Genomic DNA, 55,236 nt, shown 5'->3' on the forward strand with positions numbered 1-55,236 from the left:
TGCCCGTCGCGGGATCGCGCAGCACGAAGCATTTCTGGTTCGCGCGGATGGTAGCGCGGATCGCCTCGCCGGGGATGTCGAGGAAGCGCTCCTCGAAGGAACCCATCAGCACCACCGGCCATTCGACGAGGCCCGCGACCTCCTCCAGCAGCCCCTCATCCTCGATCAGCTCCAGCCCCTGCGCGAAGGCGAGGTTCTTGGCATCGGTGAGGATGATCTCCTTGCGGCGGTCGGCATCGAGCACGACCTTGGCTTTCTCAAGCGAAGAGACGTAGTCGTCCAGGCGCCGCACCGTGATCGGACCGGGCGCGAGGAAGCGATGGCCATGGGTGACGTTGCCCGAGACGATGCCGTCGACCTCGAAGGGCACGATCTCGGTGTCCTCGGTCTCGGCGCCGAAGGTGCAGAGGATCGAATGCAGCGGACGTACCCAGCGCAGGCTGGCGCCGGCGGCCGAGGCCTTGCCCCAGCGCATCGATTTCGGCCAGGGGAAGGCGCGGATCACGGCCGGGACGATCTCGGCGATGGCCGCAAGCGTTTCCTGGCCGGGCTTCTCGATGATGGCGACGTAGGAATCGCCCTTCTTCGGATCGCTGACGATGGTGGCCTGATCGAGCGAGGCCAGCCCGGCAGCCTTGAGGAAACCCTGCACGGCGGCGTCGGGAGCGCCGACGCGCGGGCCTTTCCGCTCCTCGCGCACGTCGCGGCCGCGCACCGGCAGGCCGGCGACATGCAGCGTGAGACGCCTCGGCGTGACGAAGGCCTTCGCGCCCTCATAGAGCAGGCCGCGCTCGACGAGCGCATCGGTGACGAGCTTCTTCAGGTCGTCAGCCGCCTTGCGCTGCATGCGCGCCGGAATTTCTTCCGAGAAGAGTTCGAGCAGAAGATCGGGCATCAGTTCGCTCCCCCGCCGGCGGTCTTCAGCCAGGCCGCGCCGCAGGCCTTGGCGAGCTCGCGCACGCGCAGGATGTAGCTCTGCCGCTCGGTGACCGAGATCACACCGCGCGCATCGAGCAGGTTGAAGATGTGGCTGGCCTTGATGCACTGGTCATAGGCCGGCAGAGCAAGTTCATGGCGGGGCTGGTTGGCGCCGGACGCCGGCTCACCGGCGGCGAGCAGGGCCTTGCATTCGGCCTCCGCATCCGAGAAGTGCCGGAACAGCATCTCGGTATTGGCATGCTCGAAATTGTGCCGGGAGTATTCCTGCTCGGCTTGCAGGAAGACGTCGCCATAGGAGATGCGATCCTCGCCATCGAGGCCGTTGAAGTTGAGATCGTAGACGTTTTCGACGCCCTGGACATACATCGCCAGCCGTTCGAGCCCGTAGGTCAATTCACCCGCGACCGGGGCGCATTCAACGCCCGCGACCTGCTGGAAATAGGTGAACTGGCTGACTTCCATGCCGTCGCACCAGCATTCCCAACCGAGGCCCCAGGCACCCAAGGTCGGGCTCTCCCAATCGTCCTCGACGAAGCGCACGTCGTGCAGGCCGAGATCGACGCCGATGGCGCGCAGCGAGTCGAGATAGAGCTGCTGCAGATCCGGCGGCGACGGCTTCAGGATGACCTGGAACTGGTAGTAATGCTGCAAGCGGTTGGGGTTCTCGCCGTAACGGCCGTCCTTGGGGCGGCGCGAGGGCTGAACGTAGGCTGCCCGCCACGGCTTCGGTCCCAGCGCGCGCAGGGTCGTCGCCGGATGGAAGGTGCCAGCGCCGACCTCCATGTCGTAGGGCTGCAGCACCACGCAACCTCGCTCGGCCCAGAAGCGCTGCAGCGTCAGCAGCAGCCCCTGGAAGGAGCGGGTCGGGTCCAGCGCCGGGGACGGCGCGGCGGGCGAATGCTGGGCGAGGGCGGACAAGGGCGAAAAGCCTTCCGAAAACGCGGATGAGTGCGGCGTGATTAGGGGTTCGCGCCCGGCGCGGTCAAGCCAAAGCGACCAAACGGGACCGGAACCGGCGCCGGACAGCTTTCGTTCATATGCGGAGGATTATGACTTGGGCCATCCGCACGGTCCGCGGCGTTCGGGGTGAGCGTTTGAGCCGGGCCGGCGGGCTATAGACAGCAGGAGTTCCACAATGCTGACCCATCGTATCGTTGCCGCCACCTTCGGCGCTCTCACCCTCGCCGCTTCCGCTTTCGCCGCTGTTCCGGCCTCGGCCGCGCCGGTTGCCTCCCCCGTCGCCGCCGCGCCGCTCCAGGCCGCACCGGCAGGCGATCTGCTGCAGCAGGCGCAGTATTATGGTCCGCGCCGCTATTACGGCCGCCCCTATTATCGCCCGCGCTGCTTCTGGGCGAACCGGCGCGTCTGGAACGGCTGGCGCTGGGTCATCCGGCCGGTGCGCGTCTGCCGCTGAGACCGACGCAATGCGGCCATAATGGGCCGCTGAATGAAGGCAGGATGAACGGCGCGGTTTCGCGCCGTTCAGGTTTCAAGGGTTAAGTTTCAGTCCAAGATCGGTGCCAGCTTTCGCAAGTTCACCCGGCCGACACCGTCTCACGGAGGATTTCATGTTCAGAACCATGCTTCTTTCCGCGATGGCGGCAGGCACGCTGGGCCTGGCCGCTCTGAGCGCCGCCCCGGCCTCCGCCGCGCCCGTCGCCGCCGCGCCGCTGGTCGATGCGACCGGCGGGATGGTCCAGCAGGCGCAGTACTATTACGGACCGCGCCGCTATTACGGCCCGCGCCGCTACTATGGACCGCGCTATTACGGGCCGCGCCGGTATTATGGCCCGCGCTACTATGCGCCGCCGCTCTTCGCGCCGCCGGTCTACGGGCCGCGCTATTTCTACGGCCCACGTTACTGGTAGCGTCAGCCCAGCTTAGCCCGCCCGCGATGGACGGCGTCGCTCAGCGCGGTTAGCCGCCCATCCGGACCATTGATGACGAAAGCCGGCAGCAACTCTGCCGGCTTTCTGCTGTTCAGGACGGCTGTGACGACGATGCGAATCGCCGGGCGCTCGGCGAAGGCATGGACCGGCCGGATGGCGAGAGCGCCGAAGCCGATTTCGAGGCCGGCGAGCAATTCCGGCAAGGCCTCGGCGCGATGGATGATCGCGATCAGCCCGCCCGGCTTCAGCAGACGCCGGGCGGCGCGCAGCCAGATTGCCAGATCGCCCTCGGCGACATGGGCGGCCTTGCGATTCGGCACCGGCGACGCCCGCGTAGCGCCGGGTGGATAGAAGGGCGGGTTCATCGCGACAGCATCGTATGACCCTGACGCGAGGCCGAGCCCGGTGAGTTTCCCCGCCGGAGCACCGACATCGGCCGCGACGACAGAGATCCTGCCCTCCATGCCGTTCAGCGCCGCGTTGCCGGCCGCCAGCCCCGCCAGTTCCGGATCGCGCTCCAGCAGCGTGACGCCAAGCTGCGGCTGCGCCAGCGCCGCAGCGAGCCCCACCGTCCCGACGCCTGCTCCAATGTCGAGGAGCCGGCCCGCTCCCAGCTCCGGCAGGGCAGCCGCGAGCAGCACCGCGTCGCTGCCGGCGCGATGCCCCTTGCGCGGCTGGCGCAGGATCAGCCGGCCGTCGAGCAGACGATCCTCGACGATCTCGCCGAGGCCGGCGGGCGCCTTCGCCTCACTCATCGCGCAGCTCGGCGCCATAGCCGGCATCGATCAACAATGCGCGAGCGCGCCTGCGATCCTGGTCGCGCACCAGCAGTCGGCGCGGGAAGGCGCCGATCATGCCTTCCAGCGCGCTGATGTGCTGGTCAGCGATCAGGCAATCGAGATTGGCCGCGCTCAGGAGCGCTTCGAGGGCGCCGAGCAGGATCAGATCATTGGTGCGGACGAGTTCATGCATGCCGCCATGGAGCCGAAGCGCCGGGTCCGGTGCAAGCATCCTGTGGTCCCACTGCGGCGACGCGGTGCAATTGCGGGGGCTGGCGTCCCATGCAACGGTTGTGGCATGGCTCCGGGCGCGCCGCCCGGCGCGAGTGGTTTGGCTGGAGTTCAGTCCATTGGGTGTCGTCGTATCCTTCGAGGAACGGGAATCGGGCCAGCGCGGCATCGAGCCGCTGGTGGCGTTGACGCGTGAGGACATGGAGCGCGTCAATGCGATGATCCTGTCGCGCACCGGCTCGGACGTGACGATGATCCCGGAGGTCGCCAACCATCTGATCTCCTCCGGCGGCAAGCGCCTGCGGCCGATGCTGACGCTGGCGATGGCCGATCTCTGCGGCTACCAGGGCGAAGGCCAGGTCAAGCTCGCGGCCTCCGTCGAGTTCATGCACACGGCCACGCTGCTGCATGACGACGTCGTCGACGAGAGCGACATGCGCCGCGGCAAGCTCGCCGCCCGCATGCTCTGGGGCAACGAGGCAAGCGTGCTCGTCGGCGACTTCCTGCTCGGCCAGGCCTTCAAGATGATGGTCGAGGTCGGCTCGTTGCGCGCGCTCGACATTCTCTCGACGGCGGCCGCCGTGATCGCCGAGGGCGAGGTGCTGCAGCTTTCCGTCGCCAAGAACACCGAGACGACGGAGGACGAATATCTCTCCGTGATTCGCGGCAAGACCGCCGAGCTCTTCGCCGCCGCCTGCGAGGTCGGGCCGGTGATCGCGGGCTCCTCCAAGGCGAACGAGGCGGCCTGCCGCAGCTACGGGCTCAATCTCGGCATCGCCTTCCAGCTCATCGACGACGCGCTGGACTATGGCGGGGTCGCCGCCAAGCTCGGCAAGAACACCGGCGACGATTTCCGCGAGGGCAAGATCACGCTGCCGGTGGTGCTCTCCTTCCGCCGCGGCAGCAGCGAGGAGCGCGCCTTCTGGAAGCGCACCCTGCAGGACGGTGCGATCGAGGACGGCGATCTCGAGCAGGCTCAGACGCTGATGCGCAAGCACAAGGCGCTGGAGGACACGATCGAGCGCGCGCGCCACTATGCCAAGATGGCGAAGGATGCGCTCGGCCTCTTCCCGGCCTCGCCGATGAAGCAGGCGCTCAATGACGCCGTCGATTTCTGCATCGCACGGGCGCATTGAAGCCGCGGGTCGAGCCATCGATGGCAGATCCGGCGTCCGACGCGAAACCGGAAATCGCGACCCTATCGTCGAGAGTCGTCTACGCAAACCGTTGGATGACGGTTCGCGAGGATGCCATCCAGCGGCAGGATGGGTCGCACGGCATCTATGGCGTCGTCGAGAAAGTTGATTTTGTCGCCATCATCCCGGTCGAACCGGATGGCAGCATTCACCTGGTCGAGCAGTATCGCTACCCCGTCGGCGCGCGCTTTTGGGAGCTACCGCAAGGCTCCTGGGAGCTGAATCCGCAGGCAGATCCCGTGAGTGTCGCTCGCGGCGAACTGCGCGAGGAAACCGGCCTCCACGCCGAAGACATGGTCAAGCTCGGCTATCTGTTCGAATGCTATGGCTATTCCAATCAGGGCTGTCATCTCTTTCTCGCCCGCCGGCTCCGCTACGAAGGCAGCGATCTCGAAGAGCAAGGCCTCGTTTGCCGCCGCTTCACGGCCAGCGAAGTCGTCGCGATGATCGAGAGCGGTCGGATCAGGGATGCGACGACCGTCGCCGCGATCGGCCTCATGATGATGAAAGGTTTGTTCCCGCAAGGCAGCGGCGGTACCGACTGAACCGAAGCCAAAAGGGGCGCCTGTTTCTCTAATCCGGGGCTTCCCTCTGGCCATGCGCAGGCATAGCGTGATGGCTGTGGGAAACGCTTAGGCCGGAGAATGGCCATGTCGGCATCGTCGCAGCGCCAGTCGCAGATCTGGTCCGTCGTCCGCGTCTCGAGCGGCAACTTCCTCGAAATGTACGACTTCTTCGTCTTCGGCTATTACGCCGCGGCGATCGGCAAGGCGTTCTTCCCGTCCGGCAGCGAGTTCGCACAGCTCATGGCGGCGTTCATGACCTTCGGCGCGGGCTTCCTGATGCGTCCGCTCGGCGCCATCGTGCTCGGCAGCTATATCGACCATCACGGCCGCCGCGCCGGGCTGCTCCTCACCCTGATGCTGATGGCCTTCGGCACGCTCACCATCGCGCTCGCGCCGACCTACGCCTCCATCGGCATCCTGGCGCCGATCATCGTCGTGATCGGGCGGCTGGTGCAGGGCTTCTCGGCCGGCGTCGAGCTCGGCGGCGTCTCGGTCTATCTCTCGGAGATCGCGACGCCCGGCAACAAGGGCTTCTATGTGAGCTGGCAGTCGGGCAGCCAGCAGGTCGCGGTGATCTTCGTGGCGCTGCTCGGCGTCTGGCTCGCCACCATCCTGCCGCCCGAGACCATGACCGAATGGGGCTGGCGCATCCCGTTCCTGGTCGGCTGCCTGATCGTGCCGTTGATCTTCCTGCTGCGCCGCTCGATGCAGGAGACCGAGGAATTCGCCGAGCGCAAGCGCAGCGCGAGCCATCCGACGCCCGGCCAGATCATCCGGATGCTGGCGACGCATTGGCAGACCGTGCTGGTCGGCATGCTGCTGGTGACGATGACGACGGTGTCCTTCTACTTCATCACCGCCTACACCCCGACCTTCGGCAAGGAGGTGCTGAAGCTCTCCAGCATCGACAGCCTGCTGGTGACGCTTTGCGTCGGCGTCTCCAACCTGTTCTGGCTGCCGGTGATGGGGGCGCTATCCGACCGGGTCGGCCGCAAGCCGCTTCTCATCGCCTTCACCGCCCTGCTCTTCGTCAGCGCCTATCCGGCCCTGTCCTGGCTGGTTTCGCAGCCCTCCTTCGCGCGGCTGCTGATGGTCGAGCTGTGGCTCTCCTTCATCTATGCCAGCTATAACGGCGCGATGGTGGTGGCGCTGACCGAGATCATTCCGGTCGAATTGCGCACGACCGGCTTCTCGGTCGCCTACAGCCTCGCGACCGCGTTGTTCGGCGGCTTCACCCCGGCGGTCAGCACCTATCTGATCGAGGCGACCGGCAACCGGGCCGTGGCGGGCCTCTGGCTGATGTTCGCGGCGGCCTGCGGTTTCGTCGCCACGCTCATCGCCTATCGCCGGCGCAGCGTGCCGACATCCGTGGTCAGCGCAGCAGCGTCGCCCTGACCCACCATTCGGGGCGCTGCTTCGCCAGCGCCTTCGCGGCTGCCGCACTGGCAACGCAATCGTCGAACAGGGCGAAGCAGGTCGCGCCGGAGCCGGACATGCGGGCAAGCCGGCTTCCGGGCAGCGCCGCCAGCCGCTCCAGAACCTCGCCGATTTCGGGGGCGATGCGTTGCGCCGGGACGGCAAGGTCGTTGCCGGAGCGTGCCAGCACGGCGCGCCACTCAGCCGCAGAGGCCGGCAGCGCGGGCAAGCTCCCGCCAGCGGCCAAAAGTCGATCGCCGGCCGCCAGCCCCAGCGCGCGAAAAACCCCGACGGTCTCGACCGGCGCACCCGGATTGACCAGCACGGCAAACAAGGAAGGCAGCCGCAGCGCCGGCCCCAGCCTGTCTCCGATGCCGGCCATCAGCCGCGCCCGCGATTCCAGGCAGACGGGAACGTCGGCCCCCACGCCCGCCGCAACCTCACGCAGTGTCGGGTCCGACAGGGCAATGTCGTTCAGCCGTGCGAGCAGGCGCAGCGCCGCGGCCGCATCGGCCGAGCCGCCACCGATGCCCGAAGCCACCGGCAACCGCTTGGTGAGATGAAATGCGCCCGCATGCGTGCCCGGAAAGGCCTGACCGAAAGCGCGTGCCGCCCGCAGGACGAGGTTGCGATCATCGGCTTCCAGCCCGGCGGCGCGCGGACCGGCGATCGTCAGCGAGAGCAACGGGCCGGGGTCGAGCGCAAGCTCGTCGCCGATGCCGGCGAAAGCGACGAGGCTTTCAAGCTCGTGATAGCCGTCCGGACGCCGGCCGAGCACGCGCAGGTCGAGATTGACCTTGGCGCGGGCACGCGTCCGCAAGCGCAGCGCATCACCGGCAGAGGCGGCCATGGCAAGGCCCCTGCTCTCCGCTCCCGGCTCCATCGCGCGGGGCAGGCGTCAGCCGCCGTCCTTCTTCTGCTCGGCGGGGCTAGCCTGCTCGCCCGCATTCGCCGATGGCGTATCCTCCATCCCGCGCTCGATCTTGCGCAGGATGTTCGGCAGATCTTCCGGCTCGGGCTTGAGATCGCGGGCGTGGTTCCACTGGAACTTCGCCTCGAGCTTGCGGCCGGTCTTCCAGTAGACGTCGCCGAGATGGTCGTTGATGACCGGGTCGGAGGGGCGCAATTCGGCGGCGCGCTCGATCTCGCGCGAGGCGTCCTCGTACCGGCCGAGGCGATAATAGGCCCAGCCGAGCGAATCGATGATGTAGCCGTCGCGCGGGCGCAATTCGACGGCCCGGCGCAGCATGTCGAGCCCCTCGTCGAGCTTCAGATGCTTGTCGACCAGCGAGTAGCCGAGATAGTTCAGCACCAGCGCCCGCTCGCGGCCGAGCGGATCGGGCAGCAGTTCCAGCGCCTTGCGCAGATCGGCCTCGGCATCGGGCCAGCGGTTGATGCGCTCGCGCGCGATGCCGCGGAAATAGAACAGGTCCCAGTTGGCGCGGCCGGGTACGGCGAGCTTGGCGATCGCCTTGTCATAGGTGTCGGCGGCCTCGGCGAACTGCTTGCGCGAGCGATAGATGTTGCCGAGCGCGGCGAGCGCATCGACGTCGTCGGGCCGCTCGCTGATGACCCTGTCGAGATGCTTCACGGCATCGTCGTGCTTGCCGAGATTCTCCAGCGCGAGCCCGGCCTGGATCTCGGCATTGGGCCGCAGCGGCGAGGTCATCGGCATCTTGTCGTAGACCGCGACCGCATCTTCCGGCTGACGCGAGCGCTCGAGGATGTCGCCAAGCGTCAGGATGGCGAGGTCGTGGCTCGGATCGAGAAAGATCGCCATGCGCAGATAGAGCAGCGCCGCCGCCTCGTCACCCTGGCGGTTGCCGGCGCTGGCGAGGCCGTAGAGCACCTCGGCCGCGCCCTGCTGCGGCGTCGCGATCTGGCGCGGCGGAGCTTCCTTCTTCGCGACGAGGGCCATGCCCTCGCGGATGATCGGGTGGTTCGGCAGCAGCCGGTCGAAATCGGCATAGGTTGCGGTGGCATCGTCGAAATCGCCGTTGCGGGCCTGGAAACGGGCCCAGAGATCGACGAGACGCAAGGTCGTCTTCTCGGCGTCGTAGGCGCTCTTCAGGCGCCTCTCGGCCTCCTTCCGGCGGCCGGCCGCATCGAGGATCAGGCCGGCGTGATAGTCGCGGAAGAGATTGTAGGAGGGCTCGCCCTTCAGGCGCTCCAGCGTCTCGACGGCGCGCTTCGAATTGCCCGAGCCGAGATAGGACCAGGCGGACAGCAGCGTCGCGGTGATGTCCGCGGCGCGACCGCGCCCGCCGCGCTGCAGGTGGTTGCGCGCGGTCTGGTAGCTCTTCTGCTTGATCGCGCGGATGCCGACGACGAGCTGGGCGAGGCCATTGCTCGGATCGACCTGGATCAGGCGGTCGGCGGCGCGGAAGGCGTCCGGCATCGAGCCGTCGGCCAGGAAGGCGACGAAAGCGCGTTCCAAGAGATCGTTGTTCTGCGGATCTTCCTTGACCGCCTCGCGCAGATAGACGGAAGCCGCACCCAGATCACGCGAGGCGCCGGCCACGATCGCCGCGAGGTAATTGCCTTCGAGGCTGTCGGCGGGCTCAAGCGATTCGGCGGACCGTGGCGTCGCGCCCTGCGCAGCGGCGGCCACCGGCAAGGCCAGGACCAAAGACAATGCAGCAGCCGTGCCGGAGGCACGCACCTTCTTCAAAAATGTCACGACTGCCATTCTCCCTCGGTCCGCCGCCCCGCTGTTCCGGGGCGCTCTTCCAGCGGACCGTGATCGCTCGCGTAGGGGGTCAAGATGGCGGTTTCCGGGCGAGCGGGCAAGCCGGGCCCGGCGCGAATGCGGCACTTTCGTAGCGACCGCGCAACAGTTGCCGAAAACCCGCTCCCCAAAAGGAGCCATGAAGCAATCGCCAGTCTTCGGCGCGGGATATCCGGGCTATATTCCTGCGACCCGCAGTTCCGGCGGGCGCTCTATTGGGGGTCATTCCAATGAAAAAGATTGTTCTGAGCTTTGCCGCCGTCGCTCTTCTCGCCGGCTTCGTCGCCGGCTGCGCCACCACCGAGGTGAAGGAAGCCCCGAAGGTCGTACGCAAGGGCTGATCGCCCCTCGCGTAAAACAAAGGGCGCGTCGCGAGGCGCGCCCTTTTCATTTGGGGAAGGCCGGCAAGCAGCCTCGCCGAGCGATCACATATTCGCGTAGCCCGGCCCGCCACCGCCCTCGGGCACCGTCCAGGTGATGTTCTGGGCGGGGTCCTTGATGTCGCAGGTCTTGCAGTGGACGCAGTTCTGCGCGTTGATCACGAAGCGCGGATTGCTTTTCGTCTCCGCGTTCTCATAGACGACCTCGTAGACGCCGGCCGGGCAATAGAGCCGCGCCGGTTCGCCATAGAGCGGAAGGTTCTGCGTGATCGGCACCGACGGATCGGTGAGCTTCAGATGGGCCGGCTGGTCCTCCTCGTGATTGGTCGAGGAGAGGAAGACCGAGGAGAGCTTGTCGAAGGAGATCTTGCCGTCCGGCTTCGGATAGCTGATCGGCTTGACCTCGGCGAGCGGCTTCAGCGTGGCGAAGTCCGGCTTGCCGTGCTTCAGCGTGCCGAAAGGCGACCAGCCGAAAAGCTGGTTCAGCCACATGTCGACGCCGCCGAGCCCGATGCCGATGAGCGTGCCGAACTTCGACCAGAGCGGCTTGACGTTGCGGACCGGCTTCAGATCCTTGCCGATGGCGCTGTCGCGCCAGCTCGTCTCGATCTCGACGACCTCGTCATGCTTGCGGCCCGCCTGCAGCGCCGGCACCAGCTTGTCCGCCGCGAGCATGCCCGACAGGATGGCGTTGTGGCTGCCCTTGATGCGGGGAACGTTGACGAAGCCGGCGGCGCAGCCGATCAGCGCTCCGCCCGGGAAGGTCAGCTTCGGCACCGACTGGTAGCCGCCCTCGGTGATGGCCCGCGAGCCATAGGAGAGGCGCTTGGCGCCCTCGAAGACGTCGCGGATCATCGGATGGGTCTTGAAGCGCTGGAACTCGTCGAAGGGCGAGAGCGTCGGGTTCTGGTAGTTCAGATGCACGACGAAGCCGACGGTGACGAGATTGTCGTCGAAATGGTAGAGGAAGGAGCCGCCGCCGGTGCCGTTGTCGAGCGGCCAGCCGAAGGAATGCTGGACGCGGCCCTTGTGGAACTTCTCCGGCTTGACCTGCCAGAGCTCCTTCAGGCCGATGCCGTATTTCTGGGGCTCGCGCCCCTCGTCCAGCGCGAATTTCCTGATCGCGATCTTGGAGAGCGAGCCGCGCGCGCCCTCGCCCAAGAGCGTGTAGCGGCCGCGCAGCTCCATGCCGCGGGTGAAGCGCTCGGAAACCGTGCCGTCCTTGGCGATGCCCATGTCGCCGGTGGCGATACCCGCAACCGAGCCGTCCTCGTTATAGAGCAGCTCGGCGGCGGCGAAGCCGGGATAGATCTCGACGCCGAGCGCCTCGGCACGGGCGGCAAGGAACTTCGTCACCAGCCCGAGCGAGCCGACGAAATTGCCGTGGTTGTTCATCAGCGACGGCATGGCGAAATTCGGCAGGCGGATGCCGCTGGGCTCGGTCAGGAAATAGAAGACGTCTTCCTTGACCTCGGTGGTCAGCGGACGCTCCGGATCGTCGCGCCAGTCCGGCACCAGCCGGTCGAGGCCGATCGGGTCGATGACGGCGCCGGAGAGGATATGGGCGCCGACCTCGGCGCCCTTCTCGACGACGACGACGGAGACGGATTCGTCGAGCTGCTTCAGCCGGATCGCAGCGGCCAGGCCCGCAGGGCCGGCGCCGACGATGACGACGTCATAGTCCATGCTCTCGCGCGGTTCGCTCTGCGCTTCCTTCAGATCCATCCCGTCCTCCGCACGCGAAAACGCGCTGCCCAGATAGTTTATATGTAAACTGTTTTGCCCGTTCGTTCAACGACGGGCGCTGATCAGTCTGGAAACCCTCTATCCAAGCCTATGCTCCATTTTGCAACCGCGAACGCTCGCGAAGCGGCTCGACAGGGTATAGGATGAGCCATGAGCTTCTCCGATGCAGTCTCTCCCGACGAGCCGGGTCCCTACGAGCTCCTGAGCTGGTACGCCGAGATGGGCGTGACCGAGGCGCTCGACGAGGAACCGCACGACCATTTCTCCGCGCCCGCGCCGCCGCCCGCGCAGCGTCCGTTCGCCACCCTGGCCGGGCGCGTTCCGGGAGGTGCTCCGCCGCCGGCGAGCCGGCCGATCGCGGCTGCGGCCACCGCCCCCGACGATGCGACGCTGACGGCCCGCGCCCTGGCGCGCGAGGCGCACACGCTCGACGAGCTGAGGGCGGCGCTGGCGACGTTCGAGGGCTGCGCGCTCAAGGCCACGGCCAAGAACCTCGTCTTCGCCGACGGCAATCCGGAAGGCCGCGTGATGATGGTCGGCGAGGCGCCGGGGGCCGATGAGGACAGGCTCGGCCTGCCCTTCGTCGGCCGGTCCGGCCAGCTCCTCGACCGCATGCTGGCGGCGATCGGACTCACGCGGAAGGACGACGTCTATATCGCCAACCTGCTGCCCTGGCGCCCGCCCGGCAACCGCACGCCGACGCCGCAGGAGGTCGCGATCTGCCTGCCCTTCATCCAGCGTCAGATCGAGCTCGCCAACCCCGAGATCCTGGTCTGCATCGGCGGCCCCTCGGCGCAGGGCCTGCTCGGCTTCAAGGGCATCCTGGCCTCGCGCGGCAAATGGGTCGAGTACGACACCGGCTCGCGCCGCATCCGCGCCATGGCGACGCTGCACCCGGCCTATCTCCTGCGTCAGCCCCTGCAGAAGCGCCTGGTCTGGCGCGACCTGCGTGCGCTCAAGACGGCGCTGGAGGCGGAGGCCTGAGCGGTTGTAAACCGCCGCAGTCACCTCGCGTTCAGCCATCGCCCGCAAAGACAGCTTGAGTTCGCCGTCTCTCTTGGCGAGATTGCGAAGAGTTTCGTCGGGGACCTGACCATGCAGTGGGAAGATTACCGCCAGTCCGACAATCTCGAGGACAGGCGGGGAGGTGGCGGTGGCGGCTTCGCCGGCATGCCCGGCGGTCGCGGCGGCATCGGCATCGGCACGATGGTGGTGCTCGGCCTGCTCGGCTGGGCGCTGGGTATCGACCCGCGCCTGCTGATCGGCGGGGCCGAGATGATCGGCGGCATCGGCGGGCGCGAGCAGACGCCACAGACGCGCCAGTCCTCCGGCCCGCCGCAGGACCAGATGGGCCGCTTCGTCTCGGCCGTGCTGGCGCAGAACGAGGACGTCTGGACCAAGCTGCTGCCGCAGCAGGCCAACACCCGCTACCAGGCGCCGCAGCTCGTGCTGTTCTCCGGCGTCAACCGCTCCGGCTGCGGCGTGGCGCAGTCGGCGATGGGGCCGTTCTATTGCCCCAACGACCGCAAGGTCTATCTCGACACCTCCTTCTTCCAGGAAATGCAGCGCAAGCTCGGCGGTGGCGGCGACTTCGCCTATGCCTATGTCATTGCCCACGAGGTCGGGCACCATGTCCAGAACCTGATCGGCATTCTGCCGAAAGCGAATCAGCTCCGCGAGCGTTCCTCCGAGCGCGATGCCAATGCGATCTCGGTCAGGATCGAATTGCAGGCGGACTGCTTCGCCGGCGTCTGGGCCCACAACATCCAGGCGATGGGCCGGCTCGACCAGGGCGATATCGAGGAAGCGATCCGCACGGCCTCGGCCATCGGCGACGACAAGCTGCAGAAGGCGGCGCAAGGCGTGGTCGTGCCGGATTCCTTCACACATGGCTCCTCGGCGCAGCGGACCAAATGGTTCAACACCGGCTTCCAGTCGGGCTCGATGCAGAGCTGCGATACGTTCAGGAATCAGATCTGACAGAGACAGGAGCGCAAGCCTGATGGCCGGCTTGTGCTCCTGAAGGGCCCCCGGTCCGGGGCGCCGGACATGAGCGCTCCGGCTAGACCGGCTTCTTCCCCGCGGAATTCGGGGCCGCGAAGGCGCCCAGCCGCTTCGCGTGGGCCTCGACCAGCGAGAGACCGAAGTCCGTCGGCCGCAACGCCGGTGCCCGGTCGAAGACCGGAAGGCCTGTGCGGGCCGCGAAGAGGCGCTTGCCATAGCAGATCAGGTGCTCGAGCCCCTGCATCACGAAGGTGATGGCCGGCAGCACCTGCGCGTACATCTCCTCGGCCTGCGCCTCCTCTCCGGCGCGGAAGCGCTCATAGATGCGCACGGCATGATCGATGCAGTCGGGTGCCAGGATGAAGCCAGCGCACCCGGCCCGCAGGCTCTCGATCAGTTCCAGGCCGGCGCGACCGTTGAAAACGGGCACCCGCCCTTCCGTGAGCTGAATGACGCGCTCGATCTCGACGGCCGATCCCTCGCCCTTGAGCAGGCTGATGTTCGGATATTCGCGGGTCAGCACGCGGATATCCTCGGCCGTCAGGCCGCGCCCGAGAAAGGCGGGCGCGTTCTGGATCGCCACGGGGATCGTGCTTTTCTCGGCCACGCGGCCGAAGAAGCGGATGTATTCGCCGGCCGGGAAACTCCCGACCGCCGGCGGCTGCAGGATGACCCAGTCGGCTCCCACATTTTCCGCATGGCGCAATTGGGCGACCTGCTCGGCGACCGAATTGCCTGAGATCGTGAAGGCCAGGGGAACCTGCCCGCCAGTATCCTCCGCCACCCAGTCCATGACGGTGCGACGCTCGCCCTCGGAGAGCTTGGCGACCTCCGTCGCCAGGCCGAGCGCCGCCATGCCATGGACCCCGGCTGCGAGGCACAGCTCCGTCTGCCGCCTCATGGCGGCGCGATCCAGCGCCTCGTTCTCGTCGAACAGCGCATAGGCGATGGCATGGATGCCATGCAGCGCTGCGGTCTTGCCGGCCGGGATCATGGGGTGCCCCGTCCCGCCCGTGCGAGCCCATCGTCCTGCACGGCATCGATCATCCGACGGCGCGGAGCCAGGACGATGCCCAGCAATCCGCCGATCACCAGAGCGATGGCGACGACCAGGAGCGCGACGTTGAAATTGCCGGTTGCGTCCTTGATCCAGCCGATGACCGGCGGGAGGCCCAGCCCGGCCAGGTTCGCCACCGCATTGATCAGCGCGATCGAGACGGCGGCAGCGATGCCGGAGACGTATTCGGTCGTGACCGCCCAGAAGACCGGGATGGCGGCCCAGTTGAGACCGATCGACAGGGCCAGCAGCAGAAAGGCCACTGTCGGCTGGCCCGCGAGCTGGACGGCGACCGCCAGAACCAGACCGGCCAGGACCAGCGGCAGGCCAAGATGGAGCGCCCGCTCGCCGCTCGCATCCGAATGGCGCCCGTTGAAGAACATGAAGATGCAGGCGACGAGAAACGGCACGGCCGAGAGCAGGCCGACCGTCATGTTGCTCTGACCCGATACCGACTTCACGATCAGCGGCAGGAACAGCGTGATGCCGATGGTGCCGAAGGCCTGCAGCAGCCAGAACAGCGCCAGCAGCCAGACCCTGCCGCTGGTGAAGGCCTGACGCCACCCGGCCGTATGCGACACCGGGGTGTCGGACTGCTCCTGCGCCAGCGTCTTTTCGAGCCAGTCCCGCTCGGCCGGCGCGAGCCAGGCCGCATCCGCGGGCCGGTCGGTCAGGACTTTGAGCGTGACGAAGGCCAGCAACACCGCCGGGATGCCTTCGATCAGGAAAAGCCAGCGCCAGCCCCCCATGCCGTGCCAGCCGTCGAGGCCGAGGAGCAACCCCGACAATGGCAGGCCGATCACCGAGGCGAGCGCCGCACCGATATAGAAGAACGACATGGCATTGGCGCGCTCGCGCGACGGGAACCAGCGCGCCAGGTAATAGATCACGCCGGGGGTGAAGCCGGCTTCCGCTGCACCGAGCAGCAGGCGCATGCCGTAGAGCTGGTTGGCGCTGGTGACGAAGGCCATGCCGGCGGCAATGACGCCCCAGCTCAGCATGATCCGGGCGATCCAGCGGCGCGCACCGACACGGGCCAGCACCATGTTGCTGGGAATTTCGAACAGGATGTAGGTCGCGAAGAAGATGCCGGCCGCCCGGCCGTACATCTCGGCTGTGAGGCCGAGCTCGGCATTCATCTGAAGCGCCGCCACCGAAATGTTCGAACGGTCGATATAGGCGATCAGATAAAGCAGCATCAGGAAGGGCAGCAGGCGCCAGCCGACCCGCCGCATCGTTTCCGCTCGATTCACAGTCCCTTCGAAGGTGGCCATGGCCCAACTCCTCCCGAGTGTTGGTGACCGCGATCTTCTCGCCGCGGCCCTTCAAACATCCGATGTAAAACATATGATGTTTGACCGCAAGCATGCGGGACACGAAGCCCGCTTGCTTGTGACGCAGGACGGCGGCGGCTAAGAAGCCTCCGAACCGCATCGCTCGAGGCTCATGACCAACCGCAAGCCCGCCCGGACCAGCAGCGTGGTCGAAAGCCTCGGCATCGAGATCGTCGGCGGCAATCCGCCGCCGGGCGGTGCGCTGGCCGCCGAACCTGCTCTCGAAGCGCGCTTCCAGGTCAGCCGGGGCGTCGTGCGGGAAGCCGTCCGGATCCTGGCGGCAAAGGGGCTGGTCAGCGTGCGCCAGCGCCACGGCACGCATGTGCGCCCGCGCCATGAATGGAGCTGGCTCGACCGCGACCTGATCGGCTGGATCGCCGCCAGCGGAATCAGCCGCGCCGATCTCCTCGCCTTCGCCGAGGCGCGCCGCATCATCGAGCCGGAAGCGGCCGCGCTCGCAGCCACGCGCGCGACCAACGTGCAGCGCGACGCGATCAGCGCAGCCTATGCGGCCATGGTCCGCGACCGCCACGATCCCGCCCGCGCGATCTCAGCCGACAAGGCCTTTCACCTGGCGGTTCTGGACGCCACGCATAATCCCGTCCTGCAAAGCCTTCACGGCGCGATCGACGCGCTGCTCAGCGCGATCTTCGATTTCACTGTGACCGTGTTCGAGGGAAACCTCGACAATCACGGCGCCGTCGCCGCCGCCATCCAGCGCGAGGACGCCGATGCCGCGCGCCAGGCCATGCGCGCCTTGCTGAACTATACGGGCGACTATCTCGAACATCGCTGATGCGTTCGCGCTCCTGCGCAGCCGCCTTGCCGGGCCATTCGCCCCGACGGCCAGCTATCCGCTCACGCGCTCCCGCCCCGTCTGCAGCCGCCGCGGCGCATGGCCGAGCCGGCCGGCGAGCACCGCGCCCTTGGGCGCGATCAGGCCCGCACGCAGCCGCCGGCCGCCGAAGGAGATCGCGGCGCGCTCGCGCAAGGAGGCGGCGAAGCCGCGCAGCGGCAGCAGCGCCGGCGCATCGGGCGCGAGCAGGAGGTGCCGTTCGACCGCCTGCGCCCAATTGAGCTGCGGCACGTCGCCGGCATCGAGCAGCAGGAGCCAGTCGCCGCGCGCTTCCTTGGCGCCAAGATGCCAGCCTTCGGCGTTGCCCGCGCGCAGATAGCTCGCACCCGTCGCATCGGCGATGCGCGCGAGACCGTCCGCGCCGACGGTGTCGACGACGACGGCATGGCCAAGGAATCCCTCAGCCACCGCCGGAATCAGCACGGCGAAGGTCGCGGCGATGGCTTGCGCCGAGCCGGGCGCACGGATCACGGCTGTGAGCATCTGCAATGTGTATGGCGCAGCGCAACACGTCGCAATCCTGTCACTTGCCTTTTGTTCCCGTTATGTTCACATTCGAGACCAATGATGGACGCCGATTCCCGGCGTTCGGCAGGATGGAACAGCCATGCCCCAGGCCAGACCGACTTCCCGGCCGATGCCGACGGCCCTGCCGCTGCGGCGGCAGGGTAGCGAGCCGGTGTCCGCCTCCGTGCGAATCGCGCCTGTCGATCCGCTCGCCCATGTCGGCAGCAGCATCGATCCCGAGCGGCGGCGCGGGCGCGGCGCCACGATCAATCCGGGCGGGCGCTACGAGGCCGAACAGCGCGTCGCGGAAGATGACGGCTGGGGCTCGCTCGGCGACTTGCCGGCGTTCAAGACCGAGATCGCCTATGAGAAGGCGCGCAGCATCATCACGCGCAACGACTCGCCGGACATCTCCTTCGACCGCTCGATCAATCCCTATCGCGGCTGCGAGCATGGCTGCGTCTACTGCTTCGCCCGGCCGACCCATGCCTATCTCGGCCTTTCGCCAGGGCTCGACTTCGAGAGCAAGCTGACGGCCAAGCTCGATGCGGCGCAATTGCTGGAGAAGGAGCTCTCCGCTCCCTCCTACCAGCCGCGCACCATCGCCATCGGCACCAACACCGACCCTTACCAGCCGATCGAGAAGAAGCTGCGCATCATGCGCCAGGTGCTGGAGGTGCTGGCAAAGTTCAACCATCCCGTCGGCATCGTCACCAAATCGGCGCTGGTGCAGCGCGACATCGACATCCTCGCGCCGATGGCGGCGAAGGGGCTCGTCAAGGTCGCGCTTTCGGTGACGACGCTCGATCCGAAGGTCGCGCGTGGGATGGAGCCGCGCGCCGCCTCGCCGCCGAAGCGGCTGGAGACGATCCGCAAGCTCTCGGAAGCCGGCATTCCGGTCACGGTGCTGGTGGCGCCGATCGTCCCGGCGATCAACGAGCACGAGATCGAGCGCATCCTCGATGCTGCCAAGGCCGCGGGCGCGCAAGAGGCTGGTTACGTGCTGCTCAGGCTGCCGCTGGAGGTGCGCGACATCGTGCAGGAATGGCTGCTCACCCATCACCCGGACAAGCTGCGCCATGTGATGTCGCTGATCCGCTCGACGCGCGGCGGCAAGGATTACGATTCGCAATGGGGCCAGCGCATGGTCGGTTCCGGCCCCTATGCCTGGATGATCGGCCGGCGCTTCGAGATGGCGGCCGAGCGCATCGGCTTCAACACAGCGCGCAGGCGGCTGCGTACGGATTTGTTCGTCAAGCCGGAGAAGGAGAAGGCGCAGTTGAGCTTGTTCTGACGCGCGAGCAGTGCCGGCCTACTGAATGAAGCCCTCCTTCTCGGGCGAAGCGAAGCGCCGACCCGAGAATCTCTCGCCCGAGAGGATTCCAGAGCCCCCTGCGGCGAGAGATGCTCGGGTTGCGCCCGCGCATGACGGAGGGCGTGCGCTCACGTCGCTCTGGCTCCGAATCGGACTCTGTTGCATAAGCCCGCCATGCCTGCAGACTTCACCCGCGAAACGCTTGCCATCGCCGACGGCCGCTGGCCGCTGGCCGGCATCGACGAGGTCGGGCGCGGGCCGCTCGCCGGGCCGGTGGTGGCGGCTGCGGTGATTCTCGATCCCGAGCGCGTGCCGGCCGGGCTCGACGATTCGAAGAAGCTGCCGGCACCCCTGCGCGAGGAGCTCTTCGCGGAGATCATGGAGCGGGCGCTCGCGGTTTCCGTCGCCAGCGCCACCGCGGTCGAGATCGACGCCGTCAACATCCGGCAGGCGACGCTGCTCGCGATGCGCCGGGCCGTGGCGGCGCTGCCGCTGGCGCCGCTGCATGTCCTGGTCGACGGCAACGATCCGCCGGTGCTGGCCTGTTCCTGCGAGGCGATCATCCAGGGCGACGGGGCAGTGGCTTCCATCGCGGCCGCCTCGATCGTCGCCAAGGTGACGCGGGACCGGATGATGGCGCGGCTGTGCCGGCGCTATCCGGCCTATGGCTTCTCCGGACATGTCGGCTACGCGACGCCGCAGCACCGCAAGGCGATCGCCGAGCACGGCCCCTGCCCCGAGCACCGTTATTCCTTCGCGCCCGTGAAGGGCGTCTGGTTCCGGTAGGGATCGCCAGGCGTCATCCTCAGGCGAAGCGCAGGCCCGAGAATCTCAGGCAAAAAAGGCGCCAGAACCTCCTTCGGCAGGAGATGCCCGGTTCAGGCCCGGGCATGACGTTGGCCGCAGGCCGCAAGCCCATCGAAGCCGCCACCCCCTGCCCCAACGGGAGGTCCGCAGGTTAACGTGCGTTTACGAATTTCTCTTTCTTGCCAATGGCCTAGGCAAAAACTGCAGCCCCAGAATGGGACGCATTTTTTTCAAACCGGAAACCCGGCCTTTACCCTGACTCGCCAGTATCGCCCTCGTTGAAGTTGCGTAACGGTCTTGGCGTCATGGGTATCTCGCGTACCGGGACCGCCAGCGCTCCCGTCCGGATTCAGGTTTCGCGTACCGGACGGCCAGCGCTGGGGGCTCGGATGAAGGCCAAGGGCCTTCACGATCATAACCTCCTCGAACAGGGCGGCATTCCTGCGGCATTGCCGCTGGATCAGGTCATCGTCGGCGACTGCGTCGCGGCGATGAATGCCCTGCCGCCGGGGAGCGTCGATCTCGTCTTCGCCGATCCGCCCTATAATCTCCAGCTCGGCGGCGATCTGCGCCGGCCCGACGACAGCCTCGTCGACGCCGTCGACGACGACTGGGACAAGTTCGCCTCCTTCGCCGAATACGACGCCTTCACCAAAGCCTGGCTCGCGGCGGCGCGGCGGGTGCTGAAGCCCGATGGCGCGCTCTGGGTCATCGGCAGCTATCACAACATCTTCCGCGTCGGCGCGATCCTGCAGGATCTCGGCTTCTGGATGCTGAACGACATCGTCTGGCGCAAGGCCAACCCGATGCCGAATTTCCGCGGCCGGCGCTTCACCAACGCGCATGAGACGCTGATCTGGGCGGCGCGCGGCGAGCAATCGAAATACACCTTCCACTATGAGGCGCTGAAGGGCGGCAATGACGACCTTCAGATGCGCTCGGACTGGTATCTGCCGCTCTGCACCGGCGACGAGCGCCTGAAGGGCGCCGACGGCGCGAAGGTGCATCCGACGCAGAAGCCCGAGGCGCTGCTTGCCCGCGTGCTGCTCTCGGCTTCCAATCCCGGCGACGTCGTGCTCGATCCCTTCTTCGGCACCGGCACGACCGGTGCCGTCGCCAAGGCGCTGGGCCGCCATTTCATCGGGCTCGAGCGCGAAGCCGTCTATGCGAAGGCTGCGCGCGAGCGCATCGCGGCGGTGAAGCCGCTGCCGCCTGAAGCCTTCGCCACCGCGCCGTCGAAGCGCAGCGAGCCGCGCGTGCCCTTCCTCAGCCTGGTCGAGGCCGGGCTGGTCAAGGCGGGCGAGACCGTCATCGACGACAAACGCCGCCACAGCGCCGTCATCCGCGCCGACGGCACGCTGTCGGTCGGCCCCGCCATCGGCTCGATCCACAAGGTCGGCGCGCTGGTGCAGGGCCTGCCGAGCTGCAATGGCTGGACCTTCTGGCATGTCGAGCGCGAGGGCAAGCTGATGCTGCTCGACATGCTGCGCGGCGAGATCAGGGCGCAGATGGCGGCGGCCTGAGCCGATCGCCGGCACGGTTCATGCTTAACCCTGCCCTACCGGCAGGAGACCGCTCATGGACCCCGTCACACTCGATCTCGGCACCCTCGCGGCCTTTGGCGCAGCGTTCTTCGTCTTCGCGGCAAGCCCGGGCCCCGACAATATGACGATCGTGGCACGCACGCTCTCGCATGGAGCGGCTTCGGGCCTCGCCTATGGTCTGGGCACCGTGGCCGGAATCCTGATCTTCCTGATCCTCGCCGCCTTCGGCCTGTCGCTGCTGGCTGCCGAGATGGGCACCGCGATGACGGTCCTTCGCTATGTCGGAGCGGCCTATCTCGTGGTGATGGGAATCATGCTCTGGCGCGCCGATCCGGTTCTGCCGGGTCCCGGCGGGGAGACGGAGCGGCGCGCGCTCGTGCCGGTCTTCCTGACGGGGGTCGCGCTCAATCTCGGCAACCCCAAGATGCCGCTGTTCTATCTGGCACTGTTGCCGCATGTGGTCGGCCCGCAGCTGACGCTCTCGCAGGTGGCGGTGCTGGCCGGCGTCATCCTGCTGGTCGAGGCGGTGGTGATCGGTGGACATGTCCTGCTCGCCGGCCGGGCGCGGCGCTGGCTGCGCACGCCGGCCGCCGTGAAAAGGATGAACCGCGCCGCAGGCGGCGTGATGATCGGCACCGGCTCCGTGGTGGCGGTCACGCGCTGAGGCCGGTGACCTTCACGCCGGCGGCGGCCAGCACCTTAACCATCACGCCCGACAGAGGCTCTTCGGCGAGCCGGCCCAGCGGCGTGAAGCGCATGCCCGCAGGCGCCGGGGTCTTCGCCGGCACGGCCCCGGTGAAGACCGTCAGCTCCAGCGGAAAATGCGTGAAGACGTGCCGGACGGGCTGCGGCACTTCCGTCCAGCGCAGCGGCAGCGGGGCGTCCTGCGCGGCCCCGTCGAGCTCGTAATCGGCACGCCATTCGCTTGTCGGCACTTCGGCCATGCCGCCGAGCAGGCCCTTGGCCGGTCGCGTGCGCAAAAGGATCGCACCATCGGCGCGGGTCAGCACGAAGGCGGCGCCATAGCGCGTCTGCCCCGCCTTCTTCTTCGCCTTGCGCGGGAAGCTCTCCTGCGTGCCTTCGATCCGCGCCCGGCAGGGCTCGCGCCAGGGGCAGAGCCCGCAGGCCGGGTTGCGCGGGGTGCAGATGGTGGCGCCGAGGTCCATCAGGGCCTGCGCGAAATCCCCGGGCCGGCCGGCCGGCAACAGCGCCAGCACCTTTTCGCGGATCAATGGCCGCGCGCCCGGCAATTCGTCCGCGATGGCGAAAAGCCGGGTCATCACCCGCTCGACATTGCCGTCCACGGCCGCCGCCGGCCGGTCGAAGGCGATCGCCGCGACGGCGCCGGCCGTATAGGCGCCGATGCCGGGCAGCGCGCGCAAGCCCTCCTCCGTGTCCGGGAAACGGCCGGCGTGATTCTCCATCACCGCCTTCGCGCAGGCATGGAGATTGCGGGCGCGGGAATAATAGCCGAGGCCGGCCCAGGCCTGCATGACCTCTTCCGAGGGCGCCCGAGCCAGAGCCTGCACGGTCGGAAACCGCGCCATGAAGCGCTCGTAATAGGGCTTCACCGCCGTAACCGTCGTCTGCTGCAGCATGATCTCGGAGGCCCAGACGCGGTAGGGATCGGGCCGCTCGCCCGCCTCCGCGCGCCAGGGCAAGGCGCGGCGATGCCGGTCGTACCAGGCGAGCAGATCGGCGGCGCGGGGCATCGGAACGGAGGCGTCCATCCAGCCGGTTTAGCGCGTGGCGGCGAGGCTGCGAAGAGGCGTGCGACGGCACTGTCACATCAACAATTGCCTGCTGTGGACAGCGGGCATGATCACCCGCAGTGATGAAGCATGCTCAAGCTCGACCACCTCACCGTCATCGCCCCGACCCTGGCTGAGGGCGTCGACCATGTCCGCGCCTGTCTCGACATCGACGTCCCCTTCGGTCAGCGGCATGCCTATATGGGCACGCACAACCGCCTGCTGCAGCTCGGGAACATGGTCTATCTGGAGATCGTCGCGCTCGATCCGGATGGGCGCCGGCCCGACCGCGCGCGCTGGTTCGGCCTCGACGACCAGAAGCAGGTCAGGCGGGATTGGGATACCGGCCGCCGGCTCCGCGGCTGGGTGGCCAGAACCGACGACATCGATGGCCTCCTCAGGGGCCGCGAGCAGATTTTCGGGAGGAAGATCGCGCTGCCGATGGATGCCCCGAGCTTCGATTTCGCCATCCCGGACGATGGCGCGCTGCCCCCGGACGGTGCCCCATCCATCATCGACAGGCGGGGCAAGCCGCGTTCGATGGCGAGCATGGCCGATCTCGACGCGCGGCTGCTTTGCTTCTGGTTCGAACATCCTGAAGCCGGAACGATGGGGACGCTGTTCCGCGAGCTTGCTGTCGACCGTCCACCCATCGCGGTTCCGGGGCCCGAATTGCGCTATGGCGCCCTCATCGAGACGCCGGGCGGGGTCAGGGAGCTTTTCTGAATTGTGCGCCTAGCCTGGGGAGCAGATCTAAAACTCGCGCACAGCGCGCCCATTCTGAATGAAGAAGCTCAAGAGGTTTGCATAACCGCGAGCGTCATCAATCGCGCGATGCGTGTGCTCGACCTCGCCGAGCCATCTGGTTGGATAGTTCTCAACATCGCATTCCCAATGATCTCGCCCTGTGCTTCCAGCCACCATGGACATCAGACAAAGGGGCGCATGATGGAAAAGCCGATCGGAAACCCATGGCCCTTCGAACAGCGGGCGTTTCATGTATCGCCGCAGATAATAATCGAACCATGCCCCATCGAGGCTAACGGGATGCGCCGCAAAGATCGGCTTGCCCTGGAATGATTTCACCCAGTCGACAAATCGGCCGATGACAGTGGCGGCAGGTTCTGGATTGCCGGTCGCAGCCGCCCATGCTTCCGGGTGCTTCTCCCAGAAGGACATGGTGCTGGGATCGCTCGCTGCCCCGTCGAGAGTTTCGAGAACGGCCTCGAACTCGCCAAAGATGCTGCCGCCGGCCGATACGGCGACGGAGCCGAATGAGAGCATCGAATTTTCACCGGGCGTTGGCCCGTCGAACTCGCAATCGGTGACGACGTAGAACTGTCCCATCACTGCTCTCGGCATCCTTTGGCCCATGATACGAGCCCGAAGCCTAGAGTGGAGCATCTCGCTCCTTCTGCAACAGGTTGAAAGCAGCAATCCGCTCGCGATCCCTCCCCACCGCCTTGCCACGCCCCCAACCCCACGCGCAGAATAAGCCATGGCCGCCAAATCCCTCGCAGAGCTGATCGACGATTGCATCGCGCCCGCGCTCGCCGCGCAGGGTTTCGCGGGGCGGGCCATCGTCTCGCTCTGGCCGGAGATCGTCGGCGAGCGGCTGAGCCAGCGCACGCGGCCGCTCAAGATCGACTGGCCCAAGCGGCGCCCGGTGCCGGGCGAGGCGACGGAGCCTGCGACGATGGTCGTGCGCGTCGAGAGCGCCTTCGCGCTGGAGATGCAGCAGCTCGGCCCGCTGGTGGTCGAGCGCGTCAACACCCATCTCGGCTGGCGCGCGGTCGGCAAGCTCGTGCTGAAGCAGGGCCCGGTGGCGCCGTTGCACGTCCCCGCCCGGCCGGCGCCGCCACTCGACCCCGCAGCCGCCGCGCGGATCGAGGATCAGGTCGCTTCGGTCGCGGATGAGGGCTTGCGCGATGCGCTGGCCCGGCTCGGCCGCGCGGTGTCGCAGAAGGCACGGCAGGGCGATCCCGATCACAAATGACACGGCTTCGTGAGCATGAGGCCGCAGGCGCCGATGGGCTCTTGCCACAATGCACCGGCCTCTATAGCTCCCGATTTTGATCTTTGACCCTTCGAGGACCCCTCACGATGACCAACAGGCGACAGCTCCTGACCGGCGCAGCCGGGATCGCCGCCGCCGCGCTCGCGGGCGCCGAATTCACGGGCATCACCGCCGCCCGTGCCCAGACCAAGCTGCCGGATGCCGGCCCGCTCGGCGATGTCTGGCTCGGCCCGGCGGACGCCAAGGTCACCGTTATCGAATATGCGTCGATGACCTGCTCGCACTGCGCCCATTTCCACGAGACGACCTGGCCGGAGCTGAAGAAGAAGTACATCGACACCGGCAAGATCCGCTTCACACTGCGCGAATTCCCGCTCGACCCGCTCGCGACGGCCGGCTTCATGCTCGCCCGCTGCAACGGCAACGACAAATTCTACCCGATGACCGACCTGCTGTTCTCGCAGCAGAAGAACTGGGCCTTCGTCGACAAACCGGTCGATGCGCTTTCGGCGCTGGTGAAACAGGCCGGATTCTCGCAGGAATCCTTTGAAGCCTGCTTGAAAAGGCAGGACATCTATGACGCCATTACCACGGTGAAGGATGGCGGCGCCAAGGCGGGCGTGGACGCCACCCCGACCTTCTTCGTCAACGGGCAGAAACTCTCCGGTGCAGTCTCGATCGCCGAGTTCGACAAGGTGCTGGAGCCGCTGCTCGCGAAGTGAGCGGGGCGGCCGCGTATCCTTCTCCCCTCGGGGGAGAAGGTGGCAGCGCGAAGCGCTGACCGATGAGGGTAGCCCAGCGCTGACAACCTTCATCCGTCTGCTTCGCAGACACCTTCTCCCCGCGCATGTCGGATGTTTCCGACATGCGCTTAAAAGCTCCAATCTCGGGCAAGCCCGGGATTGGTGGGAGAAGGAAGAGGCGCGCCGATGCATCTGACGCGCCTCAAGCTCACCGGCTTCAAGACCTTCGTCGAGCCGACGGAATTCCAGATCGAGCCGGGGCTGACCGGCATCGTCGGGCCCAATGGCTGCGGCAAGTCCAATCTCGTCGAAGCCCTGCGCTGGGTGATGGGCGAGAGCTCGTTCAAGAACATGCGCGGCTCGGGGATGGACGACGTCATCTTCGGCGGCTCGAACGAGCGCCCGGCCCGCAACATGGCCGAGGTCGCGCTCACCCTCGACAATAGCGACCGCAAGGCGCCCGCCGCCTTCAACGAGGCCGATGTCCTCGAGATCACGCGCCGGATCGAGCGCGAGGAGGGCTCGACCTACCGCATCAACGGCAAGGAGGTGCGGGCGAAGGACGTGCAGCTCCTCTTCGCCGATGCCGCGACCGGCGCCCGTTCGCCGGCCCTCGTCCGCCAGGGGCAGATCAGCGAGATCATCTCGGCCAAGCCGCAATCGCGCCGGCGCATCCTGGAGGACGCCGCCGGCATCGCCGGCCTGCACAGCCGGCGCCACGAGGCGGAGCTCAGGCTGAAGGGCGCCGAGGAGAATCTGACCCGGCTCGAGGACGTGCTCGGCGAGATCGACGGGCAGATCGAGGCGTTGCAGCGGCAAGCGCGGCAGGCGGGACGCTATCGCAGCCTCGCCGCCGATATCCGCCGGGCCGAGGCCATGCTGGCGCTGATCGCCCTGCATGATGGCCGCGTGCAGGAGGCGCAAGCCGAGCACGTTCTGGAGGAGGCGGTGCGCGCCGTCGCGGAGCAGACCGGCATCCAGGCCGAGGCCGCGAAAAGGCAGGCCATCGCCGCCCATGAGATGCCGGCGCTGCGCGAAGGCGAGGCAGCCGCCGCCGCGGCTCTCGTCCGGCTGAAGCGCGGGCTCGACGAGCTCGAGGCCGAGAACCGCCGGGCGAAGCAACGGGCGGAGGAACTCGGCAAGCGGCTGGCCGAATTGCAGACCGATCTGGCGCGGCAGGAGAGCATCGGCCGCGACGCTACCGAGAGCCTCGCCCGGCTCGCCGAGGAGGACGCCGCGCTCGCTCGGGAAAGCGAAGGCTCCGGCGGCAGCACCGAAGCCGCCACGGCCGCGCAGGAAGAGGCCGAAGCGGCGCTGGCCGCCGCCGAGGCCGAGCAGACCGCGGCTCAGGCCGCGCTCTCCGAACTCGCCGCCCGCCGCGGCGCCCTGGAGCGCGCGCTGCGCGAAGCCCGCGAGCGCGAGGCGCGGGCCTCGGCGGAACGCGACAGGCTCCAGCGCGACCAGGCCTCGATCGAAGCCGCCAGCACCGGCGCGCCGCTCGACGGCTTGCGCGAGGCTCTCGCTGCCGGCGAGGCGGCGATGCGGGCGGCGGATGCGCAGGCCATCGCCGCACGCACGGCGCTCGCGGCGGCCCGCGAGCGGGAGAATCAGTCGCGCGGGCCGCTGGCCGAAGCCGACCGCAAAGCGCAACGGCTCGAAACCGAGATCGGGACGCTGCGCAAGCTGCTGGCCCCCGCCACAGACGGCCGCTGGCCCGCCATCATCGAGGCGATCAGGGTCGCCAAGGGTTTCGAGGTCGCGCTGGGCGCGGCGCTCGGCGACGATCTCGACGCCGCCTCCGACACGGCCGCGCCAGCGCATTGGCGCGAGACCGGCTCCGGCGCAGGCGACCCGGCGCTGCCCGATGGCGCGGAGGCGCTGGCGCGCCATGTGAAGGGGCCGGCCGCGCTCGGCCGTCGCCTCGCCCAGATCGGCGTGGTCGCGCGGGCGGATGGCGAGCGTCTGCGCGCCCTGCTCGCGCCTGGACAGATCCTCGTCTCGCGCGAAGGCGATGTCTGGCGCTGGGACGGCTTCACCAGCGCCGCCGAGGCGCCCTCCCCCGCCGCGCGGCGGCTGGCCGAAAAGAACCGGCTCGACGACCTCCAGCGCGAGGCCATCGCCGCCCGCGAGGCGGCCGAAGTCGCGCGCGGGGTGCTGGAAGCGGTCATCGCGGAAACGCGCGCCGCCGCGCAGGCCGAGACCGCAGCGATCGAGGCGACACGGCAGGCGCGCCGCCTGCTGGACCAGAGCCGCGAGCAACTCGCCGGCGCCGAACGCAAGGCGGCGGAGATGGCGGCACGGCTCTCGGGCCTGACGGAGGCGATCAGCCGGCTCGGCCAGAGCGCGGCGGAGGCCGGCGCGCAGGCGAGCGAGCAGGAGAAGGCACTGGCCGCGCTGCCCGTTTCGGTGGAGCTCGAAAACAGCCTGCTCAAGGCACGGGCCATGCTGGGCGAAAGACGGGCCACCGCCTCCGACGCCCGCGCGCGGCTGCAGACCCTGGCGCGCGAGGCGGAGCTGCGGGCACGCCGCCGCGCCGCCATCGCCGCCGATATCGAGGCCTGGCGCAAGCGCGCCAACGCCAGCAGCCAGAGCGCCGGCGAGAGCCGGCAGCGCATCGCGACGGCCACCGCCGAGCGGCAGGCGCTGCTCGAAGCTCCCGACACCTTCCTGACCGAGCGCAGGCGCCTCGTCGCCGAGATCGAGCAGGCGGAGGCAGCGCGGCGCGAGAGCGCCGACAGGCTGGCGAATGGCGAGGCCGCGCTGGCGGATGCCGACCGGCAGGCGCGCATTGCGCTGGAGGGACTGTCCGGCGCCCGCGAGCGGAGAGCCTCGGCCGAGGCCCGGCGCGACGCCGCGCGCCAGCGCGTTGCCGATATCGCGCGCCAGATCGAGGACGGGTTGGAGACCGGGCTCGACGGGCTGCAGGCCATCGCGGGGCACAAGGCCGGCGACCCGCTGCCCGAGACGGAGGCGGTCGAACGGCGTCTGACGAATCTCAAGGCAGAGCGCGAGCGGCTCGGCGCCGTCAATCTGCGGGCCGAGGACGAGCTCACCGAGGTGAAGGGCAAGCGCGAGGGGCTTTCATCCGAACGCGACGACCTGACCGAGGCGATCCGGCGGTTGCGGCAGGCGATCGGCGCGCTCAACCGCGAAGGCCGCGAGCGCCTGACCGCCGCCTTCGAGATCGTCAACGGCCATTTCCAGCAGCTTTTCGGCGTGCTGTTCGGCGGCGGCGAGGCGGAGCTCAGGCTGGTGGATTCGGATGATCCGCTCGAAGCCGGGCTCGAGATCTTCGCCCGGCCGCCCGGCAAGAAGCCGCAGGTGATGACGCTGCTCTCGGGCGGCGAGCAGGCGCTGACGGCGACGGCGCTGATCTTCGCCGTCTTCCTGACCAACCCCTCGCCGATCTGCGTGCTCGACGAGGTCGACGCTCCGCTCGACGACGCCAATGTCGAGCGCTACTGCGACCTGCTCACCGAAATGGCGCGGAACACGCAGACGCGCTTCATCCTGATCACCCATAATCCGATCACCATGGCGCGGATGGAACGGCTCTTCGGCGTCACCATGGCCGAGCGCGGCGTGAGCCAGATGGTTTCGGTCGATCTGGCGACGGCCGAGCACATCCGCGAGGCCGGCTGAAGCGCGCCTGGAGCCGCTGAAAAAATGCCACAATCGCCGCCGCAATGCGGCGAGAATGTCGCACTTAGCCTGAATTTACAGATATTCCAATGCGTTAGCTATTATCCACCTGCCTTGACAGCGCGGGGGGCTGCCAATAAAGGAGGCCGTGCTGACGACGGCTCGATGCGCGGGTTTGGACAGGGTTATACTGGTTTTTCGCCGGATCGTGGCGATTTCACGATCAAGACGGGAGACCCGGGACCATGACCGAACCTGACCCCAACGCCTCAGACTCGGAGTTGCGCGCAAGACTGGGTTCCCTGAAGTCCGCGATCAAGCGGGCGGAGGAGAACGAAAAGCCGGGCGCGGGTCCGGCTGGAGAGGACAAGGCCCTTGCGGGCGCGATGTCCTCCGGCTTTCGCGCCGCGACGGATCTCGCAGGCGGCATCATCGCAGGCGCCCTGATCGGGTACCTCGGCGACCGGTGGCTTGGAACGTCTCCGTTCCTGCTGATCGCCTTCCTGGTGATCGGAACCATCGCGGGCTTCAGATCCGTCTATCGGCTCGGTTCGCGCCCGACCTCCGTGTCGAAGAGCGATCCGAAGAGAGATTGACCGAAGGGGCGGCCCATAAAGCCGCACGACGAGGGACGAAATCATGGCGGCTGGCGGCGGAATCGATCCGATCCACCAATTCCACATCAACCCGATCGTGGAGCTGAAGCCGTTCGGCCTCAACCTGTCCTTCACCAACACCTCGCTGTGGATGGTGATCGTGACCGCGGTCGTCTCGGCAATCATGATCTATGGCTCGAGCCAGCGTTCGGTCGTTCCCGGCCGGCTGCAGTCGCTCGCCGAGATGATGTACGAATTCGTCGCCTCCACCCTCACCGGGGTGATGAACAAGGACGGCATGAAGTTCTTCCCCTTCGTGTTCTCGCTGTTCATGTTCGTGCTGGCGTCCAACCTGCTCGGCCTGCTTCCCGGCTCCTTCACCGTCACCAGCCAGATCATCGTCACCGCGGCCCTGGCCGTGCTCGTGATGAGCGTCGTGCTGATCTACGGCATCGCCAAGCATGGCACCCATTTCTTCGGCCTGTTCGTGCCGTCGGGCGTGCCCGGCTGGCTCCTGCCCTTCGTGGTGCTGATCGAGGTCGTCTCCTTCGTGTCGCGCCCGGTTTCGCTCTCGCTTCGCCTGTTCGGCAACATGCTCGCCGGCCATATCGCGCTCAAGGTCTTCGGCGGCTTCGTCGTCGCGCTGACCACCGGTGCCGCCGCTGGCTTGTTCACATACGCCATCGCGCCGCTGCCGCTGCTGCTGGCGGTCGCGCTGACGGCGCTCGAAGTCCTCGTCGCGGTTCTGCAGGCCTATGTCTTCGCGATCCTGACCTGCGTCTATCTCAACGACGCGCTGCATCCCGGCCACTGAGGCCCTGCAAGCGCCGTTAAGAGTTCAACCAGCCCTTTAGCCTTCCCACTGGAGAAACATCATGGATCCTGTTGCAGCCAAGTTCATCGGCGCCGGCCTCGCCTCGCTCGGCATGGGCCTCGCCGCCATCGGCGTCGGCACCATCTTCGGCAACTTCCTGTCCGGCGCGCTGCGCAACCCGTCGGCCGCCGACGGCCAGTTCCCGCGCGCCTTCATCGGCGCGGCGCTCGCCGAAGGTCTGGGCATCTTCGCGTTCGTCGTCGCGCTCGTCCTGCTCTTCGTGGTCTGACGTTTTCGTCGACCGCACGACACAAGTCGCGCGCGCTGGCCGCTTTCGGCCGCGGGCGCGACCTTCTTCCTATCCTTTGCGCTGAAAGGCACCCCATGCCGGTTCGATCTTCAGGGTTCGTGCGACAAGGATGGCCGCTGGCTGTCGCCTCGTTCGCCACTCTGCTGGCTGGCGCGGCGCAGGCTGCCGAGCAAAAACACGGCGAGAGCGGCGAGGGAGCATCCTTTCCGCCTTTCGACCCGGCCCATTTCGCCAGCAACCTGTTCTGGCTCGCCATCACCTTCGCCGCGCTCTACTGGCTGATGTCGAAGGTCGCGCTGCCGCGCATCGGCGAGATTCTCGAGGAGCGCGCCAACACGATCGGCCGCGACCTCGACCAGGCGGCCGAGATGCAGGCCAAGGCCGAGGACATGGCGCAGGCCTATGAGAAGGCCCTCGCCGAGGCGCGCAAGAACGCCCAGGGCATCGCCCAGACGGCGCGCGACACCGGTGCCAAGGCGAGCGACGCCCAGCGTCATGCGACCGAGGCCGAGCTTGCCGCCAAGCTGGCCCAGGCCGAGGCGACCATCGCCAAGACCAAAACCGAAGCGATGGGCAATGTGCGCGGCCTCGGCAGCGACGTCGCGATCGCGATCGTCACCAAGCTGACGGGCCAGGCCCCGACCGCCTCCGAGGCTTCGGAAGCGGTCGACCAGGCGCTGTCGCGCGGCTGAGGAGAGTTTTGATGGATACTTTCTGGGTTGGCGTCGCGCTCGTCATCTTCCTTGCGATCCTGGTCAAATTCGGCGTGCCGAAGATGATCGTGAAGGGCCTCGACGCCCGCGGCGAAAAGGTCGCCCATGAGCTGGCGGAGGCTCGCCGCCTGCGCGTGGAGGCCGAGAAGCTGCTTGGCGAATACGACGCCAAGCGCAAGGCCGCCGAGGCCGAGGCCGCCGAGATCATCTCCTCCGCCACCGAGGAGGCCAAGCGCCTCGCGGCCGAGGCCGAGGCCAAGCTCGCGGACTTCGTCGCCCGCCGGACCAAGACGGCCGAGGAGAAGATCGCCCAGGCTGAGAGCCAGGCCGAGGCCGAGGTTCGCGCCGCGGCTGCGGAGGCCGCCAGCAAGGCCGCCGAGACCATCTTGCGCGGCCAGATGGCCGGCAAGGCTGGCGAGGCCGCCTTCGCCGCAGGGCTCACCGAGGTCAAGGCCAAGCTCAACTGAGCCCTGGCCGGATCGTTCGAACATTCGACGCCGCGCTCTTCGGAGCGCGGCGTTTTTCTTTGCCCGCTTCCGCCGAGATCATGCTCTGGGATAGCTTGGCGATGGCGGTGCCCCGGATCGGAGGACAGACGCGGTGATCGGCAATCTTCTTCGCTCGCTCCGGCTCGCACCGCTCGTTCTCGCCGCCACGCTCGGTGGAGCCCGCGCCTTCGAAAAGGTGAGCTTTCCGTCACGTGACGCGCAGGATCTCATCGGCTGGCTGGCGCGTCCGGAGGGGGCCGGCCCCTTCCCTGTCGTGATCGGCCTGCATGGCTGCGCGGGGCTCTACACGCGCTCGGGCGAGGTCGGCGCACGCGAGACGGACTGGTCGCAGCGGCTGACGCAGGCAGGCTACGCCGTGCTGCTGGTCGACAGCTTCGGTCCGCGCGGCATCAAGGCGCTCTGCACCGAGCGTGAACGATCGCTGACGCCCGCCGGCCGCGCCCGCGACGCCTTCGCCGCCGTCGACTGGCTGAACAGGCAGAGCTTCGCCGCTAGCCAGCGCATCAGCCTGATTGGCTGGTCGAATGGCGGCTCCACGGCGCTACGCGTCGCAGACAGCCCCGAGGCCAAACGCCTGCGCCACGTCATCGCCTTCTATCCCGGCTGCCGCGTCATGCTGAAGCGTGACTGGCGCGCGCGGACGGACACGGCGATCTTCCAGGGACTGGCCGATGACTGGACGCCAGCTGCACCTTGCGAGGAGCTCGCGCAGCGCGGCGGAGCGCGCTTCGTCGGCTTTCCCGGCGCCTATCACGATTTCGACCATCCGGGCCTGCCCTTGCGCGAGCGCAAGGCGGCTTATTCCCAGCGGCCCGACGGCATGGTCACGATCGGCAGCGACCCGAAAGCGCGCGCTGAGGCGATCGGCGCCGTGATGGCGATCCTGAAGACGCCCTAGATTCTTCCAATATTCGAGCCCTCATCCTGAGGCGCAGCCCTAGGCTGGGTCTCGAAGGATGCTCCAGGAGGCTCAGGAGATGGCTGGATCATCCTTCGAGACGCCGCTGGCGCGGCTCCTCAGGATGAGGGCTTGAGATCGAGAACGCCTCAGTTGCTGGCAGTCGCCTGCGCCGCCGGCGGATTGCCCGAGGCGGTCTTCGGCGCAGCAGCCGGCCTCACTGGGGGAACCGCGGCGGTGGCTTTCGGCTTGGGCTTGCGTGGCTGGATCGTCGAGGTGACGATGCCTTGCGGCGTGTCGAGGCCGTAGATGTCGTCGCGGAACTGGACCTGCCCGTCGGCGCCCTGCCACCCGGTGAGATAGACCCAGGCCACCGGCACCGCCTTCTTCAGCGGGATGTTCTTGCGCTCGCCCTTGGCGATCTCGTCCTCGATCGCCTGTCGACTCCATTCGGAGCCTTCGAGCAGCCAGGCGGCAAGGTCGCGGACACCCTCGATCCGGGCGCAGCCCGAGGAGTTGAAGCGCACATCGTTGCGGAACAGCGTCTTCTTCGGCGTGTCGTGCATGTAGACCGCATCGCTGTTGGGCATGTCGATCTTGAGCTGGCCCAGCGAATTGGTCGGACCGGGCTCCTGCCGGACGTAGAAATACGGATTGCTCAGGGTCGCCCATTTGACGCTCGCCGGATCGATCTCCTTGTTCTCGGCTCCGAGCAATTTCATGTTCGACTTGGCGATGAACGTCGGATCCTTGCGCATATGCGGGATGATGTCGGCCTTCACGATCGACATCGGCACAGTCCAATAAGGGTTCAGATTGACCGAGGTGATGTTGGCCTGGATCACCGGCGAGGGCCGGTCCGGCCGCCCGACGATGGCGAGATGGCGCTCCTTCACCTCGCCGTTCTCCACCGCCTCGACGCTGGCGCCGGGGATGTTCACCACGACATAGCGGCTGGCGAAGTTGAAGCCGTTGCCCTTGAGCCGCTCGAGCGTGGCGGTGAGCTGGTTGAGGCGCATCTCGACCGGCGTGTTCATCGCCTTGAGGGTGAGGCGGCCGACCGTGCCGAGATCCGAGAGACCGTGGCGGCGCTGGAAGCGCTTCACCGCCTCGACGACGGCCGCATCGTAGACGTCGCCCGGCAGGGCCTCGGCCGAAAGGTCGCCGCCCGCGACGAGACGCTGCTTCAGCGCGACGACGTCCGGCCCCCGCGAATCGGGCTTGAGGGATGCGGCGCCTGCCGGCACCTTCGGCCAGCCGCCGCGCGCGGCGACGTCCTCATGCGCGATCAGCGCTTCCAGAGTGCGGTCATAGGTGTTGGGGCCATAGCTCGCCTCGTTGGCGCGCGCGGGTAGCGCCGCGAGGGCGGCAACAGCCGCCGTAGCGAGGATGGCGTTACGCAGGAACATCGAACTACCCCCGAGCCACACAAGGCGGCACGGAGGCGATCATTCCCCGACATGGTCAAGGAATGCTTAAGAATCGGCGGGCGCCCTTCACCATGCTGACGGATATCGTCAGGGCGGGCCGCTCCCCTACTCCGCCGCGGCCTTGACCGGAGCCGGCTCCGTCCATTTCAGCACCGGCGAACGGGCGGCGCGGGTCTCGTCGAGGCGGCGGATCGGGGCGTGATGCGGGGCGCTGGTGAAGCGCTCCTTGTCGTTGCCCTTGGCCGCGATGGCGAGGTCGCGCAGCGTCGCGATGAAGAGGTCGAGCGCCGCCTTCGATTCCGACTCCGTCGGCTCGATCAGCATGGCGCCATGGACGACGAGCGGGAAATACACCGTCATCGGATGGTAGCCCTCGTCGATCATCGCCTTGGCGAAATCGAGCGTCGAGACGCCGGTGCCCTTGAGCCATTCGTCGTCGAACAGCACTTCATGCATCGAGGGATGGTCCGGGAAGGGCAGCGACATCAGGTCGCTCAAGCCCGCACGGATGTAGTTCGCGTTAAGAACCGCGTCCTCCGAAGCCTGGCGCATGCCGTCCGAGCCGTGGCTCAGCATGTAAGCCAGCGCGCGGACATACATGCCCATCTGGCCGTGGAAGGCGGTCATGCGGCCGAAGGGATGGTTGCCCGCCGGCGCTTCGGCGCGCGACTCGATCAGATGCGGCTTGCCGTTCTCGACATGGATGAAAGGCACCGGCGCGAAGGGCGCCAGACGCTCGGAGAGCACGACCGGGCCGGCACCGGGACCACCGCCGCCATGGGGCGTCGAGAAGGTCTTGTGCAGATTGATGTGCATGGCGTCGACGCCGAGATCGCCCGGACGGGCCTTGCCGACGATCGCGTTGAAATTGGCGCCGTCGCAGTAGAAATAGGCGCCGGCCTCATGCATTGCCGCGGCGATCTCGACGATCTGGGGCTCGAAGATGCCGCAGGTGTTCGGGTTGGTCAGCATGATCGCGGCGATGTCCGGCCCGAGCAGGGCCTTGACGTCCTCGACCGCGACAGTGCCGTCCGGACGGGCCGGAACCGCCTTCACCGAGAAGCCGATCAGGGCCGCCGTCGCCGGGTTGGTGCCGTGGGCCGATTCGGGGACGAGCACGACATTGCGGGTCGCGCCCTCGCCCTTCGCCGCGATGGCGGCCTTGATCGCCATCATGCCGCAAGCCTCGCCATGAGCACCGGCCTTCGGAGAGAGGGCGACGGCCGGCATGCCGGTCAGCGTCATCAGGTAGCGGGCGAGCTCAAGCATCAGGTCGAGCGCGCCGGGCACGGTCGAGATCGGCTGCAGGGGGTGCACGTCGGAGAAGCCCGGAAGCCGCGCCACCTTCTCGTTGAGGCGGGCATTGTGCTTCATCGTGCAGGAGCCGAGCGGGAAGAGCCCGGTGTCGATGCCGTAGTTCTTCTGGCTGAGGCGCACATAGTGACGCATCGTCTCGGGCTCGGAGAGGCCGGGCAGGCCGATCTCGCCCTGGCGGGCATGCTTGCCCAGCCGCGACTTGAACGGCGCCGGCTTGTCGATGTCGACACCGGTCGTCTCGCGATGGCCGATCTCGAAGATCAGCGGCTCGATCTGCTGGAGAGCCTTGTTGCCGGTGAAAGTGAGGTGCTCTTCGTGCGAGGCCTCGCCGGCCTGGGTGGGACGTCCCTGACGGTTCAACATCACAGCACCTCCACGAGCGCCGCCACGAGGGCCGCCCGGTCTTCATCGGTATTCACCTCGGTCGAGGCGATGATCAGCAGGTCGTCGAGCCCAGCCTTGGGCAGGAGGCGGGAGACGGGGACGCCGGCCAGGATACCCCTGGCGGCGAGCACCTCGACGACCTCGGCGGCCGGCTTCTTCAGCTTCACGGTGAACTCGTTGAAGAAGCTGTCGTTGAGCACCTTCACGCCTTCGACGCCCGCGAGCGCGTCGGCGAGCTTCACGGCATTGGCGTGGTTCACCTCGGCAAGGCGCGCGAGGCCGGTCTGGCCCAGCAGCGTCATGTGGATGGTGAAGGCCAGCACGCAGAGGCCGGAATTGGTGCAGATGTTCGAGGTCGCCTTGTCGCGGCGGATATGCTGCTCGCGCGTCGAGAGCGTCAGCACGAAGCCGCGCTGGCCGGTCGAATCGACCGTCTCGCCGCAGAGCCGGCCCGGCATCTGGCGGATATATTTCGACTTGGCGGCGAAGAGGCCGACATAGGGGCCGCCGAAATTCAGCGCGTTGCCGATCGACTGGCCCTCGCCGACGACGATATCGGCATCCTGCGCGCCCGGCGGCACGACGGCGCCGAGCGAGACGACCTCGGTGAAGACCGCGATCAGCAGCGCGCCATGGGCATGAGCCTTCTCGGCGATCGGCTTGAGGTCGCGCAGATTGCCGAAGACGTCGGGCGACTGGACGACGACGCAGGAGGTGCTGTCGTCGATCTGGGAGAGGATGTCCTCGCTGGCCGAGACGTCGGGCTTCAGGACCACGACCTCGTCATTGGCCATCTCGGAAAGGGTCTCGACGACCGCGGTGTAATGCGGGTGCAGGCCGCCGGAGAGCACCGCCTTGCGGCGCTTGGTGACGCGATGCGCCATCAGCACGGCCTCGCCGGTGCCGGTCGAGCCATCATACATCGAGGCGTTGGCGACCTCCATGCCGGTCAGCGCGGCGACCTGGGTCTGGAACTCGAAGAGATATTGCAGTGTGCCCTGCGCGATCTCGGGCTGGTAGGGCGTGTAGCTGGTCAGGAATTCCGAGCGCTGGATCAGGTGATCCACCGTCGCCGGAACATGGTGCTTGTAGGCGCCGGCGCCGACGAAGAAGGGAACGGCCGAGGCGGCGGTGTTCTTGCCGGCCATATTGCCGAGGATGCGCTCGACCTCGAGCTCGCCCTTGGCGCGGGGCAGGTCGACCGGGGCCTTCAGCAGCTTGCCGGCCGGCACGTCGCTGAACAGCGCGTCGATGTCGGAGACGCCGATCCGTGCAAGCATGTCCTCGCGGTCGGTATCGGTAAGGGGGAGATAGCGCATGGGGTGCGTCCGTATCTTTTCGATTCAAAGCGCTCCGTCATTCCGGCCAGAGCGAAGCGGAGAGCCGGAATCCACCGTAGAGCGCTGTGCCCCACGATGGATTCCGGGTCTGCGCCGCTACGCGTCTTGCCCGGAATGACGGTGGAGCGACATCAGAGCGTCTTCACGTAATTCTGGTACTCGTCCTCGCTCATCAGCGCGTCGAGCTCGGCTGCGTCCGTGAGCTTGATCTTGAGGAACCAGCCCTTGCCGGCCGGGTCCTCGTTGACGGTGCCCGGCGCGGCTTCGAGCTCGCCATTGACCTCGACGACCTCGCCGGAAACCGGGGCGTAGACCTCCGAAGCGGCCTTGACGCTCTCGACCACCGCGGCCTCGCCGCCCTTGCTCAGCGCCTTGCCGACCGTCGGCAGCTCGACGAAGACGACGTCGCCGAGCTGGGACTGGGCGTAGTCGGAAATGCCGACCGTGCCGGTGTCACCCTCGATGCGGATATATTCATGGTCCTTGGTGTAGCGGGTCTCGGCCATGGTTTCCTCCTGGCGAAAATCGGGAAATCGGATCAGCGCTTGTAACCGTTGGGGACGAAGGGCATCGGCGCCACGACAGCCGGCAGCGGCTTGCCACGCACGATGAGGTTGAGCTTGGTGCCCGGCGCGGAATGGGCCTTGGCGACATAGCCCATGGCGAGCGGGCCGTTCAGCGTCGGGCCGAAGCCGCCCGAGGTCACGGTGCCGATCACCTCGCCCTCAGGCGTCGCGATCTCCGTGCCTTCGCGGGCCGGGGCGCGGCCTTCCGGCAGCAAGCCGACGCGGATGCGGGACGTGCCCTCGGCCAGTTCGCGCTGGATGCGCGCGGCGCCGGGGAAGCCGCCCTCCTCGCGGCGGCGCTTCTGGATCGACCAGTTGAGCGCGGCCTCGATCGGCGAGGTCGTGGTGTCGATGTCGTGGCCGTAGAGGCACAAGCCCGCTTCGAGCCGTAGCGAATCGCGGGCACCGAGGCCGATCGGCTTGACGTTGGCATCGAGCAGCAGCGTGTCCCAGATCTCGCCGATCTTCGCCGCTGCGGCAGAAATCTCGTAGCCGTCCTCGCCGGTATAGCCGGAGCGGCTGACATTGGCCTTGATGCCGGCGACCTTCATGGTGCGCGAGGTCATGAAGCCCATCTCGGCGGCTTCCGGCGCGATGGCCGCGAGCGCGGCTTCGGCGCCCGGCCCCTGCAGCGCGATCAGGCCGCGATGCTCGGCCTTGATGAGCTTCACGTTGGCCGGCAGGCGCGCCTCGATATGGGCGTAGTCGGCATCCTTGCAGGCGGCGTTGACGACGAGATAGAGCGCGCCGTCCTCATCGGGGTCGATCGAGCGCGTGATCATCAGGTCGTCGAGGATGCCGCCCTCCTCGTTCAGAAGCTGCGAGTAGCGCTGCTTGCCGGGGGCGAGATTGACGATATCGGCGGGAATCAGCGCTTCCAGCGCCTTGGCCGTGGTCTCGTGATCGGGGCCGATCAGGAAGCACTGGCCCATATGCGAGACGTCGAAGAGCCCGGCCTTGTCGCGCGTCCAGTTGTGCTCGGTCAGGATGCCCGTCGGATACTGCACCGGCATGTCATAGCCGGCGAAGGGCACCATGCGGGCGCCGAGCGCGACATGGCGCGCATGAAGCGGGGTCTTGAGCACCACGGCATCCGTGGCATCGGCGGCTTCGGCAGCCATGGCGGCCCCTTCCAGAGTCGAGCGCAAGCCCCGGACGGAACTGTCCGGAACGCGCCCCCTCTGTCTCGGAACCTGAGAGATTTCCCCGCCCCGGCCAACTCAGCCGGACAGGTTACACCCGTCGGTGGGCGGAATCGCTTCCGCCACTTTCCAGAGCGCCAACTCCCCAGCGGTCCTTTTGCCTGAGCGTTTCCGGGGCGGTTGCGCCTTCGGCGCCGGCCCTGACGGATCAGGCCCGGTCTCTCCCGCGGGGATATGCGGCTTCGGGCACAGATACAGAAGGCGCCGGCCCAGTCAATCCGGGCGGCGCCTTCTTTCACGGCAATGCCTGCCGTTATCGACGGCGATGGCGGGCCGGTGTCGCCGCGCCGCCCTGCCCCAGGCCGACGATGATCTCGACGTCGCTCTTGCCGGGCGGCACGGTGATGCCCTCCTCGACATGGGTGAAGTCGACGCCGCCCTGCCCGGACGGGATCGTCCCGCCGACGCGCGCGCCGCGACGTGCGACGACATCGGTGCCGCGCGTCACCGTCGTGGTCAGCGTGGCGCCGTAGTTGCCGGCACCGCCAGCCGGGCCGAGCAGGATGCGGCCCTCGACGCCGACCTTGAGGCGGAAGCCGCCATTGCCGGTCGGCGTGCATTCGCGCGCGACGTTGGTGATCGAGATCTGGTAGCGCAGGCCGCTCGAATCCTGCCCGGCCTGGGCCCGGATCGCGGCGCCGCCATCGGCGACGATGACCTCCGGACAGACGACCGTCATGTCGTCCTCGTCCTTCGGCAGCTGGTCCGCCGGCGGCGGGGTGGCGGACTGGAACATCAGCATGTTGAGCGCCGTGCTGCCGGCGGAGGATGATGAGGGCGAGCCGCAGCCGGCAAGGCCCAGGCAGAGCAGCGGCAGAGCGAGCCAGCGGCTCCGGTCAAGGGTTCGATCGATCACGGCAAAGCCTCCACGCCAGGGCCGAAGCCGTTGAGCGAAACGGGCACGCCCACCCCCTCCTCCGGCGTCTGGAATACGATGAATGTCGCGCTCTTGCCGCTCTTGAGCTGGCCAAGCAGCGCATCGTCCATGACGACCTCGGCGACGCAGCCGGTGGTCAGGCAGCGGACGAAGCCGGCGCGGCCGATATCCTTGTCGTCGATCTTGAGGCCGAGCCCCGAGGGCAGCAGCACGCCGAGCGGAGCGACGACGCGCAGGAGCCGGCTCTTCTGGTCGGCCGTCTTCAGCACGATGACGAGGAGCGTGAGATTCGGGCGATCCTCGGCGGCGACGTTCTGGACGAGCGCGCATTGCTCGGCCTTGGCGCCGGGCGGCACCTCGCAGCGCATCTGCCAGTCGCCATGTGTCGAGCGCACCGTACCCTGCGCATAAGCGGGACCGGCGGCGAGGCCGGCCGCCATGAGCGCCAGCACCAGCGCACCAAGCGCCCCCAGGATCCTCTTCATCCCTGCCATCCTTCCAAATCGCATCTTGCGACACAAACCACAGCAGGAACGCAGGATTCGGGCGAAAGCCCGGCCGCGCCACGAAATCCCACCGCCATCAACATAAAACGCGTTCGGACCATGCAGGCCCGGTCCTGTCAAGGCGGACCGCGCCCCGATGCCGCACTTCAAACCCCACCTCGCGTGCTTATGCCGCACGACATGAGGCGCAGCCGGCATTGTCCCTCTGGCGCAAGCGTGATCTTTGATTTATCGCAATCCCGAAGAGCAGGGCGACCTCACGGTCGCCCCTTCGTGCATGGACCCGAGCTCCGGCTCCCATGCAGGTCGATTGAGGAGCTATGTCGGACCGATGCGATTTCTGAGCAGGACCCTTGCAACCGCCGCGCTCGCGGCCCTTGCAGCCATCGCGCTGGCGACCGTCCCGGCTTTCGCCGGCACCGGCATGCCCACTCCCTGGCAGATGAATCTGCAGGGCGCGGCGACCCCCGTCTCGGATTACATCCACTGGTTCCACGACTGGCTGAACATCATCATCTTCGTGGTCACGCTCTTCGTGCTCGCGCTGCTGGTCTATGTGATCTTCCGCTTCAACGAGAAGGCCAACCCGGTCCCCTCCAAGACCACGCATAACGCCTTGCTCGAAGTGGCCTGGACCGTGATCCCGGTCCTGATCCTGGTCGTGATCGCCATCCCCTCCTTCCGCCTGCTCAAGCTGCAGCTCGAGGTGCCGAAGGCCGACATGACCATCAAGGTCACCGGCAAGCAGTGGTACTGGTCCTATGAATACGCGCAGGACAACGCCGCCGCCTTCGGCTTCGATTCGCTGATGCTCGACGAGAAGCAGCGCGCCGAGGCGATCGCCTCCAAGAAGATCGCCGCCGATGAGGCGCCCCGCCTGCTCGCCGTCGACAACGAGGCGGTCGTCCCGGTCGGCAAGATCGTCCGGGTCCAGGTCACCGGCGCCGACGTCATCCACAAATTCACGGTGCCGTCCTTCGGCATCAAGATCGACGCCATCCCCGGCCGCCTGAACGAGACCTGGTTCATGGCCGAGCGCGAGGGCATCTATTACGGCCAGTGCTCGTTCATCTGCGGCCAGAACCACTCCTACATGCCGATCGCCTTCCGCGTCGTCAGCCAGGAGCGCTATGCCGCCTGGCTGACGGAGGCGAAGCAGAAATTCGCCAATGCCGAAGATGCGGGCCGCAAGCTCGCCGCGGCCTCGAAGTAATTCGCCGAGGAGACTAGACCATGGCAACCGCGGCACCGCACGCTCACGACCACGGACACGACGCAGCCCATGACCACCCGACCGGGTGGCGGCGCTGGCTTCTGTCCACCAACCACAAGGACATCGGGACCCTCTACCTGATCTTCTCGATCATTGCGGGCCTGGTCGGCGGCTTCCTGTCGATCATGATGCGCATCGAGCTCATGTATCCGGGCCTGCAGATCTTCTCGAGCGGCCAGACCTACAACGTCTTCGTCACCGGCCACGGCCTGATCATGATCTTCTTCATGGTCATGCCCGCCGTGATCGGCGGCTTCGGCAACTGGTTCGTGCCGCTGATGATCGGCGCGCCGGACATGGCCTTCCCGCGCATGAACAACATCTCGTTCTGGCTGACGGTCGCCGGTTTCGTGCTGCTCGTCATCTCGCTCTTCGTGCCCGGCGCGCCCGGCGCCAACGGCGTCGGCACGGGCTGGACGATCTATCCGCCGTTCTCGACGGCGGGCCATCCCGGGCCGTCGGTCGATTTCGGCATCCTGTCGCTGCACCTGGCGGGCGCGGCCTCGATCCTGGGCGCGATCAACTTCATCACCACGATCCTGAACATGCGCGCGCCTGGCATGACCATGCACAAGATGCCGCTGTTCGCCTGGGGCGTGCTGGTCACCGCCTTCCTGCTGCTGCTGGCGCTGCCGGTGCTCGCCGGCGCGATCACCATGCTGCTGACCGACCGCAACTTCGGCACCACCTTCTATGACCCGGCCGGCGGCGGCGACCCGATCCTGTACCAGCACCTGTTCTGGTTCTTCGGTCACCCCGAAGTCTACATCATGATCCTGCCGGCCTTCGGCATCGTCAGCCACATCATCTCGACCTTCTCGAAGAAGCCGATCTTCGGCTATCTCGGCATGGCCTACGCGATGGTCGCGATCGGCGTCGTCGGCTTCATCGTGTGGGCGCACCACATGTACACCGCCGGCCTTTCGCTCAACACGCAGCGCTATTTCGTGTTCGCGACGATGGTCATCGCGGTGCCGACCGGCATCAAGATCTTCTCCTGGATCGCGACGATGTGGGGCGGTTCGATCCGCTTCACCGCGCCGATGGTCTGGGCGATCGGCTTCATCTTCCTGTTCACCGTCGGCGGCGTCACCGGCGTGGTGCTGGCCAATGCCGGCGTCGATCGCTCGCTGCATGCGACCTATTACGTCGTGGCCCACTTCCACTACGTGCTGTCGCTCGGCGCCGTGTTCGGCATCTTCGCGGGCTTCTACTACTGGTTCCCGAAGATGAGCGGCTACATCATGCCGGACTGGATCGGCCGCCTGCACTTCTGGATCGCCTTCATCGGCGCGAACCTGCTGTTCTTCCCGCAGCACTTCCTCGGGCTCGCCGGCATGCCGCGTCATTATGTGGACTATCCGGATGCCTTCGCCGGCTGGCATTTCTGGTCGTCGATCGGCTCCTACATCTTCGCGGCTGGCCTCCTTGTCTGGCTCTACGGCATCGTGGTCGCGTTCAGCCGCAAGGAACTCGCCGGCAACAATCCGTGGGGCGAAGGCGCAACGACGCTGGAGTGGACGCTGTCCTCGCCGCCGCCCTTCCACCAGTTCGAGACGCTGCCGCGCATCACCGGCTCGGACCACTGAGACGACCGGCGGCGGACCTCAGGGTCCGCCGCCGCCCTTCCCCCGAGCGCCTCCCGAGAGGCGTTCCGGAGACGGGCGACCGCAAACCGCTCGCAATACCCCGGCCCACTGAACGGTGCCGATCCAAAGAGTACGAAGACGATCAGATCGATGTCCGCCGCGTTCGAAACCCACACCGAAGGCACCATCGCCTCCACCGGCGAGGCGCGCGATTTCTTCGCGCTGCTGAAGCCGCGGGTGATGTCGCTCGTCGTGGTGACGGCGCTGACCGGCATGGCGACGGCGCCCGGCACGGTGCACCCGGTGCTGGCGCTGGCGGCGCTGCTGGCGATCGCGGTCGGGGCCGGCGCCTCGGGCTGCCTCAACATGTGGTACGACGCCGATATCGACACGCTGATGAGCCGCACGGCCAAGCGCCCGATCCCGTCAGGCCGGATCCTGCCCTCCGAGGCGCTCGCCTTCGGGCTGACCCTCTCGGTCGGCTCCGTGCTGGTGCTCGGGCTCGTCGCCAACCTGCTCGCGGCGGCGATGTTGGCCTTCACCATCTTCTTCTATGCCGTCGTCTATTCGATGTGGCTGAAGCGCTGGACGCCGCAGAACATCGTCATCGGCGGTGCCGCCGGCGCCTTCCCGCCGATGATCGGCGAGGCGGTCGTCACCGGCCAGTTCGGCTGGCACTCGCTGGTGCTGTTCGCGATCATCTTCCTGTGGACGCCGCCGCATTTCTGGGCGCTGGCGCTGGTCAAATCCGCCGATTACGCCCGCGCCGGCATCCCTATGATGCCGAATGTCGCCGGCCCGGCCGCGACCCGCCGGCAGATCGTGCTCTATTCGCTGGTCATGGCGCCGGTCGCGGTGCTGCCGGCGCTGATGGGCTTCGGCGGACTGATCTATCTCGTGGTTTCGGTCACGACCGGGCTCGCCATGATCTGGCTTTCGATCCAGGTCTGGCGCCGCACCGAGGGGCAAGCCGCGATCAAGGCCTGCTGGTCGCTCTTCGGCTTCTCGATCCTCTATCTGTTCCTGCTCTTCGCGGTGCTGCTCGTCGAGAACGTCTTCGGCCTGATGTGGACGCTGCCGAAGGTGATCGGATGAGCGAGAATCACAACCGAAAGGTCGCGCCGGCGCCCTTCTCTCCGGAGGACATGGCGCGCCGTCGGCGCCGGAACCTGGCGCTCGCGCTGGTTCTGGCCGGGCTGGTGGTCTTCTTCTTCGTGGTGACGCTGGTGAAGACCGGCCCGGCCATCATGAACCGGCCGCTGTGATGACGAAGCCCTCCGACAGCCGCGTGGCGACGCATTCCGCGAAATCGACCCGCACGGCGCTGATCTGCGTCGGCGTCGCCTTCGGCATGCTCGGCATGTCCTTCGCGGCCGTGCCGCTCTACGACCTGTTCTGCAAGGTCACCGGCTTCGGCGGCACGCCGCAGATCGGCACCGCCGCGACCGGCAAGGTGCTGGACCGCTTCATCTCCGTGCGTTTCGACGCGAATGTCGCGCCCGGCCTCGGCTGGAAGTTCGAGGCCGAGAGCCCCGAGATCAGCGCGCAGGTCGGCATCACCCAGACGGTGTTCTACAAGGTCACGAATCGCTCCGACCGCACGGTGACGGGCATCGCGACCTACAATGTCACGCCCGAGCAGAGCGCGGCCTATTTCGTGAAGATCCAGTGCTTCTGCTTCACCGAGCATACGCTGAAGCCGGGCGAGAGCTTCGAGGCGCCGGTGGTGTTCTACATCGACCCGGAAATCGCGCAGAATCGCGATCTCGACGGCATCAAGGCCATCACCCTTTCCTACACCTACTTCGCCTCCAAGGCAGGGCAGCCGGTCGCCGAGGACCAGGCCGGCACCGCCAAGGGTGACGCGAAGAATCCGAAACTGTAAAAGCGCGCTCACAGAGAGCGCGGACAAGAAGTCGCACGCGGAGACCGAATACGATGGCCGGGGCCCATACGAAGCACCACGATTACCACCTCGTCGATCCGAGCCCGTGGCCGCTCATCGGCGCGACCAGCGCGACCATCATGGCGATCGGCGCCGTGATGTGGATGAAGGCCCTGCCGGTCGGCGGCCTGCATATCGGCCCGCTGGTCTTCGGCGTCGGCATGCTCGGCGTGCTCTACACCATGCTGTCCTGGTGGATGGACGTGATCCGCGAGGCGGAGAAGGAAGGCCATCACACCCGCGTGGTGCAGCTCCATCACCGCTACGGCATGATCATGTTCATCGCCTCCGAGGTGATGTTCTTCGTCGCCTGGTTCTGGGCCTATTTCGACGCGAGCCTGTTCTCCTACGAGCAGATCAATTTCCTGCGCCACGACTTCACCGGTGGCGTCTGGCCGCCGAAGGGCATCGAGACCTTCGATCCCTGGCATCTGCCGCTGCTCAACACGCTGATCCTGCTGACCTCCGGCACCACCGTGACCTGGGCGCACTACGCCCTGATCAACAATGACCGGGCCGGCCTGAAGCAGGGCCTGTGGCTGACCGTGATCCTCGGCCTGCTGTTCACGCTGTGCCAGGCCTACGAATATTCGCATGCGGCCTTCGCCTTCAGCGGCAACATCTACGGCGCCACCTTCTTCATGGCGACCGGCTTCCACGGCGCGCATGTCATCATCGGCACGATCTTCCTGGCGGTGTGCCTCTACCGGGCCTATCTTGGCCACTTCAAGCCGGAGCAGCATCTCGGCTTCGAGTTCGCCGCCTGGTACTGGCACTTCGTCGACGTGGTCTGGCTGTTCCTGTTCGTCTCGATCTATGTCTGGGGCGCTGGCGCACAGACCGCTGCCGGGCACTGACCGGCTGCCGCGCGCCCGGCGGTCGCGCTGACAGAAGGCGGCCGCGAGGCCGCCTTTTTCGTTCAGGAGGCATCAATGGCCGAACCTCAACCCTCCCTTCCCTCCCCCTATGCGACGGGGCTCGCCGGGCGCTGCCCGCGCTGCGGCGAGGGCGCGCTTTTCGACGGCTTCCTCAAGCTTAAGCCGCGCTGCAGCGCCTGCGGGCTCGACTACAAATTCGCCGATTCCGCCGACGGGCCGGCCGTGTTCATCATGCTGATCGCAGGCTTCGTGGTGCTGGGGGCGGCGCTCTATGTCGAGATCGCCTATGAGCCGCCGATCTGGCTGCATCTCGCCATCTGGCTGCCGCTCGCGATCGCCATCTGCCTCGCGCTGCTGCGGCCGATGAAGGGGCTCGCGGTGGCGCTGCAATACGTCAACAAGGCCGAGGAAGGCAGGCGCGAGAAGTGACCTCCCCGTCAGCCAAGGCGAAGAGACCCGGCCTGCTGCTACCGGGGCTCCTGACCGTTCTGGGCGCCGTAGTGCTTTGCGGGCTCGGCACCTGGCAGCTCGAGCGGATGCAGGAGAAGCGCGCCTATATCGACCGGCTCGAGACCCAGTCCGCGGGCGCCCCGGCGCCGATGCCGCCGAGCGCCGACTGGGCGAAGCTCGACGCCGGCGCGCTCGACCTGACCCATGTGGTCGCCAAGGGCAGCTATACCGACGAGCATGTCGCGGGCGTGCGCACCACGATCGCGGCGGGACCGCCGGGAACACGCCAGCTCTCCGGCTTCGGGCGCTGGATCTTCCAGGGCTTCAGGCTGGAGGATGGCGGCGTCATCCTCGTCAATCGCGGCTTCGTCCCCGAAAGCAAATTCGGGCAGATCCGTCCCGCTTCCGGCCCGGACACGATCCGCGGCTTCCTGCGCGCGCCCGAGACGCGCAACGCCTTCACACCGGCGGACCTGCCGGCGATCCGCGAGTTCTACACCCGCGACCCCGCGGCCATCGCCGCCGCCCTCAACCTGCCGCCGGCGCCCTTCTATCTGGAGGCCGAGCGTGAGGGCGACGGGCTGACGCCGCCGGCCGGCGTCGATGTGCGCGAGCTGATCGGGCGCATTCCCGACAACCACCTGCAATATGCGCTGACCTGGTTCGCGCTCGCACTGACGCTGGTCGGGGTGTTCGGAGCTTATGCCTGGCAGGGTCGGAAAGGCACCGGCTCGGCCTGAGACCGCAGGATCGACATCAAACGGTTTTGCCCAAAGCAGCAGACCGGCCTATAGCATCAGATATAGATCAAAGAGGCCCAAGACCGTGCTGCATGTCTCCACCCGGGGCGAAGCCCCGGCGCTCAGCTTTTCCGACGCGCTCCTGACCGGGCTCGCCCGCGACGGCGGACTTTATCTGCCGCAGAGCTGGCCCACGCTCGACGCCGCCGAGATCGCCGGCTTTTCCGGCAAGTCCTATGCGGCCGTGGCAGAGCGCGTCATCGGCGCGCTGAGCGACGGCGATGTCGAGCCGAAGGCGCTCGGCCGGATGATCCACGACGCCTATGCCGGCTTCCGGCATCCGGCCGTCTGCCCGCTGACGCAGATCGGCGACAACCTCTTCGTGCTCGAACTCTTCCACGGCCCGACGCTCGCCTTCAAAGACGTGGCGATGCAGCTTCTCGGCCGGCTGATGGACCACACGCTCGGCCTGCGCGGCCAGCGCGCCACCATCGTCGGCGCGACCTCCGGCGATACGGGCAGCGCGGCCATCGACGCCTTCAAGGGGCTGAAGAGCGTCGACGTCTTCATCCTCTATCCGCAGGGCCGTGTCTCGGACGTGCAGCGCCGGCAGATGACCACGGTCGATGCGGAGAACGTCCACGCCATCGCGGTCGAAGGCACCTTCGACGACTGCCAGAACCTGGTGAAGGCGATGTTCAACCATCACGCCTTCCGCGACGAGATCGGCCTGTCCGGCGTCAATTCGATCAACTGGGCGCGCATCGCCGCGCAGGTGGTCTATTACTTCACGGCGGCGGTTTCGCTCGGCGCGCCCGCCCGCAAGGTGTCCTTCGCAGTGCCGACCGGCAATTTCGGCGACATCCTCGCCGGCTGGGTCGCCAAGCGGATGGGCTTGCCCGTCGAGCGCCTGACGATCGCGACCAACAGCAACGACATCCTGCCCCGCACGCTGGCGAGCGGCGTCTACGAGATGCGTGGCGTCCAGGCGACGACCTCGCCTTCGATGGACATTCAGATCTCCTCCAATTTCGAGCGGCTGCTGTTCGAGGCGCATGGGCGCGACGGCGCCGCCGTGCGGCGGTTGATGCAATCGTTGCAGCAGTCCGGCCGCTTCGAGATCGGGCCCGAGCCGCTCGCCCGCATCCGCAGCGAGTTCGAGGCGACGGCGCTCAGCGAGAGCGAGATCGCCGCCGAGATCCGCCAGACCTGGACCGAGAGCGGCTACCTCGCCGATCCGCACACCGCCATCGGCATCGGCGCCGCCCGCCAGAAGCTCGCCCGCGACGCGGCAACGCCAACGATCGTGCTCGGCACCGCCCATCCGGCCAAGTTCCCGGCCGCCGTGAAAGCGGCCAGCGGCGTCGAGCCGGTGCTTCCGGCGCATCTCGCCGATCTGATGGAGCGCAAGGAGCGGGTTACGTTGCTGCCGAACGACCTCGCGGCGATCGAGACCTTCGTGCGCGAGCATGCCCGCGCCGTGCGGGGGGCCGCGGCGTGAGCGTGGCCGCGCCCGCCGAGCTGGCCGAGATCGTGGCTCCCGACGAAAGCCGCGGCGCGCATGATCCCGATGTCGGCCTGACCACCCTGCCCTCGGGTCTGCGGATCGTCTCGCAGCACATGGAGCATGCGGCGACCGTCTCGCTGGGCATCTGGATCGGGGCCGGCTCGCGCGACGAGCTGCCCCATGAGCATGGCCTCGCCCATCTTCTGGAGCATATGGCCTTCAAGGGCACGGCAAGGCGCAGCGCCTTGCAGATCGCCGAGGAGATCGAGAGCGTCGGCGGCGACCTCAACGCCGCGACCAGCGTGGAATACACCTGCTACACCGCCCGCGTGCTCGGCGCCGACCTTGCGCTCGCGGTCGACATCCTCGCCGACATCGTCACCGCGCCGGCCCTCACCGAGGAGGAGCTGAAGCGCGAGAAGGGCGTGATCCTGCAGGAGATCTCGGCGGTGCAGGATACGCCGGACGACCTCGTCTATGATCGCTTCCTGCAGGCCGCCTTCCCCGACCAGCCGATCGGCCGGCCGATCCTCGGCACGGCGAAGACGGTGAAGGGCTTCACGCCCGACGCCATCCGCGCCTATCTCGCCCGGAACTACCATGCCGGGAACATGGTGCTGGCCGCATCCGGCGCCGTCGACCATGACGAGCTCGTCGCGCTCGCCCGCAAGCATCTCTCCGCCCTGCCCGCGCGGCCGGCGGTGCCGCTCATCCGCGAGCCCGGCGAGTATCGCGGCGGCGAGGCGCGGATCGGCAGCGACGAGGAGCAGGTGCATCTCGTGCTCGGCCTGCCCGGCCTGCCCTTCGCGCAAGGAGCGCATTATCCGCTGCAGATCTTCGCTTCCGTGCTCGGCGGCGGGCTGTCCTCGCGGCTGTTCCAGGAGGTGCGCGAACAGCGCGGCCTCGCCTATGCCATCGACGCCTTCCATTGGCCCTTCTCCGATTGCGGCGTTTTCGGCATCGGCGCCGGCACCGCGCCGGAGGATGCCAACGAGCTGATTGAGGTCGCGCTCGGCTGCCTGCGGCAAGCGGCGGAAGACGTGACCGAGGTCGAGGTCGCCCGCGCCCGCGCCCAGATGAAGGTCGGGCTGCTGGCTTCGCTCGAGAGCCCGGGCGGCAAGCTCGAGCAGATGGCGCGGCAGGTGCTGCTGTTCGGCCGGGCGATCCCGCGCGAGGAGCTCGCGGCGCGGCTCGATGCGGTGACGCTGGCGGATGTGCGCAATGCCGGCCGCTCGCTGCTCGGCCACCAGCCGACCATCGCGGCGATCGGCCCCCTCCATGGATTGCCGCCGGCGAAGCGACTGCGCCAGGCGGCGCGAGCGGCGGACTGAGCGACGATGGCACTCTTCCGTTTCCCGAGCGAGCCGCAGAGCCGCCCGTTGATCCGGACGCCGAATCTCTACCTGCGCGCGCCCTCCATCGACGACTTCGCCACCTGGGCGGTGCTGCGCATGGAAAGCCGCGAATTCCTGGCGCCCTGGGAGCCGACCTGGAACGAGGACGACCTCACCCGCAACGCCTTCCGGCTGCGCGCCAAGCGCGCCGCGCGCGAGATCTCCACGGACGAGGCCTATTCGCTCTTCATCTTCGAGAGCCATAGCGAAACCCTGCTCGGCGGGCTGACGCTGGGGCTGATCCGGCGCGGCGTCGCGCAGGCCTGTACGCTCGGCTACTGGATGGGCCAGCGCCATGCCGGCAAAGGGCACATGACCGAGGCCGTGCGCGGGGCGCTGCGCTTCGCCTTTTCGGAGCTGGCGCTCCACCGCGTCGAGGCGGCCTGCCTGCCCAATAACGAGCCGTCGCGACGATTGCTGGAGCGTGTCGGCTTCCAGCCCGAAGGGCTGGCGCGGGCCTATCTCAAGATCAACGGCGCCTGGGCCGATCACCTGCTCTATGCCGCCCTTTCCAACGACCGCCTGCCGGGGGCAAGCCGTTGACCGCGGCAGTGGACGGCAGGCGCGCCCTGCCTTGCCCTCGCCACGAGCGGCCGATAGGACTTTTGCTTCAATATCGAACGATCATATCCCGCCTGGTAGCCGAGCGCAGCTTGTCCATCTCCGAGCGAATTCTCCGGATCGGCCTCGCCGTCGCCGGTCTGGCCTTGTGGTTCTGCTGCGCCGGCATCGGGCCGGCAAACGCCGTCGACGCCGTCCGCGTGCCGGTCGACGCGCCGGTCATCGACCTCACCCACATCGTCGAGCGCAACAAATCCGACGGCGACGTCATCCAGATCTCGACCGCGCCGGGGCCGGACGGCATCGTGCGCCGCATCGCGGTGAAGGCGCGCGAATCCGGCGCCAGGCCGGACTGGATCGTCTTCGCGCTGACCAATGATTCCGACGAGCAGATCGACCGGCTGCTGGTCGCGCCCTTCCACCGGCTGATCGGATCGGGCGTGGTCTGGCCCGATCTCGGCGACCGGCGCATCGAAGCGGTGACGGCGAGCCAGGGCCTCTCGCCCGACCGCGAGGCCAGCCCCGATGCCGATGTCTTCCTGATCACGCTCGATCCGGGAACGACCGTCACCTTCGTGGCCGAGCTGAAATCGCCCAACCTGCCGCAGCTCTATCTCTACGAGCCGGACGCCTATCGCCAGAAGACCAACGGGCTGACGCTCTACAAGGGCATCATCATCGGCATCGCCGGCCTGCTGGCGCTGTTCCTGACCATCATCTTCGTGGTCAAGGGCGCGGTGATCTTCCCGGCTGCGGCGGCGCTGGCCTGGGCGGTGCTGGCTTATGCCGGGCTCGATTTCGGCTTCTTCCAGCGGCTCTTCCCACTCACACCGGCCATCGAGCGGATCTACCGGGCCGGCGCCGAGGTGGTGCTGGCGGCGACGCTGCTCGTCTTCCTCTTCGCCTATCTCAACCTGTCGCGCTGGCATGTGCGCTACGGCCACGTCACCATCGTCTGGATCCTCGGCCTCGCAGGCCTCGTCGGGCTCGCCGTCTTCGACGCGCCGATGGCGGCCGGCATCGCCCGCATCTCGATCGCGGCCGTGGCTGCCGTCGGCTTCGTGCTCGTGGTGCATCTGGCGACCCATGGTTATGAGCGGGCGGTGATGCTGATCCCGACCTGGTTCCTGCTCGCCGTCTGGGTGACGGCGGCCGGCTTCACCGTGACCGGGCAGTTTCAACGCGACCTCGTCGCGCCCGCCTTGCTCGGCGGCCTCGTCCTGATCGTGCTGCTGATCGGCTTCACCGTGATCCAGCACGCCTTCGCCGGCGGCGCGATCTCGCACGGTCTGGTCTCCGACACCGAGCGGCGGGCGCTGGCGCTCTCGGGCTCGGGCGACCTCGTCTTCGATTGGGACGTCAGCGGCGACAAGATCTTCGTCTCGCCGCAGATCGAGGCCCTGCTCGGCCTGGCCAAGGGCTCGCTCGAAGGCTCGGCCGCCCGCTGGCTGGAACACATGCATGTCGCCGACCGCGACCGCTACCGCGTCACGCTCGACGCGGTGCTGGAACAGCGGCGCGGCAAGCTCAATCTCGACGTGCGCCTGCGCGCCGCGAACGGCACCTATCACTGGGTCAACATCAAGGCCCGTCCGGTGCTCGGCTCGGACGGCGAGGTCATCCGCGTCATCGGCACGCTGGCGGATGTCACGGACCAGCGCACGGCGCAGGAACGGATGCTGCACGACGCCGTGCACGACAACCTGACCGGCCTGCCCAACCGCAAGCTGTTCCAGGACCGGCTCGGGGCTATCTTCGGCTTCACCCGCGCCGACGACAATATCCGCCCGACCGTGCTGGTCATCGATGTCGATCGCTTCAAGCAGGTCAACGAATCGGTCGGCTTCTCGGCCGGCGACTCGATCCTGCTGACGCTGGCGCGCCGGCTCGGCCGGCTGCTCCGGGCGCAGGACACGCTGGCCCGCATCGGCGGCGACACCTTCGCGATGATCCTCGTCTCGGAGCGCGATCCGGAGCGCATCCTGGCGCTGGCGGAACTCGTGCGCCGCGCCGTCTCGACGCCGATCACCTATGCCGAGCGCGAGATCGTGCTGACGCCCTCGATCGGGCTCGCCCTGTTCGACGCCCCGTCCGCCGCGCGCAAGGACGACGCGCTGAAGAACGCCGAGCTCGCCATGGCCCACGCCAAGCGCCAGGGCGGCAACCGGATCGAGATCTTCGTCCCGGCGATGCGGACAGACCGCAACGACCGGCTCGCGCTCGAAAGCGATTTGCGCAAGGCGATCGAGCGCAATGAGATCCAGGTGATGTACCAGCCGATCGTCAGGCTGGAGGACCGGACCATCGCCGGCTTCGAGGCGCTGGTGCGCTGGGACCATCCGCGCGAAGGCCGGCTGATGCCGCAGGACTTCCTCGCCATCGCCGAGGAGACCGGGCTCATCGTCGATCTCGGCATCTATGTCATGGACAAGACCGCGCGCGAGCTCGAGGCCTGGCAGGCCGCGCTCGAGGTCGACCCGCCGATCTTCGCCAGCGTCAACGTGTCGAGCCGCCAGCTCCTGCGGCACGACCTGCTGCATGACGTGAAGACCGTGCTCGGGCGCCGGCGCGTGCTGCCCGGCACGCTCAAGCTCGAGATCACCGAGAGCCTCGTGATGGAGAACCCGGAATATGCGGCGCAGATGCTGCAGCGCATCCGCGATCTCGGCGCCGGCCTCTCGCTCGACGATTTCGGGACGGGCTATTCCTCGCTGTCCTATCTCCAGCGCTTCCCCTTCGACACGATCAAGATCGACCAGAGCTTCGTGCGGCAGATGGGCAATGGCCGTCCGCCCGTGATCCTGCGCTCGATCGTGCAGCTCGCCTCCGACCTCAACATGGATGTCGTCGCGGAAGGAGCCGAGAGCGAGTCCGACGCGATCGAGCTCTACCAGCTCGGCTGCCAGTATGCGCAGGGCTACATCTTCGGCCAGCCGATGACGGCGGCGGAAGCCCGCCGCCTGATGGGCGCGACGGCCGCGGCGACCGAAGCGGCGTAAAGCTGGAGCTGACGCCCCCTCGGAAGAGACGACGAAGAAGCAGGGTCATCCCGGACGCAGCGAAGCGGAGATCCGGGATCCATGCCTGAGCATCAACCGGAAGAGTTCCGGCATGGATCCCGGGTCAAGCCCGGGATGACCCCGTGGTTCCGTGGACTGCCCGGAGACGGTCAAGCCCGAGCATGACGCCGGACCTTCACGCGTGCCCGGCCTCGCGCGACAGGAAAGCCGGATCGATACCGATCTTGCCCAGCGCGCGCTGGTATTTCGTCTCGACGCTCTCGTCGAAGAGCAGCGCGGGATCGGCCTCGCAATGCAGCCAGCCATTGGACTGGATCTCGGCCTCGAGCTGCCCGGCCGCCCAGCCGGCATAGCCCAGGGCGAGCACCGCGTTCTCCGGCCCGGTGCCGACGGCGATGGCTCTGAGGATGTCGAGCGTCGCGGTGAGGCAGATGCCGTCATCGATCGGCAACGTCGCCGATTCCAGGAAGAAATCGGCGGTGTGCAGGACGAAGCCGCGCTTGGTCTCGACCGGGCCGCCGCGCAGCACCTGCATCTTCTCCGCCCGGCTCGGCAGGCGGATGATTTCCTCCGACGGAATCACGTCGAGCTGGACGAGAAGGTCCGGGAATTTCGTATCCGCAGCCGGCTTGTTGACGATGATGCCCATCGCCCCGTCCTCGGAATGGGCGCAGACATAGACGACGCTGCGGCTGAAGCGCGTGTCCGTCATGCCGGGCATCGCGATCAGGCACTGCCCGTCGAGATAGCTGCGGCTGCCGAGGCGCGTTTGGGGGCCGATCTTCATGCCGCCATGCTAGATCACTTCCCGCGCACGGGAAACGCCGATCGGGCATAAAAAGCCGGCATCGCGATTGCGCCCCATTCTTCGACGAAGATCCGGCCCCGGTTTGTCGTCGCAATCATGTGAGAGGCAGAGGTTTTGTTCGCTTTTCGGCTTGGCACTGGTTAAGGCAAAGCTGTGATCCGG

Annotated in this window: 56 protein-coding genes and 1 riboswitch (2 of these 57 running past the window's edge); of the genes, 36 read left to right on the forward strand and 20 right to left on the reverse strand. The window is 67.5% G+C overall.

Translation table 11 applies throughout. From position 1 onward, the window contains the following. Positions 1 to 895, reverse strand: partial view of a glycine--tRNA ligase subunit beta gene (glyS, locus tag GGC47_RS03155; protein WP_142020165.1) — the 5' end (the start) only. The gene continues 1,418 nt to the left of window position 1, outside the view; the window shows 895 of its 2,313 coding nt (coding positions 1–895); its start codon is at positions 893 to 895; its stop codon lies off the left edge, out of view. Continuing rightward, entirely contained in the window at positions 895 to 1,857 is a 963-nt protein-coding gene (locus tag GGC47_RS03160) for a glycine--tRNA ligase subunit alpha (RefSeq protein WP_429066849.1), read from the reverse strand. The genes glyS and GGC47_RS03160 overlap by 1 nt, the downstream gene beginning before the upstream one ends. A 217-nt stretch (positions 1,858 to 2,074) precedes the next feature. On the opposite strand from GGC47_RS03160, the gene GGC47_RS03165 reads away from it, so the two are divergent. Together GGC47_RS03165 and GGC47_RS03170 are read left to right on the forward strand one after the other, a co-directional pair. Continuing rightward, positions 2,075 to 2,353, forward strand: a complete 279-nt coding sequence (locus GGC47_RS03165) for a hypothetical protein (RefSeq protein ID WP_038360996.1) — start codon at positions 2,075 to 2,077, stop codon at positions 2,351 to 2,353. 154 nt (positions 2,354 to 2,507) lie between these two features. Next, the gene (locus tag GGC47_RS03170; RefSeq protein ID WP_038360993.1) at positions 2,508 to 2,807 is read left to right on the forward strand and encodes a hypothetical protein; all 300 of its coding nucleotides are present in this window, start codon (positions 2,508 to 2,510) and stop codon (positions 2,805 to 2,807) included. Between the two features lie 2 nt (positions 2,808 to 2,809). On the opposite strand, the gene GGC47_RS03175 is transcribed toward GGC47_RS03170, so the two are convergent. Both GGC47_RS03175 and GGC47_RS03180 read right to left on the reverse strand, forming a co-directional pair. Continuing rightward, positions 2,810 to 3,583, reverse strand: a complete 774-nt coding sequence (locus GGC47_RS03175) for a tRNA1(Val) (adenine(37)-N6)-methyltransferase (protein ID WP_142020164.1) — start codon at positions 3,581 to 3,583, stop codon at positions 2,810 to 2,812. Beyond that, on the reverse strand, positions 3,576 to 3,800 hold the full coding sequence (locus GGC47_RS03180; protein WP_038362326.1) for a putative signal transducing protein: 225 nt from the start codon (positions 3,798 to 3,800) through the stop codon (positions 3,576 to 3,578). Before GGC47_RS03180 ends, GGC47_RS03175 begins: the two co-directional genes overlap by 8 nt. A 157-nt stretch (positions 3,801 to 3,957) precedes the next feature. On the opposite strand from GGC47_RS03180, the gene GGC47_RS03185 reads away from it, so the two are divergent. From GGC47_RS03185 to tcuC, 3 genes are all read left to right on the forward strand, one after another. Then, positions 3,958 to 4,974 (forward strand): polyprenyl synthetase family protein, encoded by a 1,017-nt coding sequence (locus GGC47_RS03185; protein ID WP_038360990.1) that lies wholly within the window; start codon positions 3,958 to 3,960, stop codon positions 4,972 to 4,974. A gap of 20 nt (positions 4,975 to 4,994) precedes the next feature. Beyond that, positions 4,995 to 5,579 carry an NUDIX hydrolase gene (locus GGC47_RS03190; protein ID WP_429066853.1) on the forward strand — a complete coding sequence of 195 codons (585 nt, stop codon included), beginning with the start codon at positions 4,995 to 4,997 and terminating at the stop codon, positions 5,577 to 5,579. Between the two features lie 99 nt (positions 5,580 to 5,678). Further along, entirely contained in the window at positions 5,679 to 6,995 is a 1,317-nt protein-coding gene (gene tcuC, locus GGC47_RS03195) for an MFS transporter (protein WP_185747778.1), read from the forward strand. On the opposite strand, the gene GGC47_RS03200 is transcribed toward tcuC, so the two are convergent. The 3 genes from GGC47_RS03200 to GGC47_RS03210 all read right to left on the reverse strand — a co-directional run bounded on the left by GGC47_RS03200 (position 6,973) and on the right by GGC47_RS03210 (position 11,849). After that, on the reverse strand, positions 6,973 to 7,866 hold the full coding sequence (locus GGC47_RS03200) for a 4-(cytidine 5'-diphospho)-2-C-methyl-D-erythritol kinase (protein ID WP_142020163.1): 894 nt from the start codon (positions 7,864 to 7,866) through the stop codon (positions 6,973 to 6,975). The two genes, tcuC and GGC47_RS03200, sit on opposite strands and share 23 nt — an antisense overlap. Positions 7,867 to 7,914: 48 nt before the next feature. Further along, positions 7,915 to 9,696 carry a tetratricopeptide repeat protein gene (locus GGC47_RS03205; protein ID WP_248311130.1) on the reverse strand — a complete coding sequence of 594 codons (1,782 nt, stop codon included), beginning with the start codon at positions 9,694 to 9,696 and terminating at the stop codon, positions 7,915 to 7,917. A gap of 473 nt (positions 9,697 to 10,169) precedes the next feature. After that, entirely contained in the window at positions 10,170 to 11,849 is a 1,680-nt protein-coding gene (locus GGC47_RS03210) for an electron transfer flavoprotein-ubiquinone oxidoreductase (protein WP_038360984.1), read from the reverse strand. Positions 11,850 to 12,020: 171 nt separating this feature from the next. On the opposite strand from GGC47_RS03210, the gene GGC47_RS03215 reads away from it, so the two are divergent. Further along, a complete protein-coding gene (locus GGC47_RS03215) occupies positions 12,021 to 12,854 on the forward strand; it encodes a uracil-DNA glycosylase (protein WP_142020162.1) in 834 nt (277 codons plus the stop codon). A 111-nt stretch (positions 12,855 to 12,965) separates the two neighbouring features. Beyond that, the gene (ypfJ, locus tag GGC47_RS03220) at positions 12,966 to 13,850 is read left to right on the forward strand and encodes a KPN_02809 family neutral zinc metallopeptidase (RefSeq protein WP_113253992.1); all 885 of its coding nucleotides are present in this window, start codon (positions 12,966 to 12,968) and stop codon (positions 13,848 to 13,850) included. An 82-nt stretch (positions 13,851 to 13,932) separates the two neighbouring features. Here ypfJ and GGC47_RS03225 read toward each other — a convergent pair whose 3' ends face one another. Beyond that, positions 13,933 to 14,868: a dihydrodipicolinate synthase family protein gene (locus GGC47_RS03225; RefSeq protein WP_370954669.1), complete on the reverse strand. Its 936-nt coding sequence runs from the start codon at positions 14,866 to 14,868 to the stop codon at positions 13,933 to 13,935. Further along, a complete protein-coding gene (locus tag GGC47_RS03230; RefSeq protein WP_429066859.1) occupies positions 14,865 to 16,205 on the reverse strand; it encodes an MFS transporter in 1,341 nt (446 codons plus the stop codon). Before GGC47_RS03230 ends, GGC47_RS03225 begins: the two co-directional genes overlap by 4 nt. On the opposite strand from GGC47_RS03230, the gene GGC47_RS03235 reads away from it, so the two are divergent. Together GGC47_RS03235 and GGC47_RS03240 are read left to right on the forward strand one after the other, a co-directional pair. Continuing rightward, positions 16,204 to 16,347: a hypothetical protein gene (locus tag GGC47_RS03235; RefSeq protein ID WP_370954671.1), complete on the forward strand. Its 144-nt coding sequence runs from the start codon at positions 16,204 to 16,206 to the stop codon at positions 16,345 to 16,347. The genes GGC47_RS03230 and GGC47_RS03235 overlap by 2 nt on opposite strands. 30 nt (positions 16,348 to 16,377) lie before the next feature. Further along, a complete protein-coding gene (locus tag GGC47_RS03240) occupies positions 16,378 to 17,061 on the forward strand; it encodes a FadR/GntR family transcriptional regulator (protein ID WP_038360976.1) in 684 nt (227 codons plus the stop codon). Between the two features lie 54 nt (positions 17,062 to 17,115). Here the strand turns inward: GGC47_RS03240 and GGC47_RS03245 are convergent, their stop codons facing one another. After that, positions 17,116 to 17,592: a glycosyltransferase family A protein gene (locus GGC47_RS03245; protein WP_162737898.1), complete on the reverse strand. Its 477-nt coding sequence runs from the start codon at positions 17,590 to 17,592 to the stop codon at positions 17,116 to 17,118. A 166-nt stretch (positions 17,593 to 17,758) separates the two neighbouring features. Here GGC47_RS03245 and GGC47_RS03250 point away from each other — a divergent pair, with 166 nt between their 5' ends. The 4 genes from GGC47_RS03250 to GGC47_RS03265 all read left to right on the forward strand — a co-directional run bounded on the left by GGC47_RS03250 (position 17,759) and on the right by GGC47_RS03265 (position 21,958). Further along, a complete protein-coding gene (locus tag GGC47_RS03250; RefSeq protein WP_370954823.1) occupies positions 17,759 to 18,922 on the forward strand; it encodes a PA0069 family radical SAM protein in 1,164 nt (387 codons plus the stop codon). A gap of 195 nt (positions 18,923 to 19,117) precedes the next feature. Further along, on the forward strand, positions 19,118 to 19,729 hold the full coding sequence (locus tag GGC47_RS03255; protein WP_038360974.1) for a ribonuclease HII: 612 nt from the start codon (positions 19,118 to 19,120) through the stop codon (positions 19,727 to 19,729). Between the two features lie 326 nt (positions 19,730 to 20,055). Continuing rightward, complete coding sequence (locus GGC47_RS03260; RefSeq protein WP_113253988.1) at positions 20,056 to 21,273, forward strand: site-specific DNA-methyltransferase; 1,218 nt, start codon at positions 20,056 to 20,058, stop codon at positions 21,271 to 21,273. A 55-nt stretch (positions 21,274 to 21,328) separates the two neighbouring features. Next, the gene (locus GGC47_RS03265; RefSeq protein WP_142020159.1) at positions 21,329 to 21,958 is read left to right on the forward strand and encodes a LysE family translocator; all 630 of its coding nucleotides are present in this window, start codon (positions 21,329 to 21,331) and stop codon (positions 21,956 to 21,958) included. Here GGC47_RS03265 and mutY read toward each other — a convergent pair. Further along, positions 21,948 to 23,024 carry an A/G-specific adenine glycosylase gene (gene mutY / locus GGC47_RS03270; RefSeq protein WP_142020158.1) on the reverse strand — a complete coding sequence of 359 codons (1,077 nt, stop codon included), beginning with the start codon at positions 23,022 to 23,024 and terminating at the stop codon, positions 21,948 to 21,950. The genes GGC47_RS03265 and mutY overlap by 11 nt on opposite strands. A gap of 111 nt (positions 23,025 to 23,135) precedes the next feature. Between mutY and GGC47_RS03275 the strand changes: the two genes are divergently transcribed. Then, a complete protein-coding gene (locus tag GGC47_RS03275; RefSeq protein ID WP_142020157.1) occupies positions 23,136 to 23,771 on the forward strand; it encodes a VOC family protein in 636 nt (211 codons plus the stop codon). 27 nt (positions 23,772 to 23,798) lie between these two features. Here the strand turns inward: GGC47_RS03275 and GGC47_RS03280 are convergent, their stop codons facing one another. Continuing rightward, a complete protein-coding gene (locus tag GGC47_RS03280; protein WP_142020156.1) occupies positions 23,799 to 24,392 on the reverse strand; it encodes a 3'-5' exonuclease family protein in 594 nt (197 codons plus the stop codon). A 151-nt stretch (positions 24,393 to 24,543) separates the two neighbouring features. Here GGC47_RS03280 and GGC47_RS03285 point away from each other — a divergent pair, with 151 nt between their 5' ends. From GGC47_RS03285 to GGC47_RS03325, 9 genes are all read left to right on the forward strand, one after another. Continuing rightward, a complete protein-coding gene (locus tag GGC47_RS03285; protein ID WP_142020155.1) occupies positions 24,544 to 25,041 on the forward strand; it encodes a DUF721 domain-containing protein in 498 nt (165 codons plus the stop codon). Between the two features lie 107 nt (positions 25,042 to 25,148). Then, positions 25,149 to 25,784 (forward strand): DsbA family protein, encoded by a 636-nt coding sequence (locus GGC47_RS03290; protein WP_038360963.1) that lies wholly within the window; start codon positions 25,149 to 25,151, stop codon positions 25,782 to 25,784. Positions 25,785 to 25,991: 207 nt separating this feature from the next. Continuing rightward, positions 25,992 to 29,447, forward strand: coding sequence for a chromosome segregation SMC family protein (locus GGC47_RS03295; RefSeq protein WP_142020154.1), 3,456 nt, complete (start codon positions 25,992 to 25,994; stop codon positions 29,445 to 29,447). A 245-nt stretch (positions 29,448 to 29,692) separates the two neighbouring features. Next, positions 29,693 to 30,043: an AtpZ/AtpI family protein gene (locus GGC47_RS03300; RefSeq protein ID WP_051987690.1), complete on the forward strand. Its 351-nt coding sequence runs from the start codon at positions 29,693 to 29,695 to the stop codon at positions 30,041 to 30,043. A 43-nt stretch (positions 30,044 to 30,086) separates the two neighbouring features. After that, positions 30,087 to 30,857: a F0F1 ATP synthase subunit A gene (locus tag GGC47_RS03305; RefSeq protein WP_038360957.1), complete on the forward strand. Its 771-nt coding sequence runs from the start codon at positions 30,087 to 30,089 to the stop codon at positions 30,855 to 30,857. A gap of 61 nt (positions 30,858 to 30,918) precedes the next feature. Further along, positions 30,919 to 31,146 (forward strand): F0F1 ATP synthase subunit C, encoded by a 228-nt coding sequence (locus GGC47_RS03310; RefSeq protein WP_038360954.1) that lies wholly within the window; start codon positions 30,919 to 30,921, stop codon positions 31,144 to 31,146. A gap of 119 nt (positions 31,147 to 31,265) precedes the next feature. Next, complete coding sequence (locus GGC47_RS03315; protein WP_370954672.1) at positions 31,266 to 31,859, forward strand: F0F1 ATP synthase subunit B family protein; 594 nt, start codon at positions 31,266 to 31,268, stop codon at positions 31,857 to 31,859. 11 nt (positions 31,860 to 31,870) lie between these two features. Then, complete coding sequence (locus tag GGC47_RS03320) at positions 31,871 to 32,347, forward strand: F0F1 ATP synthase subunit B family protein (RefSeq protein ID WP_038360948.1); 477 nt, start codon at positions 31,871 to 31,873, stop codon at positions 32,345 to 32,347. Between the two features lie 133 nt (positions 32,348 to 32,480). Then, positions 32,481 to 33,287: a dienelactone hydrolase family protein gene (locus GGC47_RS03325; protein WP_142020153.1), complete on the forward strand. Its 807-nt coding sequence runs from the start codon at positions 32,481 to 32,483 to the stop codon at positions 33,285 to 33,287. A gap of 149 nt (positions 33,288 to 33,436) precedes the next feature. On the opposite strand, the gene GGC47_RS03330 is transcribed toward GGC47_RS03325, so the two are convergent. The 7 genes from GGC47_RS03330 to GGC47_RS03360 form a co-directional block, all read right to left on the reverse strand. After that, positions 33,437 to 34,696, reverse strand: coding sequence for a L,D-transpeptidase family protein (locus GGC47_RS03330; RefSeq protein ID WP_429066874.1), 1,260 nt, complete (start codon positions 34,694 to 34,696; stop codon positions 33,437 to 33,439). Positions 34,697 to 34,822: 126 nt separating this feature from the next. After that, a complete protein-coding gene (gene gcvPB / locus GGC47_RS03335) occupies positions 34,823 to 36,397 on the reverse strand; it encodes an aminomethyl-transferring glycine dehydrogenase subunit GcvPB (protein WP_429066876.1) in 1,575 nt (524 codons plus the stop codon). Continuing rightward, positions 36,397 to 37,737 carry an aminomethyl-transferring glycine dehydrogenase subunit GcvPA gene (gene gcvPA / locus GGC47_RS03340; RefSeq protein ID WP_429066879.1) on the reverse strand — a complete coding sequence of 447 codons (1,341 nt, stop codon included), beginning with the start codon at positions 37,735 to 37,737 and terminating at the stop codon, positions 36,397 to 36,399. The genes gcvPB and gcvPA overlap by 1 nt, the downstream gene beginning before the upstream one ends. A 152-nt stretch (positions 37,738 to 37,889) precedes the next feature. Then, entirely contained in the window at positions 37,890 to 38,264 is a 375-nt protein-coding gene (gcvH, locus tag GGC47_RS03345; protein WP_038360938.1) for a glycine cleavage system protein GcvH, read from the reverse strand. Between the two features lie 32 nt (positions 38,265 to 38,296). Beyond that, complete coding sequence (gcvT, locus tag GGC47_RS03350) at positions 38,297 to 39,445, reverse strand: glycine cleavage system aminomethyltransferase GcvT (RefSeq protein ID WP_038360935.1); 1,149 nt, start codon at positions 39,443 to 39,445, stop codon at positions 38,297 to 38,299. A 160-nt stretch (positions 39,446 to 39,605) separates the two neighbouring features. After that, a riboswitch (glycine riboswitch) is annotated at positions 39,606 to 39,703 on the reverse strand. Positions 39,704 to 39,779: 76 nt separating this feature from the next. After that, on the reverse strand, positions 39,780 to 40,382 hold the full coding sequence (locus GGC47_RS03355; protein ID WP_051987687.1) for a hypothetical protein: 603 nt from the start codon (positions 40,380 to 40,382) through the stop codon (positions 39,780 to 39,782). Beyond that, positions 40,379 to 40,888, reverse strand: coding sequence for an invasion associated locus B family protein (locus GGC47_RS03360; RefSeq protein WP_142020149.1), 510 nt, complete (start codon positions 40,886 to 40,888; stop codon positions 40,379 to 40,381). The genes GGC47_RS03355 and GGC47_RS03360 overlap by 4 nt, the downstream gene beginning before the upstream one ends. Positions 40,889 to 41,240: 352 nt before the next feature. Here GGC47_RS03360 and coxB point away from each other — a divergent pair, with 352 nt between their 5' ends. From coxB to GGC47_RS03420, 12 genes are all read left to right on the forward strand, one after another. Next, complete coding sequence (gene coxB / locus GGC47_RS03365; RefSeq protein WP_038360930.1) at positions 41,241 to 42,122, forward strand: cytochrome c oxidase subunit II; 882 nt, start codon at positions 41,241 to 41,243, stop codon at positions 42,120 to 42,122. A 20-nt stretch (positions 42,123 to 42,142) separates the two neighbouring features. After that, positions 42,143 to 43,771: a cytochrome c oxidase subunit I gene (gene ctaD, locus GGC47_RS03370; RefSeq protein ID WP_038360928.1), complete on the forward strand. Its 1,629-nt coding sequence runs from the start codon at positions 42,143 to 42,145 to the stop codon at positions 43,769 to 43,771. A 150-nt stretch (positions 43,772 to 43,921) separates the two neighbouring features. Beyond that, positions 43,922 to 44,866: a heme o synthase gene (locus GGC47_RS03375; protein WP_142020148.1), complete on the forward strand. Its 945-nt coding sequence runs from the start codon at positions 43,922 to 43,924 to the stop codon at positions 44,864 to 44,866. Next, positions 44,863 to 45,036 carry a hypothetical protein gene (locus tag GGC47_RS03380; protein WP_166652956.1) on the forward strand — a complete coding sequence of 58 codons (174 nt, stop codon included), beginning with the start codon at positions 44,863 to 44,865 and terminating at the stop codon, positions 45,034 to 45,036. The genes GGC47_RS03375 and GGC47_RS03380 overlap by 4 nt, the downstream gene beginning before the upstream one ends. Next, the gene (locus GGC47_RS03385; protein WP_112762904.1) at positions 45,036 to 45,656 is read left to right on the forward strand and encodes a cytochrome c oxidase assembly protein; all 621 of its coding nucleotides are present in this window, start codon (positions 45,036 to 45,038) and stop codon (positions 45,654 to 45,656) included. Before GGC47_RS03380 ends, GGC47_RS03385 begins: the two co-directional genes overlap by 1 nt. A 53-nt stretch (positions 45,657 to 45,709) precedes the next feature. Next, positions 45,710 to 46,573 (forward strand): cytochrome c oxidase subunit 3, encoded by an 864-nt coding sequence (locus GGC47_RS03390; RefSeq protein ID WP_112762905.1) that lies wholly within the window; start codon positions 45,710 to 45,712, stop codon positions 46,571 to 46,573. 75 nt (positions 46,574 to 46,648) lie between these two features. Then, positions 46,649 to 47,023, forward strand: coding sequence for a DUF983 domain-containing protein (locus GGC47_RS03395; RefSeq protein ID WP_038360917.1), 375 nt, complete (start codon positions 46,649 to 46,651; stop codon positions 47,021 to 47,023). Next, positions 47,020 to 47,784 (forward strand): SURF1 family protein, encoded by a 765-nt coding sequence (locus GGC47_RS03400; RefSeq protein ID WP_112762906.1) that lies wholly within the window; start codon positions 47,020 to 47,022, stop codon positions 47,782 to 47,784. Before GGC47_RS03395 ends, GGC47_RS03400 begins: the two co-directional genes overlap by 4 nt. Before the next feature lie 85 nt (positions 47,785 to 47,869). Then, the gene (gene thrC / locus GGC47_RS03405) at positions 47,870 to 49,285 is read left to right on the forward strand and encodes a threonine synthase (RefSeq protein ID WP_142020147.1); all 1,416 of its coding nucleotides are present in this window, start codon (positions 47,870 to 47,872) and stop codon (positions 49,283 to 49,285) included. A 32-nt stretch (positions 49,286 to 49,317) separates the two neighbouring features. After that, positions 49,318 to 50,622 carry a M16 family metallopeptidase gene (locus GGC47_RS03410; RefSeq protein ID WP_038362286.1) on the forward strand — a complete coding sequence of 435 codons (1,305 nt, stop codon included), beginning with the start codon at positions 49,318 to 49,320 and terminating at the stop codon, positions 50,620 to 50,622. A 6-nt stretch (positions 50,623 to 50,628) separates the two neighbouring features. Further along, positions 50,629 to 51,228, forward strand: coding sequence for a GNAT family N-acetyltransferase (locus GGC47_RS03415; protein WP_142020146.1), 600 nt, complete (start codon positions 50,629 to 50,631; stop codon positions 51,226 to 51,228). A 116-nt stretch (positions 51,229 to 51,344) separates the two neighbouring features. Beyond that, positions 51,345 to 54,245: an EAL domain-containing protein gene (locus tag GGC47_RS03420; protein ID WP_038362283.1), complete on the forward strand. Its 2,901-nt coding sequence runs from the start codon at positions 51,345 to 51,347 to the stop codon at positions 54,243 to 54,245. 196 nt (positions 54,246 to 54,441) lie between these two features. Here the strand turns inward: GGC47_RS03420 and GGC47_RS03425 are convergent, their stop codons facing one another. After that, on the reverse strand, positions 54,442 to 55,053 hold the full coding sequence (locus GGC47_RS03425; protein WP_051987685.1) for a YqgE/AlgH family protein: 612 nt from the start codon (positions 55,051 to 55,053) through the stop codon (positions 54,442 to 54,444). Between the two features lie 174 nt (positions 55,054 to 55,227). Between GGC47_RS03425 and GGC47_RS03430 the strand changes: the two genes are divergently transcribed. Then, positions 55,228 to 55,236 carry the start of a protein-disulfide reductase DsbD domain-containing protein gene (locus tag GGC47_RS03430; protein ID WP_051987684.1) on the forward strand. Its footprint extends 855 nt past the window's final position, so only the first 9 of its 864 coding nucleotides appear in the window; it begins with the start codon at positions 55,228 to 55,230; its stop codon lies beyond the right edge, outside the window.

This window comes from Allobosea sp. OAE752 (genome assembly GCF_050433265.1).
GTDB lineage: Bacteria > Pseudomonadota > Alphaproteobacteria > Rhizobiales > Beijerinckiaceae > Allobosea > Allobosea spartocytisi.

Bases quoted from the DNA above. Each gene is read 5' to 3' on its own strand.
- GGC47_RS03165 (WP_038360996.1), top strand. From the start codon at position 2,075: ATGCTGACCCATCGTATCGTTGCCGCCACCTTCGGCGCTCTCACCCTC.
- GGC47_RS03170 (WP_038360993.1), top strand. From the start codon at position 2,508: ATGTTCAGAACCATGCTTCTTTCCGCGATGGCGGCAGGCACGCTGGGC.
- GGC47_RS03175 (WP_142020164.1), bottom strand. From the start codon at position 3,583: ATGAGTGAGGCGAAGGCGCCCGCCGGCCTCGGCGAGATCGTCGAGGAT.
- GGC47_RS03180 (WP_038362326.1), bottom strand. From the start codon at position 3,800: ATGCATGAACTCGTCCGCACCAATGATCTGATCCTGCTCGGCGCCCTC.
- GGC47_RS03190 (WP_429066853.1), top strand. From the start codon at position 4,995: ATGGCAGATCCGGCGTCCGACGCGAAACCGGAAATCGCGACCCTATCG.
- tcuC (WP_185747778.1), top strand. From the start codon at position 5,679: ATGGCCATGTCGGCATCGTCGCAGCGCCAGTCGCAGATCTGGTCCGTC.
- GGC47_RS03200 (WP_142020163.1), bottom strand. From the start codon at position 7,866: ATGGCCGCCTCTGCCGGTGATGCGCTGCGCTTGCGGACGCGTGCCCGC.
- GGC47_RS03210 (WP_038360984.1), bottom strand. From the start codon at position 11,849: ATGGATCTGAAGGAAGCGCAGAGCGAACCGCGCGAGAGCATGGACTAT.
- GGC47_RS03215 (WP_142020162.1), top strand. From the start codon at position 12,021: ATGAGCTTCTCCGATGCAGTCTCTCCCGACGAGCCGGGTCCCTACGAG.
- ypfJ (WP_113253992.1), top strand. From the start codon at position 12,966: ATGCAGTGGGAAGATTACCGCCAGTCCGACAATCTCGAGGACAGGCGG.
- GGC47_RS03225 (WP_370954669.1), bottom strand. From the start codon at position 14,868: ATGATCCCGGCCGGCAAGACCGCAGCGCTGCATGGCATCCATGCCATC.
- GGC47_RS03235 (WP_370954671.1), top strand. From the start codon at position 16,204: ATGGCCCAACTCCTCCCGAGTGTTGGTGACCGCGATCTTCTCGCCGCG.
- GGC47_RS03230 (WP_429066859.1), bottom strand. From the start codon at position 16,205: ATGGCCACCTTCGAAGGGACTGTGAATCGAGCGGAAACGATGCGGCGG.
- GGC47_RS03240 (WP_038360976.1), top strand. From the start codon at position 16,378: ATGACCAACCGCAAGCCCGCCCGGACCAGCAGCGTGGTCGAAAGCCTC.
- GGC47_RS03250 (WP_370954823.1), top strand. From the start codon at position 17,759: ATGCCGACGGCCCTGCCGCTGCGGCGGCAGGGTAGCGAGCCGGTGTCC.
- GGC47_RS03255 (WP_038360974.1), top strand. From the start codon at position 19,118: ATGCCTGCAGACTTCACCCGCGAAACGCTTGCCATCGCCGACGGCCGC.
- GGC47_RS03260 (WP_113253988.1), top strand. From the start codon at position 20,056: ATGGGTATCTCGCGTACCGGGACCGCCAGCGCTCCCGTCCGGATTCAG.
- GGC47_RS03265 (WP_142020159.1), top strand. From the start codon at position 21,329: ATGGACCCCGTCACACTCGATCTCGGCACCCTCGCGGCCTTTGGCGCA.
- mutY (WP_142020158.1), bottom strand. From the start codon at position 23,024: ATGGACGCCTCCGTTCCGATGCCCCGCGCCGCCGATCTGCTCGCCTGG.
- GGC47_RS03275 (WP_142020157.1), top strand. From the start codon at position 23,136: ATGCTCAAGCTCGACCACCTCACCGTCATCGCCCCGACCCTGGCTGAG.
- GGC47_RS03280 (WP_142020156.1), bottom strand. From the start codon at position 24,392: ATGGGACAGTTCTACGTCGTCACCGATTGCGAGTTCGACGGGCCAACG.
- GGC47_RS03285 (WP_142020155.1), top strand. From the start codon at position 24,544: ATGGCCGCCAAATCCCTCGCAGAGCTGATCGACGATTGCATCGCGCCC.
- GGC47_RS03290 (WP_038360963.1), top strand. From the start codon at position 25,149: ATGACCAACAGGCGACAGCTCCTGACCGGCGCAGCCGGGATCGCCGCC.
- GGC47_RS03295 (WP_142020154.1), top strand. From the start codon at position 25,992: ATGCATCTGACGCGCCTCAAGCTCACCGGCTTCAAGACCTTCGTCGAG.
- GGC47_RS03300 (WP_051987690.1), top strand. From the start codon at position 29,693: ATGACCGAACCTGACCCCAACGCCTCAGACTCGGAGTTGCGCGCAAGA.
- GGC47_RS03305 (WP_038360957.1), top strand. From the start codon at position 30,087: ATGGCGGCTGGCGGCGGAATCGATCCGATCCACCAATTCCACATCAAC.
- GGC47_RS03310 (WP_038360954.1), top strand. From the start codon at position 30,919: ATGGATCCTGTTGCAGCCAAGTTCATCGGCGCCGGCCTCGCCTCGCTC.
- GGC47_RS03320 (WP_038360948.1), top strand. From the start codon at position 31,871: ATGGATACTTTCTGGGTTGGCGTCGCGCTCGTCATCTTCCTTGCGATC.
- GGC47_RS03330 (WP_429066874.1), bottom strand. From the start codon at position 34,696: ATGTTCCTGCGTAACGCCATCCTCGCTACGGCGGCTGTTGCCGCCCTC.
- gcvPB (WP_429066876.1), bottom strand. From the start codon at position 36,397: ATGTTGAACCGTCAGGGACGTCCCACCCAGGCCGGCGAGGCCTCGCAC.
- gcvPA (WP_429066879.1), bottom strand. From the start codon at position 37,737: ATGCGCTATCTCCCCCTTACCGATACCGACCGCGAGGACATGCTTGCA.
- gcvH (WP_038360938.1), bottom strand. From the start codon at position 38,264: ATGGCCGAGACCCGCTACACCAAGGACCATGAATATATCCGCATCGAG.
- gcvT (WP_038360935.1), bottom strand. From the start codon at position 39,445: ATGGCTGCCGAAGCCGCCGATGCCACGGATGCCGTGGTGCTCAAGACC.
- GGC47_RS03360 (WP_142020149.1), bottom strand. From the start codon at position 40,888: ATGAAGAGGATCCTGGGGGCGCTTGGTGCGCTGGTGCTGGCGCTCATG.
- coxB (WP_038360930.1), top strand. From the start codon at position 41,241: ATGCGATTTCTGAGCAGGACCCTTGCAACCGCCGCGCTCGCGGCCCTT.
- ctaD (WP_038360928.1), top strand. From the start codon at position 42,143: ATGGCAACCGCGGCACCGCACGCTCACGACCACGGACACGACGCAGCC.
- GGC47_RS03375 (WP_142020148.1), top strand. From the start codon at position 43,922: ATGTCCGCCGCGTTCGAAACCCACACCGAAGGCACCATCGCCTCCACC.
- GGC47_RS03380 (WP_166652956.1), top strand. From the start codon at position 44,863: ATGAGCGAGAATCACAACCGAAAGGTCGCGCCGGCGCCCTTCTCTCCG.
- GGC47_RS03385 (WP_112762904.1), top strand. From the start codon at position 45,036: ATGACGAAGCCCTCCGACAGCCGCGTGGCGACGCATTCCGCGAAATCG.
- GGC47_RS03390 (WP_112762905.1), top strand. From the start codon at position 45,710: ATGGCCGGGGCCCATACGAAGCACCACGATTACCACCTCGTCGATCCG.
- GGC47_RS03395 (WP_038360917.1), top strand. From the start codon at position 46,649: ATGGCCGAACCTCAACCCTCCCTTCCCTCCCCCTATGCGACGGGGCTC.
- GGC47_RS03415 (WP_142020146.1), top strand. From the start codon at position 50,629: ATGGCACTCTTCCGTTTCCCGAGCGAGCCGCAGAGCCGCCCGTTGATC.
- GGC47_RS03425 (WP_051987685.1), bottom strand. From the start codon at position 55,053: ATGAAGATCGGCCCCCAAACGCGCCTCGGCAGCCGCAGCTATCTCGAC.